56 protein-coding genes, 1 tRNA gene and 3 pseudogenes (1 of these 60 running past the window's edge) are annotated in these 55,681 nt (G+C 62.1%); 32 read left to right on the top strand and 28 right to left on the bottom strand.

The genetic code is table 11. From position 1 onward, the window contains the following. Positions 1–52: 52 nt before the first annotated feature. Together BS629_RS32875 and xseA are read right to left on the bottom strand one after the other, a co-directional pair. Positions 53–646, bottom strand: coding sequence for an NAD(P)H-dependent oxidoreductase (locus BS629_RS32875; RefSeq protein ID WP_018244398.1), 594 nt, complete (start codon positions 644–646; stop codon positions 53–55). 2 nt (positions 647–648) lie between these two features. After that, a complete protein-coding gene (gene xseA, locus BS629_RS32870; RefSeq protein WP_018244397.1) occupies positions 649–2,229 on the bottom strand; it encodes an exodeoxyribonuclease VII large subunit in 1,581 nt (526 codons plus the stop codon). 443 nt (positions 2,230–2,672) lie between these two features. On the opposite strand from xseA, the gene BS629_RS32860 reads away from it, so the two are divergent. Continuing rightward, positions 2,673–2,918, top strand: a complete 246-nt coding sequence (locus tag BS629_RS32860) for a hypothetical protein (RefSeq protein WP_018244396.1) — start codon at positions 2,673–2,675, stop codon at positions 2,916–2,918. 128 nt (positions 2,919–3,046) lie between these two features. Here the strand turns inward: BS629_RS32860 and BS629_RS32855 are convergent, their stop codons facing one another. After that, positions 3,047–4,894 carry a hypothetical protein gene (locus BS629_RS32855; RefSeq protein WP_018244395.1) on the bottom strand — a complete coding sequence of 616 codons (1,848 nt, stop codon included), beginning with the start codon at positions 4,892–4,894 and terminating at the stop codon, positions 3,047–3,049. A 160-nt stretch (positions 4,895–5,054) separates the two neighbouring features. On the opposite strand from BS629_RS32855, the gene BS629_RS32850 reads away from it, so the two are divergent. Next, a complete protein-coding gene (locus tag BS629_RS32850) occupies positions 5,055–6,062 on the top strand; it encodes a glycosyltransferase (protein ID WP_018244394.1) in 1,008 nt (335 codons plus the stop codon). After that, positions 6,059–6,436, top strand: a complete 378-nt coding sequence (locus BS629_RS32845; RefSeq protein WP_018244393.1) for a GtrA family protein — start codon at positions 6,059–6,061, stop codon at positions 6,434–6,436. Before BS629_RS32850 ends, BS629_RS32845 begins: the two co-directional genes overlap by 4 nt. Positions 6,437–6,538: 102 nt before the next feature. Here BS629_RS32845 and BS629_RS32840 read toward each other — a convergent pair whose 3' ends face one another. Continuing rightward, the gene (locus BS629_RS32840; protein ID WP_018244392.1) at positions 6,539–7,525 is read right to left on the bottom strand and encodes a Gfo/Idh/MocA family protein; all 987 of its coding nucleotides are present in this window, start codon (positions 7,523–7,525) and stop codon (positions 6,539–6,541) included. Between the two features lie 242 nt (positions 7,526–7,767). Between BS629_RS32840 and BS629_RS32835 the strand changes: the two are divergent. Next, positions 7,768–8,714: pseudogene (locus tag BS629_RS32835) on the top strand (aldo/keto reductase). A gap of 14 nt (positions 8,715–8,728) precedes the next feature. Then, positions 8,729–9,172 (top strand): GNAT family N-acetyltransferase, encoded by a 444-nt coding sequence (locus BS629_RS32830; RefSeq protein WP_018244391.1) that lies wholly within the window; start codon positions 8,729–8,731, stop codon positions 9,170–9,172. A gap of 8 nt (positions 9,173–9,180) precedes the next feature. Here BS629_RS32830 and BS629_RS32825 read toward each other — a convergent pair whose 3' ends face one another. Then, the gene (locus BS629_RS32825) at positions 9,181–9,831 is read right to left on the bottom strand and encodes a hypothetical protein (protein WP_018244390.1); all 651 of its coding nucleotides are present in this window, start codon (positions 9,829–9,831) and stop codon (positions 9,181–9,183) included. A 113-nt stretch (positions 9,832–9,944) separates the two neighbouring features. Here BS629_RS32825 and BS629_RS32820 point away from each other — a divergent pair, with 113 nt between their 5' ends. Further along, positions 9,945–10,442, top strand: a complete 498-nt coding sequence (locus BS629_RS32820; RefSeq protein ID WP_018244389.1) for a YciE/YciF ferroxidase family protein — start codon at positions 9,945–9,947, stop codon at positions 10,440–10,442. Between the two features lie 45 nt (positions 10,443–10,487). Here the strand turns inward: BS629_RS32820 and BS629_RS32815 are convergent, their stop codons facing one another. Continuing rightward, complete coding sequence (locus tag BS629_RS32815) at positions 10,488–11,396, bottom strand: LysR family transcriptional regulator (RefSeq protein WP_018244388.1); 909 nt, start codon at positions 11,394–11,396, stop codon at positions 10,488–10,490. 124 nt (positions 11,397–11,520) lie between these two features. On the opposite strand from BS629_RS32815, the gene BS629_RS32810 reads away from it, so the two are divergent. Then, on the top strand, positions 11,521–12,516 hold the full coding sequence (locus BS629_RS32810) for an aldo/keto reductase (protein ID WP_026188580.1): 996 nt from the start codon (positions 11,521–11,523) through the stop codon (positions 12,514–12,516). A 91-nt stretch (positions 12,517–12,607) separates the two neighbouring features. Beyond that, positions 12,608–12,967: a nuclear transport factor 2 family protein gene (locus BS629_RS32805; protein WP_018244386.1), complete on the top strand. Its 360-nt coding sequence runs from the start codon at positions 12,608–12,610 to the stop codon at positions 12,965–12,967. A gap of 54 nt (positions 12,968–13,021) precedes the next feature. Here BS629_RS32805 and pheT read toward each other — a convergent pair whose 3' ends face one another. The 5 genes from pheT to infC all read right to left on the bottom strand — a co-directional run bounded on the left by pheT (position 13,022) and on the right by infC (position 18,203). Beyond that, positions 13,022–15,445, bottom strand: a complete 2,424-nt coding sequence (pheT, locus tag BS629_RS32800) for a phenylalanine--tRNA ligase subunit beta (RefSeq protein WP_018244385.1) — start codon at positions 15,443–15,445, stop codon at positions 13,022–13,024. Between the two features lie 16 nt (positions 15,446–15,461). Then, positions 15,462–16,544, bottom strand: coding sequence for a phenylalanine--tRNA ligase subunit alpha (pheS, locus tag BS629_RS32795; RefSeq protein ID WP_018244384.1), 1,083 nt, complete (start codon positions 16,542–16,544; stop codon positions 15,462–15,464). Between the two features lie 150 nt (positions 16,545–16,694). Further along, on the bottom strand, positions 16,695–17,099 hold the full coding sequence (gene rplT, locus BS629_RS32790) for a 50S ribosomal protein L20 (protein ID WP_003544622.1): 405 nt from the start codon (positions 17,097–17,099) through the stop codon (positions 16,695–16,697). Between the two features lie 38 nt (positions 17,100–17,137). Next, on the bottom strand, positions 17,138–17,341 hold the full coding sequence (gene rpmI, locus BS629_RS32785; RefSeq protein ID WP_003570998.1) for a 50S ribosomal protein L35: 204 nt from the start codon (positions 17,339–17,341) through the stop codon (positions 17,138–17,140). Between the two features lie 325 nt (positions 17,342–17,666). Continuing rightward, positions 17,667–18,203, bottom strand: coding sequence for a translation initiation factor IF-3 (gene infC, locus BS629_RS32780; protein ID WP_075225634.1), 537 nt, complete (start codon positions 18,201–18,203; stop codon positions 17,667–17,669). 178 nt (positions 18,204–18,381) lie between these two features. Between infC and BS629_RS32775 the strand changes: the two genes are divergently transcribed. Both BS629_RS32775 and BS629_RS32770 read left to right on the top strand, forming a co-directional pair. After that, on the top strand, positions 18,382–19,221 hold the full coding sequence (locus BS629_RS32775) for an alpha/beta hydrolase (RefSeq protein ID WP_018244383.1): 840 nt from the start codon (positions 18,382–18,384) through the stop codon (positions 19,219–19,221). A gap of 165 nt (positions 19,222–19,386) precedes the next feature. Beyond that, entirely contained in the window at positions 19,387–19,986 is a 600-nt protein-coding gene (locus BS629_RS32770; protein ID WP_018244382.1) for a transglutaminase-like cysteine peptidase, read from the top strand. Between the two features lie 430 nt (positions 19,987–20,416). On the opposite strand, the gene mbfA is transcribed toward BS629_RS32770, so the two are convergent. Beyond that, a complete protein-coding gene (gene mbfA, locus BS629_RS32765; protein WP_018244381.1) occupies positions 20,417–21,400 on the bottom strand; it encodes an iron exporter MbfA in 984 nt (327 codons plus the stop codon). 183 nt (positions 21,401–21,583) lie between these two features. Here mbfA and BS629_RS32760 point away from each other — a divergent pair, with 183 nt between their 5' ends. Further along, complete coding sequence (locus BS629_RS32760; RefSeq protein WP_018244380.1) at positions 21,584–22,051, top strand: group III truncated hemoglobin; 468 nt, start codon at positions 21,584–21,586, stop codon at positions 22,049–22,051. A gap of 33 nt (positions 22,052–22,084) precedes the next feature. Here BS629_RS32760 and BS629_RS32755 read toward each other — a convergent pair whose 3' ends face one another. The 3 genes from BS629_RS32755 to BS629_RS32745 form a co-directional block, all read right to left on the bottom strand. Next, the gene (locus BS629_RS32755) at positions 22,085–22,996 is read right to left on the bottom strand and encodes an EamA family transporter (RefSeq protein WP_018244379.1); all 912 of its coding nucleotides are present in this window, start codon (positions 22,994–22,996) and stop codon (positions 22,085–22,087) included. A gap of 72 nt (positions 22,997–23,068) precedes the next feature. Next, entirely contained in the window at positions 23,069–23,644 is a 576-nt protein-coding gene (gene recX / locus BS629_RS32750; protein WP_018244378.1) for a recombination regulator RecX, read from the bottom strand. Between the two features lie 9 nt (positions 23,645–23,653). Next, entirely contained in the window at positions 23,654–24,679 is a 1,026-nt protein-coding gene (locus tag BS629_RS32745) for a histone deacetylase family protein (protein ID WP_077988768.1), read from the bottom strand. A gap of 133 nt (positions 24,680–24,812) precedes the next feature. Between BS629_RS32745 and BS629_RS32740 the strand changes: the two genes are divergently transcribed. Further along, complete coding sequence (locus tag BS629_RS32740; RefSeq protein ID WP_018244376.1) at positions 24,813–25,424, top strand: HAD-IA family hydrolase; 612 nt, start codon at positions 24,813–24,815, stop codon at positions 25,422–25,424. 15 nt (positions 25,425–25,439) lie between these two features. On the opposite strand, the gene BS629_RS32735 is transcribed toward BS629_RS32740, so the two are convergent. Next, on the bottom strand, positions 25,440–25,958 hold the full coding sequence (locus BS629_RS32735; RefSeq protein ID WP_018244375.1) for a GNAT family N-acetyltransferase: 519 nt from the start codon (positions 25,956–25,958) through the stop codon (positions 25,440–25,442). A 24-nt stretch (positions 25,959–25,982) separates the two neighbouring features. Continuing rightward, the gene (locus BS629_RS32730; RefSeq protein WP_018244374.1) at positions 25,983–26,549 is read right to left on the bottom strand and encodes a helix-turn-helix domain-containing protein; all 567 of its coding nucleotides are present in this window, start codon (positions 26,547–26,549) and stop codon (positions 25,983–25,985) included. Between the two features lie 139 nt (positions 26,550–26,688). On the opposite strand from BS629_RS32730, the gene tenA reads away from it, so the two are divergent. The 4 genes from tenA (at position 26,689) to BS629_RS32710 (ending at position 29,884) form a co-directional block, all read left to right on the top strand. After that, a complete protein-coding gene (gene tenA / locus BS629_RS32725; RefSeq protein ID WP_026188579.1) occupies positions 26,689–27,387 on the top strand; it encodes a thiaminase II in 699 nt (232 codons plus the stop codon). A 76-nt stretch (positions 27,388–27,463) separates the two neighbouring features. Further along, positions 27,464–29,296: a translation elongation factor 4 gene (lepA, locus tag BS629_RS32720; protein WP_003544593.1), complete on the top strand. Its 1,833-nt coding sequence runs from the start codon at positions 27,464–27,466 to the stop codon at positions 29,294–29,296. A gap of 58 nt (positions 29,297–29,354) precedes the next feature. Next, positions 29,355–29,585, top strand: a complete 231-nt coding sequence (locus tag BS629_RS32715) for a type II toxin-antitoxin system CcdA family antitoxin (RefSeq protein ID WP_018244372.1) — start codon at positions 29,355–29,357, stop codon at positions 29,583–29,585. Further along, complete coding sequence (locus tag BS629_RS32710) at positions 29,585–29,884, top strand: CcdB family protein (protein WP_018244371.1); 300 nt, start codon at positions 29,585–29,587, stop codon at positions 29,882–29,884. Before BS629_RS32715 ends, BS629_RS32710 begins: the two co-directional genes overlap by 1 nt. A 3-nt stretch (positions 29,885–29,887) precedes the next feature. Here the strand turns inward: BS629_RS32710 and BS629_RS32705 are convergent, their stop codons facing one another. The 4 genes and pseudogenes from BS629_RS32705 to BS629_RS32695 form a co-directional block, all read right to left on the bottom strand. Further along, on the bottom strand, positions 29,888–30,340 hold the full coding sequence (locus BS629_RS32705) for a GFA family protein (RefSeq protein WP_018244370.1): 453 nt from the start codon (positions 30,338–30,340) through the stop codon (positions 29,888–29,890). Between the two features lie 92 nt (positions 30,341–30,432). Then, a pseudogene (locus BS629_RS40605) lies at positions 30,433–30,576 on the bottom strand (DapH/DapD/GlmU-related protein); the annotation flags it as partial. A 243-nt stretch (positions 30,577–30,819) separates the two neighbouring features. Continuing rightward, positions 30,820–30,951, bottom strand: a pseudogene (locus tag BS629_RS40600) (maltose acetyltransferase domain-containing protein); the annotation flags it as partial. Positions 30,952–30,986: 35 nt separating this feature from the next. Further along, the gene (locus BS629_RS32695; protein WP_018244368.1) at positions 30,987–31,763 is read right to left on the bottom strand and encodes a type 1 glutamine amidotransferase; all 777 of its coding nucleotides are present in this window, start codon (positions 31,761–31,763) and stop codon (positions 30,987–30,989) included. 204 nt (positions 31,764–31,967) lie between these two features. On the opposite strand from BS629_RS32695, the gene BS629_RS32690 reads away from it, so the two are divergent. After that, entirely contained in the window at positions 31,968–32,261 is a 294-nt protein-coding gene (locus tag BS629_RS32690; protein WP_003544579.1) for an Rdx family protein, read from the top strand. Positions 32,262–32,270: 9 nt separating this feature from the next. Here BS629_RS32690 and BS629_RS32685 read toward each other — a convergent pair whose 3' ends face one another. Beyond that, positions 32,271–32,690 carry a BA14K family protein gene (locus tag BS629_RS32685; RefSeq protein ID WP_077988767.1) on the bottom strand — a complete coding sequence of 140 codons (420 nt, stop codon included), beginning with the start codon at positions 32,688–32,690 and terminating at the stop codon, positions 32,271–32,273. A 168-nt stretch (positions 32,691–32,858) separates the two neighbouring features. Here BS629_RS32685 and BS629_RS32680 point away from each other — a divergent pair. Together BS629_RS32680 and BS629_RS32675 are read left to right on the top strand one after the other, a co-directional pair. Further along, a tRNA-Leu gene (locus BS629_RS32680) sits at positions 32,859–32,945 on the top strand. A 239-nt stretch (positions 32,946–33,184) separates the two neighbouring features. Next, a complete protein-coding gene (locus BS629_RS32675) occupies positions 33,185–33,469 on the top strand; it encodes a hypothetical protein (RefSeq protein ID WP_018244366.1) in 285 nt (94 codons plus the stop codon). Between the two features lie 261 nt (positions 33,470–33,730). Here BS629_RS32675 and BS629_RS32665 read toward each other — a convergent pair whose 3' ends face one another. Together BS629_RS32665 and BS629_RS32660 are read right to left on the bottom strand one after the other, a co-directional pair. After that, entirely contained in the window at positions 33,731–34,063 is a 333-nt protein-coding gene (locus BS629_RS32665; protein ID WP_018244365.1) for a hypothetical protein, read from the bottom strand. Positions 34,064–34,122: 59 nt separating this feature from the next. After that, positions 34,123–35,736 carry a GumC family protein gene (locus BS629_RS32660; protein WP_018244364.1) on the bottom strand — a complete coding sequence of 538 codons (1,614 nt, stop codon included), beginning with the start codon at positions 35,734–35,736 and terminating at the stop codon, positions 34,123–34,125. Positions 35,737–35,870: 134 nt separating this feature from the next. Here BS629_RS32660 and BS629_RS32655 point away from each other — a divergent pair, with 134 nt between their 5' ends. The 12 genes from BS629_RS32655 (at position 35,871) to BS629_RS32600 (ending at position 51,417) form a co-directional block, all read left to right on the top strand. After that, entirely contained in the window at positions 35,871–36,920 is a 1,050-nt protein-coding gene (locus BS629_RS32655) for a glycoside hydrolase family 5 protein (protein ID WP_018516399.1), read from the top strand. 2 nt (positions 36,921–36,922) lie between these two features. Further along, positions 36,923–38,203, top strand: coding sequence for a hypothetical protein (locus BS629_RS32650; protein ID WP_018244362.1), 1,281 nt, complete (start codon positions 36,923–36,925; stop codon positions 38,201–38,203). Positions 38,204–38,249: 46 nt separating this feature from the next. Further along, positions 38,250–39,266, top strand: coding sequence for an acyltransferase family protein (locus tag BS629_RS32645; protein WP_018244361.1), 1,017 nt, complete (start codon positions 38,250–38,252; stop codon positions 39,264–39,266). Between the two features lie 210 nt (positions 39,267–39,476). Beyond that, on the top strand, positions 39,477–40,361 hold the full coding sequence (purU, locus tag BS629_RS32640; protein ID WP_018244360.1) for a formyltetrahydrofolate deformylase: 885 nt from the start codon (positions 39,477–39,479) through the stop codon (positions 40,359–40,361). A 119-nt stretch (positions 40,362–40,480) separates the two neighbouring features. Beyond that, entirely contained in the window at positions 40,481–43,408 is a 2,928-nt protein-coding gene (locus BS629_RS32635; protein ID WP_018244359.1) for an aminotransferase, read from the top strand. A gap of 522 nt (positions 43,409–43,930) precedes the next feature. Continuing rightward, the gene (locus tag BS629_RS32630; RefSeq protein WP_003544544.1) at positions 43,931–44,125 is read left to right on the top strand and encodes a hypothetical protein; all 195 of its coding nucleotides are present in this window, start codon (positions 43,931–43,933) and stop codon (positions 44,123–44,125) included. Positions 44,126–44,254: 129 nt separating this feature from the next. Further along, positions 44,255–45,250, top strand: coding sequence for a P1 family peptidase (locus tag BS629_RS32625; RefSeq protein WP_018244358.1), 996 nt, complete (start codon positions 44,255–44,257; stop codon positions 45,248–45,250). Between the two features lie 55 nt (positions 45,251–45,305). Beyond that, entirely contained in the window at positions 45,306–46,226 is a 921-nt protein-coding gene (locus BS629_RS32620) for a LysR family transcriptional regulator (RefSeq protein ID WP_018244357.1), read from the top strand. A gap of 150 nt (positions 46,227–46,376) precedes the next feature. Then, complete coding sequence (locus BS629_RS32615) at positions 46,377–47,906, top strand: ABC transporter substrate-binding protein (RefSeq protein ID WP_018244356.1); 1,530 nt, start codon at positions 46,377–46,379, stop codon at positions 47,904–47,906. 268 nt (positions 47,907–48,174) lie between these two features. Continuing rightward, positions 48,175–49,122 (top strand): ABC transporter permease, encoded by a 948-nt coding sequence (locus tag BS629_RS32610; RefSeq protein WP_018244355.1) that lies wholly within the window; start codon positions 48,175–48,177, stop codon positions 49,120–49,122. A 3-nt stretch (positions 49,123–49,125) separates the two neighbouring features. Beyond that, positions 49,126–49,989 carry an ABC transporter permease gene (locus BS629_RS32605; RefSeq protein WP_018244354.1) on the top strand — a complete coding sequence of 288 codons (864 nt, stop codon included), beginning with the start codon at positions 49,126–49,128 and terminating at the stop codon, positions 49,987–49,989. 36 nt (positions 49,990–50,025) lie between these two features. Then, a complete protein-coding gene (locus BS629_RS32600) occupies positions 50,026–51,417 on the top strand; it encodes an amidase (protein WP_018516400.1) in 1,392 nt (463 codons plus the stop codon). Here BS629_RS32600 and BS629_RS32595 read toward each other — a convergent pair. The 3 genes from BS629_RS32595 to BS629_RS32585 all read right to left on the bottom strand — a co-directional run bounded on the left by BS629_RS32595 (position 51,410) and on the right by BS629_RS32585 (position 54,301). Beyond that, on the bottom strand, positions 51,410–52,267 hold the full coding sequence (locus tag BS629_RS32595; RefSeq protein ID WP_018244352.1) for a C40 family peptidase: 858 nt from the start codon (positions 52,265–52,267) through the stop codon (positions 51,410–51,412). The genes BS629_RS32600 and BS629_RS32595 overlap by 8 nt on opposite strands. Before the next feature lie 11 nt (positions 52,268–52,278). Further along, complete coding sequence (locus tag BS629_RS32590) at positions 52,279–52,629, bottom strand: MarR family transcriptional regulator (RefSeq protein ID WP_003544522.1); 351 nt, start codon at positions 52,627–52,629, stop codon at positions 52,279–52,281. Positions 52,630–52,909: 280 nt separating this feature from the next. Then, positions 52,910–54,301 carry a leucyl aminopeptidase gene (locus BS629_RS32585; RefSeq protein ID WP_018244351.1) on the bottom strand — a complete coding sequence of 464 codons (1,392 nt, stop codon included), beginning with the start codon at positions 54,299–54,301 and terminating at the stop codon, positions 52,910–52,912. Between the two features lie 142 nt (positions 54,302–54,443). Here BS629_RS32585 and BS629_RS32580 point away from each other — a divergent pair, with 142 nt between their 5' ends. Continuing rightward, positions 54,444–55,277 (top strand): tetratricopeptide repeat protein, encoded by an 834-nt coding sequence (locus BS629_RS32580; RefSeq protein WP_018244350.1) that lies wholly within the window; start codon positions 54,444–54,446, stop codon positions 55,275–55,277. A 49-nt stretch (positions 55,278–55,326) separates the two neighbouring features. On the opposite strand, the gene BS629_RS32575 is transcribed toward BS629_RS32580, so the two are convergent. Continuing rightward, positions 55,327–55,681, bottom strand: partial view of a LysE family translocator gene (locus BS629_RS32575; RefSeq protein WP_018244349.1) — the 3' portion only. The gene runs 278 nt beyond the window's last position; the window shows 355 of its 633 coding nt (coding positions 279–633); the start codon falls outside the window, past its right edge; it ends in the stop codon at positions 55,327–55,329.

The raw sequence follows: 55,681 nt of genomic DNA, 5'->3' as shown, positions 1-55,681 counted from the left end.
CAGCAGCATGCGCTAGAACGCAAACCCACTGCACATTTTTGCTGGAATTGCTTTAGCGGATCGCCGATAGCAGCTTGCGCACGCGATCGAGATGCACCGTCCGCTTTGCATCGGTGGCGCGGTCCATGTCGTGCAGGCTGAGCATCTTGAAATTCAGCCGCTTCGAGCAGAAGGCGGCGATGCCGCGCTTCAAGAGCCGGCGCACCGGATCGCCCATATAGAGACGCACCAGCCACCAGGGCGAGCCTGTCGTCGTCAGCGCATAGAGCAGCCTAATATTGGTAAGCTGCGGCACGATACGGCCGCCAGCGGCGTCATGGCTGAAGGCGACCCCGGGGGCGAAGACACGATCGAAGAAACCCTTGAGAATGGCGGGGAAATTGAACCACCATTGCGGAAAGACGAGGATCAGGCCATCGGCCGCCTTCAGGCGGACAACGGTATCGGCAACGGCTGAGGTGTCATAGGGCACGTCGAAATAGCCGCGGCGTTCAGCTTCGGAAAGACGCGGATCGAAATCTTCTCGGTAGAGATCGAGCAGATCGACGACATGGCCGGAGGCTTCCAGTGCTTCGCGGGCCGTTCGCGCCACCGAGGCGGCGAAACTGTCCTCCAGTGGATGGGCAAGTACCAGTAGGATCCGCATTGTCAGAACAGGCTTCCCTGCTTCGGCGGTTCTGCGGGTCTTACGCTGCGCTTCCTGGCACCGGCCGGCGGTGCGCCGCCTTCCGTGGTCATGGCGCCGACACGACCGTCGGCGAATTCGATGGCGATGCCCATGCCGGCGGAGAGTTGAGCAGCCTGCGAGACCGGCCTGTTATCCTCATCGCGAATGACGGCGTAGCCGCGCTTCAGCACATTTTTATAGGAGAGCGACTGCAGCACGCGGTCCTGCGAAGAAAGCTCGGCGCGCGCACGGATCAGCTGGTGGCGGATCGCCGTATCGGCATGGCGCGAAAGATTGCCAAGGCGTTCGCGGCCGCGGTCGGTCTGGGTCTTCATCCGGGCAGGCAGCGAGGCGAGGATTGCTTCGGCGCGGTCAACGCGTGATTTCGAGCGGTCGATCAGCCGCTCGACCATGCGCTCGGCCCGGGCCATGCGCTCGTTCAGCGTCTGGCGGCGCTCGGCGATGCGGCCGGACAGCAGATCGGGGCGCAGATGCGAGCCGACGCGCTCGAAGCCGCGGCGCTTGTTGATGGTGTTGAGCTCCAGCCCGCGGCCGAGGCCGGTCGCCGCCTCGTCGAAACGCCGGCGCGGCAAGGCGAGAAGCTGATCGAGCGACGGCAATGCCCGCATCAGGGCGCGCACCGACTGGCGGCGCTGATCCATCTGGCGGTTCATGCAGCCCTGCAGGCGGGCGGCAAGAGCGGCGGCCTGCGCCTCGAGCTCGGCCTTGACGGGCACCGCCATTTCGGCAGCCCCTGTCGGCGTCGGAGCACGGACATCGGCGGCATAGTCGATCAGCGTCCAGTCGGTCTCATGGCCGACGGCCGAGATCAGCGGTATTTCGCTTTCGGCCGCCGCGCGCACAACGATTTCGTCGTTGAAGCTCCAGAGATCTTCCAGACTGCCGCCACCGCGCGCGACGATCAGCACATCCGGGCGCGGAATGGCGCCGGCCGGCTCCAGCGCGTTGAAGCCGCGGATGGCGTTCGCCACCTCTTCGCCGGATCCCTCGCCCTGAACCTTCACCGGCCAGACAAGGACGTGCACGGGAAAACGATCGGAGATGCGGTGAAGGATATCGCGGATCACGGCGCCGGTCGGCGAGGTAACGACGCCGATTACGCTGGGCATGAAGGGCAGCCGCTTCTTGCGGGCGGCATCGAACAGGCCCTCGGCACCAAGCTTGCGTTTGCGCTCCTCGATCAGCGCCATCAGCGCGCCGGCGCCGGCCGGTTCCAGCGTCTCGATGACGATCTGATATTTCGAGGAGCCCGGAAAGGTGGTGACCTTGCCGGTGGCGATGACCTCCATGCCTTCTTCCGGGCGGAACTTCAGCCGCGAGAAGGTGCCCTTCCAGATGACGGCCTCGATGCGGGCGCGGTCGTCCTTCAGCGCGAAATAGGCATGGCCCGAGGAGTGCGGCCCACGATAGCCGGAGATCTCGCCGCGCACGCGAACCTGGTCAAAGGCGGTTTCGACGGTGCGCTTGATCGAGCCGGAAAGCTCCGAAACCGAATATTCGGCAAGGTTGGTCGGCGAATCGCTGTCGAAGACGTTGCTCATCCCTCCTTTCTAACGCATCGGCCCGAAAATCAGAATCGATTTTCGGAAAGCACGATGCGTAGATTCAAAATGTTACAGCGTCCTTTGCGCGTCTGAAAAGACGCGCGGCGCTGTATGTCGATCAGCGGTAAACGGGAAGGTCGGCATTGGGGGCGGGCTTGGTTTTCCCGGCCGTTGAAATCGTTGGCGGGAGGTTCGTCGCCGTTGCGTCGAGCGCGCTCGTCTCAACGCATCCTGCACATGCACTCGTTGCAACCAGGTGGACAAACAACAAAATCGAGTAAAGCTGTTTTGTTGCGGAACGTATAGTTAGACAATGCGTTTCACATGAAAGGGATTGCTAACCACCGCAATACAAAGGCTTTTCGGCAAAGCCTGCCGGTAAATCTTTGTTAGTTGGCGCTTCCTATGCTTCCCCTCGTTATCTCTGGGAAGGTGCTGAAATGATTATTCTCACAGCAGCAGCATTGGGCATCAGCGCCGGGCAAATGCGCTCGGCTGGCGTGATCGCGTTGGTCGCCGCGTTGATCGGAATGACATTCGCGCTGGCGGCGATAACCTCGCCCGGCCCAGTGTCCATTCTGGCGTTCGTCTATGCCGTGCTCGGCTATAATGGCGGCCTCATGCTCTTCGTGCTCGGGCTCTTTGCCAATCAGCGCCTCCGTCGCGCCACGCGTGTCTCACACTGAAAGCGCGTCGCGATCGTTCAGATTGCTCCTCGCGCTTTAGGTCCTTATCTCAAACGCATGTCGTTGTCGCAAAGCCGCCGCACAGTTTTGCGCGACATGCTTTAGTCCATCCTTGAAACTTGCGGGCGTCAATTCTTCGCCGGCCGATAGCGAAAGAATTGCACGCCCACGTCGGCCGCCTTCGGAAGCGGTTCCAGATAGGGCGGGATATTCCCCGTGCCGAGCTGCGCATAGAGCCCATCCGGCTTCAGCTTGGCGATCTCGCGCGTCTGCAGGTCGCCGGGGCAGAAGGCAAGCGCCGTCACGCCAGTCCCCTTGAGGAAGGCTTCCGCCTCCTGCGGCTCCGCCATGCCGATATGCAGTTCCGTCAGCATGCCGCCCTGATTGCGATGATAGGGCGCGGAGAGAACCCGGTTCTTGGTGAAGCGGAGGATCGGCACGCCCATTTCCGACGGCGCGGAGATCAGTCCGGCCGGTAGCCCGGCGAGCGGCGCCAGCGCCGCTTGCGATGTGCAGGAAATTTCCTTTGCCGGCTTCGCTGCCTTCTTCTGGGCAGCATTCTCCATTTGCAGCGAGATAAACCCACCTCCGACAGCCCAGGCGGCCGGAGCACTGGCGAGCGCGGTCACGATATAGATGAAGGCGGCGGCGACATTCTCGCTGTCGCCGTTGGAGATGCGCTTGATATCGATGATCAGCAGGGCAAGCGGCAGGATCGAGATCAGGTTCGAGAACGTGGAACCGCGCACCTGGACCAGTGCGATTGCCCAGCTCGTCATCAGCGGGAAGAGCAGGATCAGGTGGATCTGCACGCGGTCACGCTGAACGATGCGGAAGATGCAGACGGCGATACCGAACAGGCCGGCCGCATAGAAGCCACCGATCGAGAAGGGATCGGTGCGCCCGAGAACGAAAAACGACTGCGCTTCCGATACATTCCTCAGCCAGAGCTCGACCAGCATCGGATCGAGACTGGCCAGCGGATCGCTCAGGCATTGCGGTGCAATCACGATCGCCGAACCGAAAACACCGGCGCCGACGACGGCGAGCGCGGCAAAGCGCAGGGGCCGGCGCAGGCGGCTGGCAAAAACCGCCGAAAACAACAGCAACCCGCCGCCGATCGCCGCCAGGCTGTAATAGCCGAGCGAGAGATTGTCGCAGGTGACCATCGAATAAAGCCGGGGCGGCACTGTTGCGAAGAAGAGGATGCTGATCGCAATCGCCAGCGCCAGCCCGAAGGCCCTCGCGGCGGCAGCGAAATCTTCGCCCTCCCATGCCCAGAGCAGGGCAATGGTCAGGCAGACCGCGGCGACGAAAGGTGTCGTCTCGGCGCCGATGGCGATGGCAACCGCTGCAGCGATGCCGGCGACCGCATAACTCCAGGCGCGACGCTCGGGATCCAGCAGCATCGCGATCATCGTCGCGACCAAAGCCAGCTGCGCATTGTGATGATCGATGGCGCCCGGCGCGAAACGGTTTCCGGTGTAGATCGCAAGACCGGTCAAGCCGAGACTGATGTGCATGGCGGCAACGCCGCCGATGCGCCGACCGGCAACCGCCATGGCGAGCATAGCGGGCAGGATGAGCGATACCGGCCAGACGCCGAGCGCCAGCGCCTCGGCCGTCTCATGGGGTACAAACAGGCCGAAGAACCAGATCAGCGAGGCGATCGGCAGGTCGATCAGCCGCGACCAGTGCATCAGCGTGCCGCCGTCGAGGCCGAGACGGTATTGCATCAGATCGAACCAGCCCTGCCCAGCCAGAAAATCGCGAACTTCGACGAGACGCATTCCGTCGTCATTGTCGGGGCCGACGTAATCGGTGGCACCGGAAAGCTTGGTGATGAGGATGGCGGCGGCAAGGATGACGCTATAGGCGATGACGGTTGGCCAGAGACGCGTCAGCAGGCCGCGTGCCCCGCCCCTGGGGGCGTCGGTCACGGGGGATGCATGGGCGATCGGCTGCACAGCGTTCATTGTGGTTAGCGGTTCGTTTCCAGATAGCGAAGCTTAGCCGCCGCCGATCAAGAAAGTGTAAAGCCGTTTGTGGCAGCTGCCGATTTTGCCTGCGTCATAGGGTCTTATTAACGGCGCGTGATTTAGGCTGGGCGCGGCTTTAAGTGTAACGAGTAGAGTCATGGCCCGATCGCGTACCGACAATCTGAATATTGCCGTCCTGCTTCCCTGCTATAATGAAGCGGCGACGATCGGCCCTGTCGTCCAGGGCTTTCGGGCGACGCTGCCCGATGCTGCGATCCATGTCTACGACAACAATTCCACTGACGGCACCGCTCTGCAGGCAATGCTTGCCGGCGCGCATGTCGTGCGCGAGCGGCGCCAGGGCAAGGGCCATGTCGTGCGCCGCATGTTCGCCGATATCGATGCCGACATCTACATCATCGCCGACGGTGACGGCACCTATGCGCCGGAGGATGCCGAAGAGCTGGTGCGCACGCTGCTGACGGAGCGCGCCGACATGGTGGTCGGCACTCGCCGCGGCGTGCATGACGATGCCGGCCGTCAGGGCCATGCGATTGGAAACCGGCTTTTCAACCTGCTCTACCGGATGATCTTCGGCCCTGACTTCACCGATATCTTCTCCGGCTACCGCGCGTTTTCGCGCCGCTTCGTCAAGAGTTTCCCGGCTGTATCAGGCGGCTTCGAGATCGAAACCGAGATGTCCGTGCATGCCTCCCGGCTGAAGCTGCCGGTCAGCGAGCTGGAGCTCGACTACGGCCGCCGGCCGGAAGGCTCGCATTCCAAGCTTTCGACGTTCCGCGACGGCGGCAAGATCCTCTGGATGTTCGCGATGCTGATGAAGGAAACCCGGCCCTTCGCCTTTTTCAGCGCAATCAGCGCCACCTTCATGCTGGCGAGCCTCGGCTTCATGGCGCCGGTGCTGGCGGAATATTTCGAGACGGGTCTCGTCAGCCGCATGCCGACCTGGGTGCTGTCGACGGCGCTGATGATGATATCCTTCATGCTGTTTACCGCCGGCGTCATCCTGGATTCCGTTGCGCGTGCCCGCGCCGAACAGCTTCGTATCCATTATATGGGCCTGGAGAGGCCGAGCGCGCTGAAGGCGCCGCTCAGCGACGCAGGGCCGGTATCGCGCGCCCGTCCCGGCAAGGCGGATGCGGCATGAAAAAGCTCATCCGCTTCACTATTGCCGGCGGCATCGGCTTCCTCGTCGATGCCGGCATCCTGTCGGCGCTGCTCCATCTGACGCCGCTCGGGCCGTTTCTAGCACGGCTCGTCGCGATCGCCTTCGCCATGGCGGCGACCTGGGCATTCAACCGGCGCTTCACCTTCGATCGCACCGGCCGTTCGCTTGCCGCCGAAGGCTTCCGCTACGGCTCGGTCGGGGTGACGGCAGCGCTGGTCAATTACGGACTCTATTGCGCCCTTCTGCTGTCGCTGCCGGCACTTCAGCCGCTTGCGGCCATGGTGGTCGCCAACCTCGCCTCGATGGTCTTCAGCTTTTTCGGCTATTCGCGCTTCGTCTTCCGCGCTGAGTGATTAGAGCGCCGCGCGTCCAAAGGACGCGCAAAGGACGCTCTAACACTTTAAATTGGCGCATAATCCTTTCCGAAAATCGATCCCGATTTTCGGGGTTATGCGCTAGACTGCCTCCCAGCCGTCCTTCTCGCTGGCGCGATAGATCGCGTCGATCACCTTCTGGTTCAGCTTCGAATTTTCGAGCGTGACGATCTCTTCCTTGCCGTTCGTCACCGCCCGGGCGAAGGCCTCGACCTGCCGCTTGTACTGGCGGCTGTCCTGGAAGCGGAAGATGCGCGATTCCCTGTGGCTGCGGTCGGCAAGCTCGATCTCTTCCGGGCCCCAGCGATTGGCGTTGAACGGCGACTTGACCTCGATGTAACCTTCGGTGCCGTGAAAGACCATGACCTGACGGTTGGCCATCTGCGTCGAGATATAGAAGCTCAGCTCGAAATCGCCGAAATCGGCCTTGACGCTCGAATAGATATCCGTGCCGAAATCCGCATCGCGCTCGGTGATCGCCTGGATCCAGAGCGGCTCCTTGCCAGTGGAAAAACGCGTGCTCATGACGGGATAGACGCCGATATCGGGAAGGCCACCACCGCCGAGTTCGGGAACGTTGCGCATGTTGGCAGGGTCGCGGTTGAAATAGGTGAAAGCGCCCTGCACATGCCGGAGCGACCCGATCGCGCCCTCATCGATTAACGAGCGCACCTTCTGCCAGACCGGCGAATAGTTGATCATATAGGCTTCGGTGACCACCACCCGGTTGCGGTCTCGAGCGGCGATCACGTCGTCGATATCGCCTGATTTCAGCGCCAGCGGCTTTTCGCAAAGCACGTGCTTGCCGGCATCGGCTGATTTGATCGACCATTCGATATGCTGCGAGGTCGGCAGCGGGATGTAGACGGCGTCGATGACGTCGGAGGCCAGCATCTCCTCGTAGGAGCCGAAGGCATGCGGCACGGAGAAGCGATCGGCCATCTCCCTTGCGCGCGTGAGATCACGGCTGGCAATCGCCGTGACGACGCAATTCTCCGCATCCTGGATCGCCGGAACGACATTGTCGCGGCCGATCTTCGCCGTTGAAATGATACCGAAGCGCAGCATGATCCAAGCCTCCCAACTGATTTCCGCGAACCATATTCAGGCCTTCGCTGCGGCGCAATGGCGCGACCTGAAATCACGGAAGTTTGGTTTCCCTAATGGCGCGATCGCGCTAGGTTCTGCCGGAACAGATAGTTGGAGCATGATGTTCATCCGAAAACCGCTTACACTTTTCGGCATCATGCTCCGGGGCGGCGTTCTGCCGTATCCGCGATTTCAATCACATCACCATATTGGAGAGCGTTATGGAAATGCGCCGGCTTGGAAAAACAGGTCTTTCGGTCGCGCCGATCGTCATCGGCGGCAATGTCTTCGGCTGGACGGCCGACGAGAAAACATCCTTCGCCATTCTCGACGCCTTCTTCGATGCGGGCCTGAACACGATCGATACGGCCGATGTCTATTCCGCCTGGGTTCCGGGCAACAAGGGTGGCGATTCCGAGGAGATCATCGGGCGCTGGCTAAGCCAAGCCAAGGTTTCCCGCGACAAGGCTGTCATCGTCACCAAGGTCGGTTCCGACATGGGACAGGGAAAGACGCTGAAGGAGAGCTATATCCTCAAGGCGGCCGAGGATTCGCTGCGCCGGCTGCAGACCGACTATATCGACCTCTATCTCTCGCACTGGCCAGATGCCGATACGCCGCACGAGGAAACGCTCGGCGCCTTTGCCAAGCTGAAGCAGCAGGGCAAGATCCGCGCCATCGGCTGCTCGAACTATGATGCGAAACTGCTTCAGGCCTCGTTCGACGCTGCCGAGAAGGCCGGCCTGCCGCGTTACGATGTGCTGCAGCCGGAATATAATCTCTATGAGCGCGCCAGCTTCGAGGGGCCGCTTGCCGATCTCTGCGTCAGGGAAGACATCGGGGTCATCACCTATTTCAGCCTCGCCGCCGGCTTCCTCACCGGCAAATACCGCAGCAAGGCCGATACGGAAGGCCGCGCGCGCGAGGGCCGGGTTTCGAAGTATTTCGATGACAAAGGCCTGCGCATCCTGGCCGCGCTCGACAAGATTTCTGCCGAGACCGGCGCCAAGCCCGCGGAAATTTCGCTCGCCTGGCTGCTGCGCAAGAAGGGCGTGACGGCGCCGATCGCCAGCGCGACCAGCCTTTCGCAGCTTGAAAGCCTGGCGAAATCGGCGACACTTGCGCTTCCGATGACGCGATGGCGCTGCTCGACCAAGCCGGCGCCTGAAAGAAAGAGACGCCATGACCGTGACGATACGCGAGGCCCGCCCCGAGGACGAAGCCCGCTGGCGCGAACTTTGGGCGGCCTACCTTGCCTTTTACGAAGTCGCGGTCGATGCCGATATCACCGATCAGACATGGCGTCGGGTCTTCGATCCGGCGTCGGCAATCGCGATGCGTGTCGCCGAGGTCGACGGCAGGATGATGGGGTTTGCGCTCTATCTCACGCATGAGGGCACGTGGATCCGCGGCAGGGACTGCTATCTCGAAGACCTGTTCGTCGATGCCGAAGCGCGCGGCAAAGGCGTCGGGCGGGCACTGATGGACGATCTCGTTTCAAGCTGCAAAGCCAAGGGCTGGTCGCGGCTCTATTGGCATACGAGCGAGCAGAACAGAACGGCGCGGGCGCTCTACGACAGCTATGTCGAAAGCGACGGCCATATCCGCTATCGCATCACCTTCTGAGCACCGCATCAGTTTTTGAGCGGGGGAAAGCCTTCGTAAAAGGCGGCATGATCGCCTTCCCAATTGGCCATGCCGGGTTTGGTCAGGATGCCGCGCGGACTGATATAACTCTGGATCACCCGTTTCGGCCGTTCGTGCCATTGGATATTGAAAGCCCAGAGCTTGGGGAAGAAACAGAGCGAGGCATAAGGCAGGTGGTCGTGAATCCACCAGGCGAGCCGCTGCCAGTCGCTTTCATCGTGGTAATGGTCGATCATCCATGGCACGGCAATGCAGACGGCTGCGCCCATGCAGCCGTCAAAGTCCCTCATATCCCAGATGTGATGCGCTGATGTGGCGGCATTGGTCGAGCAGTTCAGCTTGTTCTCATTGCCGAACCTGTTGACCGCGGGCGAACGATAGCCGGAGCGGATATGCAGGCGCCCGAACGTTGCCTCTAGCGGCTCCAGCAAGTCCTCGCAGAGCCTCTTGCCCGCCTCGATCGCCAGATCGGGATCCTCGGGGATATTGGGGATGCGGTAAAAATCGGCGATTTCGGAATGCAGGAAATCGCGGAGGAAGAAGTTTTGCGACAGCCGCACGCGGCCAAGGTCCTCCAGACCCTTCATCGAATTCGGCTTTCGCATGACTTTACCTCCCACATCGACGGCAGGAATCATCGCCCGGCACCGATTTCCAGTCCACCCGAAATCGATCGGGAACAATTAGCGCGGTCTTCTCTTCTTAATGTGTCGCCGCATTCGCGGTTTTCCCCAGAACAAGGATCGAGAAAATGGCCAAGGAAAAGACGTTGGAAGATCTCTTCTACGACACCCTCAAGGACATCTACTTTGCCGAACGGCAGATATTGCGCGCGCTGCCGAAGATGGCACGCGCCGCCCAATCCCCGGAACTGAAGAAGGGCTTCGAAAAACACCGTGAGGAAACCGAAGGGCAGGTCGAACGCCTGCAGCAGGTTTTCGAGCTGATCGGCAAACGCGCCCAGGGCAAGACCTGCGAGGCAATCCAGGGCATCATCGCCGAGGGCGAGGAAATCATGGAGGAATTCAAGGGCACGTCAGCTCTCGATGCCGGCCTGATCTCTGCGGCTCAAGCCGTCGAGCATTATGAAATCGCCCGCTACGGCACGCTGAAGACCTGGGCCGCGACGCTCGGTCTGAAGGAGGTCGTCGGCCTGCTCGACCAGACGCTGCAGCAGGAAACGGCCACCGACAAGGCCCTCTCCCAGCTCGCCACCACGGCGGCAAACCAGAAGGCAAAGGCTGCCTGATGCACACGGCGCTCTAATAAAAACGGGCGGCCCGGTCCCCATTCCTTACCGGCCGCCCGTATCCTGCGCGCTGTATCTGAAGAAATCGATGAAGGCGCGCAGCGCCGGGCGCATCTGCCGCCGGGTGGGATAATAGAGAAACGGCCCGGAATAGGGCGCGCACCAATCCTCCAGCACCCGCACAAGCTTGCCGCTCGCCAGTTCGGCATTGACCCGCATGTCGAAGAGATAGGCAAGACCCGCACCGTTCAGCGCTGCGAGCAGGGCCAGCCGGTCCTCGCTGACGATCAACGGCCCGTCGACTGAAACGACAAGTTCCTGCCCGTCCTTTTCGAATTCCCAGCGATAGATCGAGCCGTTGGTGAAGCGCCGCTTGATGCAGCGATGATGGACGAGATCGCGCGGATGCTCCGGCTTCGGATGATGCTCGAAATATTCGGGCGAAGCGGCGATCACCGTCGTCAGATTGGGCGAGACCCTGACCGCGATCATATCAGCCTCCAGGCTCTCCTCCAGCCGGATACCGGCATCGAAACCCTCCTTGACGATATCGGTGAAGCCATCCTCATTGGCGATCTCCAGGGTAATATCGGGATAGAGATTGAGAAAATCGCCGAGGCGCGGGGCGAGCAGGAGATCGGAGGCGAAGCGCGGCGCAGTGATGCGCAGGTTTCCGGCCGGCTTACCGCGCGTATCGCGGACGGCCTCCAAGGCAATATCGATCTCCTCGAGTGCGGGACGAAGTCTTTCGAGAAGCAGGCGGCCCTCCTCCGTTGGCGCGACGCTGCGGGTAGTGCGCGCCAGCAGCCGCACCCCCAGACTTTCTTCGAGGCTGGAGATCGCATGGCTGACGGCCGAGGGTGCGACGAGGAGTTCCTTCGCCGCGGCCCGGAAGCTGCGATGCTCCGAGACGGCGGCGAGAACGGCGAGTTGTGAGAGCTGTGTTCTGTTCATTGATCGAAATGATAGAACAACCTGTTAGAAACTGCATGTATTTTCTGATTGATGCCGCAGCGATATGGTCTGCCGGTACCGCAACGATCCGTTAGCGGTTCAAAATCAGCTCAAGGAGCGCATCATGAAAACCCGGAAACTCGGAAACGATCTGACCGTCTCTGCCGTCGGTCTTGGCTGCATGGGCATGAGCTTTGCCTATGGCGCCAGCAACGACGCGGAATCGATCAAGACACTGCATCGCGCCATCGATCTCGGCGTGACCTTCTTCGACACCGCCGAAGTCTATGGTCCCTTTACCAACGAGGTTCTTCTTGGCAGAGCGTTGAAGCCGTTCCGCGACCGCGTAGTGATCGCCACCAAATTCGGCTTCAAGATCGACGCCAGCAAGCCGGGTATTGCCGCCATCGCCGGCGTCGACAGCCGCCCCGAGCACGTGCGGGTGGTGGCCGAGGCCTCGCTGAAACGCCTCGGCATCGAAACCATCGACCTCTTCTACCAGCACCGGGTCGATCCCAACGTGCCGATCGAAGAGACGGTCGGCGTCATGGCAGAGCTGGTGAAAGAAGGGAAAGTCCGCGCGCTCGGGCTTTCGGAAGCCGGCAGCGTCACCATTCGCCGCGCCCATGCGGTCCATCCGATCGCAGCCCTCCAGAGCGAATATTCGCTGTGGACGCGCGATCCCGAGGAGGAGGTGCTTGCGACATGCCGCGAACTCGGCATCGGCTTCGTGCCCTACAGCCCGCTGGGGCGCGGCTTCCTGACCGGGGCGATCCGCAAGGCGGAGGATCTCGACGCGGACGATTTCCGCCGGCAGGTGCCGCGTTTCCAGGCGGAAAATTTCGACGCCAATGCCGCTCTCGTCGCGACGCTCGAGCGGCTTGCCGACGAGAAAGGCGTGACGACAGCACAGCTGGCGCTCGCCTGGGTGTTGAACCAGGGCGACGACATCGTGCCGATCCCCGGCGCCCGCAAGCTTCATCATCTCGAACAGAACGCCGCGGCCGCCGATATCGTGCTGAGCCCGGCGGAACTTGCGAGGCTTGAAGAGGTCATCCCAGCCGGGCAGGTTGCCGGCAAGCGCTATTCGGACGCCTCGCTTGCCATGACGAACATCTGAACCTGAAAAGCCCGGTCGGCCACAACCGGCCGGGCTTGCCTTCGGGGCTGGCGAAACTATCTAACGCCATCTCGAAGAACGGGATGAAAATATGTCGGACAGGCAGGCAGTCGAACAGACGGTTCATCTCTATGTCGAAGGCATGGCCTTCGCCAATGAGGCAGCCTTGAAAAAGGCCTTTCACCCGAAAAGCTCGATCATCGGCCATTATGAGAATGCCGTCGAATGGCTGACGCGGGACGAATTCATCGCCGCGATCCTGGCGGAAGAGCCGGCGCCGCCCGGCACGCAGCCCTACATGGATATCCAGAGCGTCGACGTCGAGGGCGATGCGGCAAGCGTCAAGGTCACCGACGATTTCGCCGGCATGCGCTTTACCGATTATCTCTCGCTGCTGAAGATCGACGGCCGCTGGACGATCGTCGGCAAACTCTTCCATCTGCATCTGTGAAAAGACCGGCCGCTATTGGCGACCGGTCCATTGTTTGACGACGCTGGGTGAAGCTCAGCTTCTGAGGACACCGCCGGTGAATTTCGTGACGCTGGCGACGATCTTCTGCGTCAGCGCCTCGAAATCCTCGTCCGTCAGCGTGCGCTCGACCGGCTGGATCTGCACCTCGATCGCCACCGACTTCTTGCCCTCGCCAACCGATGCGCCCTCGAAAATGTCGAAGACATTGACGCCGGTCACCAGCTTGCGGTCGGCGCCTGTTGCGGCCTTGACGATCGCGCCGGCTTCCACCGTCTTGTCGACGACGAAGGCGAAGTCGCGCCGGACCACCTGGAAAGGCGACAGTTCGAGCGCCGGCTTGGTGCGCGTCGCCTTGCGCTTGGCGTCCGGCATGGCGTCGACATAGACCTCGAAGCCGCAGAGCGCGCCGGAGACATCAAGCGCTTCCAGCGTCAGCGGATGGAATTCGCCGAAATAGCCGAGCACGACCTTCGGCCCGATCTTGATCGTGCCGGAGCGGCCGGGATGATACCATTCCGGCCCACCCTGCTCGATCTGGATATTGCCCATCGGCAGGCCGCAGGCTTCGATGACGGCGAGCGCGTCGGCCTTGGCGTCGAAGACATCGACCGGCTTGCCGCCGCCCTTGGCGACGTTCGACCAGGCGCGACCGGCGCCGGCAAGCGAGGCCGTGCCGCGGCGAATGCCGCCGGCCACGCGGCGCTGACCGTCCGGCCGATCATTCTCATAGGTGCCGGAGACCTCGAAGAGGGCGACGTCGGCATACCCCTTATCGGCATTGCGCTGGGCGGCAGACAGCAGGCCCGGCAGCAGCGAGGGGCGCATATCCGACATTTCGGCGGCGATCGGGTTGGCAAGCTTGAGGGCGGGCGAGCCGCCGCCGAACAGCTTTGCCTGGTCTTCCGGAATGAAGGACCAGGTGACGGCTTCGAGCATGCCGCGCGCGGCCAGCGCCCGCTTGGCAAGGCGGGTGCGGATCTGCAGCGTCGTCAGGATCTTGCCGTTGACGGCCGCGTGACTTTCGAGCGGCGCCGGCTTGATATTGTCGACGCCGTGGATGCGCATGACCTCTTCGACGAGATCGGCCTTGCCGTCGACATCGGGACGCCAGGAGGGAACGGCGACGGAGACCCGCTCGCCGGAACCGGAGACCGTGAAGCCAAGGCGCGTCAGAATCGTGTTGCTTTCCGCATTCGAGACGTCGAGGCCCGTCAGGCGCTTGACCTCCGAATAGGGGAAATCGACGATCTTCTGTTCATGACCCTGGTAGCCAACGATCTCGGCCTTGCCGGGTTTGCCGCCGCAAAGTTCCAGCACCAGTTCCGTCGTGCGTTCGAGACCGGGGACCATATATTCCGGATCGACGCCGCGTTCGAAGCGGTAGCGGGCATCGGTGATGATGCCGAGGCTGCGGCCTGATTTGGCGATGTTCATCGGGTCCCAGAGGGCGGATTCGATCAACACGTCGACGGTGTTCTCGTCGCAGCCGGAATGTTCGCCGCCCATGATGCCACCGATCGATTCGATGCCATCCTCATCGGAGATGACGACGTTGTTCGGCGAGAGTTTGTATTCGCGCTGGTCGAGCGCCAGAACCGTCTCGCCTTCGGCGGCACGGCGGACGGTCAGGTTGCCCTTAATCTTGGCGGCATCGAAGACGTGGATCGGCCGCCCCTGATCGAAGGTCATATAATTGGTGACGTCAACAAGCGCGTTGATGGGGCGCAGGCCGATGGCGATCAGCCGCTGCTGCATCCAGCGCGGGCTCGGGCCGTTCTTGACGCCGCGCACGAGGCGGAGCGCAAAACCCGGGCAAAGCTTCGGGTCGTCGAGATCGAGCGTCAGCTTCACCGGCGTCTCGCCTTCGACAGCGAAGGACGGTGCGGGCCGCGTCTTCAGCGTACCGAGACCGGAAGCGGCGAGATCACGGGCGATGCCGTGGATGCTGGTGCAATCCGGCCGGTTGGGCGTCAGGTTGATCTCGATGAGGGGATCATCGAGATGAGCATAGGCGGCATAACTCTGGCCGACCGGCGCATCTTCGGGCAGATCGATGATACCGTCGTGACTGTCGGAAATCTCAAGCTCCTTTTCGGAGCACATCATGCCATGGCTTTCGACACCGCGGATATTGCCGACAGCGAGCGTCACGTCGATACCGGGAACATAGGTTCCGGGCGCTGCAAAGGCGCCGACGAGACCGGCGCGCGCATTCGGGGCGCCGCAGACGACCTGGACCGGGGCGCCGGAACCCATATCGACCATCAGCACTTTCAGCCGATCGGCCTGGGGATGTTTTTCCGCCGAGACGACTCGCGCGATGACGAAGGGCTTGAATGCCGCCTTGTCGTCGACATCCTCGACCTCCAGTCCGATCTCGGTCAGGCGCGTGCAGATTTCATCGAGGCCGGCATCCGTTTCCAGATGCTCTTTCAGCCAGGAGAGCGTGAATTTCATCGTCCCAATTCTCCGTTCAAGCGCTGAGGCCGCCGAACAGCGTCGGCATGTCGAGCGGGCGGAAGCCGTAATGCGTCATCCAGCGGACGTCGGCGTTGAAGAAGTCGCGCAGATCGGGCATGCCGTATTTCAGCATGGCGATGCGGTCGAGGCCCATGCCCCAGGCAAAACCCTGATATTCGTCCGGATCGAGCCCGCCGTAACGCAGCACGTTCGGGTGGACCATGCCGCAGCCGAGGATTTCCATCCAGTCGGTACCCTCGCCGAACTTGACGATCGGGCCGGAGCGGTCGCACTGGATATCGACCTCGAAAGAGGGCTCGGTGAAGGGGAAGAAGGACGGGCGAAAACGCATCGTCACGCTGTCGACCTCGAAGAAGGTCTTGCAGAATTCTTCCAGCACCCAGCGGAGGTTGGCGACATTGGCCTTCTTGTCGACGACCAGGCCTTCGACCTGATGGAACATCGGCGAATGCGTGGCGTCCGAGTCCTGGCGGTAGGTCTTGCCGGGAATGATGATGCGGATCGGCGGTGTCTGCGCCTCCATTGTGCGCACCTGCACCGGCGAGGTATGGGTGCGCAGGACCTTGCGCTCGCCATTCTCATCCGGGTTGAAGAAGAAGGTGTCGTGCATCTCGCGGGCCGGATGGCCTTCGGGGAAATTCAGCGCGGTGAAATTGTAATAATCGGTCTCGATGTCGGGACCTTCGGCGATCGAGAAGCCCATGTCGGCGAAGATCGCGGTGATCTCGTCGACGATCTGGCTGATCGGATGGATACGGCCGCGCTCGGCCGGCGAAGAGCGCACCGGCAGGCTGACGTCGACCGTCTCGGCCTTCAGCCGCGCATCGATCGCCGCTTGCCGGAGCGTCGCCTTGCGGGCGCCAAGCGCCTCGGTCACTGCGTTCTTCAGAACGTTGATCGCAGCGCCCTTGCTCTGGCGCTCTTCCGGCGTCATGGCGCCGAGCGTCTTCAACAGTTCGGAGACGGAGCCCTTCTTGCCGAGGGCGGAAACGCGCACGGCTTCCAGGGCCGTTTCGTCATCGGCGGCGGCGATTTCGGCGAGCAGCGATGTGTTGAGCTGGTCGATATCTGACATTGTCACTTCTTTCCGTCCAGTATCAGGCGGGCGATCGGGAGGCAGGCGGCGCCGGCCGGCGCCAGGAATATAAAGAAAGAAAAACCCGCGCTAGCCCAAACCAGCGCGGGTTTCCCAAAATCATAAATTCAAAAGCTTGGGAAGCGCTGGTTACTTGACCGCGCCTTCAAACTCGTTCGCCGTGCCGGCTTCCTTGAGGTATTCAAGAGCCTTCTTGGCAGCGCTGACCAGCGCGCCGAATGCTTCCGGCTCGTGAATCGCCATGTCGGAGAGAACCTTGCGGTCGACTTCAATGCCAGCCTTGTTCAGGCCGTCGATGAAGCGGCCGTAGGTCAGGCCGAATTCACGCACAGCGGCGTTGATGCGCTGGATCCAAAGCGCACGGAAGTTGCGCTTGTTGACCTTGCGGTCGCGGTAGGCGTACTGCTTCGAACGATCGACAGCAGCCTTGGCGGTACGGATGGTGTTCTTGCGGCGGCCGTAAAAGCCCTTTGCTGCCTTCAGAACCTTCTTGTGCTTGGCATGAGAGGTGACGCCTCTTTTTACACGTGCCATATCATGATCTCCTTAAATCTAGCGTTCGCGGACGAGTCTCAGAGACCGTTCGGCAGGTAATTCTTGATAACCTTGCGGCCATCCGGTTCTGCGAGAACCATGGTGCCACGTGCATCGCGAATGAACTTGTTGGTACGCTTGATCATGCCATGGCGCTTGCCAGCAGCGGCAGCCTTGACCTTGCCGGTTGCGGTGATTTTGAACCGCTTCTTGGCAGAGGATTTCGTCTTCATCTTGGGCATTTTGCTACTCCTTCTGTCCTCCCTGCGCGCTTTATCAAAAAAGCCCTCCTGCGAAGTCCGGTTCTCCGGCCGTCGCAACAAGGTGCGGGAGCGTTTGTTGTTGATCTGCGGCATCGGCGACGAACCGTTCCGCAAGCATTCGAAACTGCCACGGCATGCCCTGCCGGTCAGTTCGGACGCGCGCTTATAACCGCAGCGTCATGAAAGTGCAACGGGGCGGCGGAGGAATCTTCGCTCACCCGAAAACACAATGGCGCAAAGCAGAATGGCAGAAAGCACAAAAGCCGCCCTTGCGGACGGCCTTGGGCGAAAAACTGCCTGGCGCTTACTTCGGCGCCAGCACCATCATCATCTGGCGGCCTTCGAGCTTGGGTTCGGCTTCGACCTTGGCGAACTCGATCGTATCAGCCTTGACCTGCTGCAGAAGCTTCATGCCGAGTTCCTGGTGGGCCATTTCACGGCCGCGGAACTTCAGCGTCACCTTGACCTTGTCGCCTTCGTCGAAGAAGCGACCCATCGCCTTCATCTTCACCTCATAATCATGGGTGTCGATGTTCGGGCGCATCTTGATTTCTTTGACTTCGACGATCTTCTGCTTCTTGCGCGCCTCGGCAGCCTTCTTCTGGTTGGCATATTTCAGCTTGCCCAGATCGAGGATCTTGCACACCGGCGGTTCGACATTGGGGGAAATTTCGACGAGATCGAGGCCGGCTTCTTCCGCCATTCTCAAGGCCTGGTCGGTAGGCACGACGCCCATATTCTCACCGTCAGCCCCGATCAGCTGAACTTTGGGAATGCGGATTTCACGGTTCGAGCGCGGTCCGTCCTTCACGGGCGCGTCGGTTTTAAAAGGTCTGCGAATGGTCGTATTCTCCTCGCGTTGTTTCGGAACGTTGCAGCATCGCGCTCCCAATCAGGGGTGCACAAACGTGTCGCGTCATCGCTGCAACGGAGTCAATATCATCCTTTAGCGGAAAAATCACCCGCTGTCAGCCTGCCAAGAATCTGTTTTATAGGCCAAAACAACAGGAGTTTCGCCGATGTCCGATCAGTTGTCCAATGCCCAGCCGCAGTTCCTGACGGTCGGCGAGGGTGAGGCGGCGCGTGAGATCGCCATGCTTGTCCGCCCGGCGCGGGCCGGCAATGGTGCACCGGCACTCGTCTGGCTGTCCGGCTACCGCTCCGACATGAGCGGCACCAAGGCAGTGGAACTCGACGGGCTGGCGGCGGAACTTGGCGCCGCCTGCATCCGCCTCGATTATTCCGGCCACGGACTTTCCGGCGGCAGCTTCGGCGACGGCACGATCTCGCGCTGGCTGGAGGAGGCGCTTGCCGTCATCCGCCATGTCGCGCCCGATCGGATAATCCTCGTCGGCTCGTCGATGGGCGGCTGGATCGCGCTCAGGCTGGCGCAGGAGCTTGCGCGGCAGGGCGGCCCAAAGCTCGAAGGCCCAAAACTCGAAGGCATGGTGCTGATCGCCCCGGCACCCGATTTCACCTCCGAGCTGATCGAGCCGAACCTGAAGGCCAAGGAGCGCAAGTCGCTGGCCGAGCGCGGCTATTTCGAAGAGCGCTCGCAATATAGTCCGGAACCGAACATCTATACGCGGGCGCTGATCGAGGATGGCCGCGAGAACCGGGTACTCGACGGCATCATCGAAACAGGCTGCCCGGTGCATATCCTCCAGGGCATGAAAGATGCTGATGTGCCGCATGCACATGCGATGAAACTGGTCGAACATCTTCCCGCCGACGACGTGGTGCTGACCTTCATTCGCGACGGCGACCATCGCCTTTCCCGCCCCGGCGACATCGCGCTGCTCGTGAGCGCCGTCAAAGGCATCATCCGTTCATCAACAATTAGGCAGATGCCCGCTTGAATGGCATCGGCGGATAAATTCGCCTGATACAGGTCCCCACGCCGTTGCATTTTAACCATGTCGGCGAGTCGCAAGGTCCTACCAAGAAGTAACGATTGACTCTTTCCGGCCCTCTCCATTAACACTTTGTTAATAAATAAGGGGCGATGCAAGGAAAGAGCGGGCGTGCGGATCAAGGGTATCTTTGTGGCCATGATGGCCGTGTTTGCGATGGCAACGGCCGCCATACCGGCCCCAAGCAGAAATGCTTCAATGGTAACGGGCAATGCCACCTCACAGCCGATCGGCCACTACGATTTCTGTCAGATCCACCGCAATGAATGTGGCGCAAACCGCAACGCAGGCCCGGTCGCCATGAACCCGGGGAAGTGGTCGCTCGTCCGTTTGGTCAACGCCACGGTCAATCGCACCATCACGCCGATGACCGACAAGGAAATCTACGGCAAGGATGAGGTCTGGGCCTATCCGACCACCGCCGGTGACTGTGAGGATTTCGCTCTGCTGAAGCGCCGCATGCTGATCCAGCGCGGCTTTTCGGCGGCCGACCTGCTGATGACCGTCGTGCGCAAGCCGGATGGCGAAGGCCATGCGGTGCTGACGCTGCGCACTGCAGAGGGCGATTTCGTGCTCGACAACCTCGCCTCCGACGTCAAGCCGTGGTTTGCGACGCCCTATTCCTTCGTCAAGCGCCAGTCGAGCTACAATGCCGGCCGCTGGGTCACCATCGAGAACGGCCGCGACGTCCTGGTCGGCGCTCTGCGGTAAGGCTTGCAATAGAGAATGTGGAAAGGCCGGCGATTTGCCGGCCTTTTTGTTTTGTGGGTGATGGTTCTCCCTTTCCTTATGCGGAGAGGAGCGGGCTGCCGCTAGCCGGCCTTTCGCTTGCGCTTAACGAGTTCGTCGCCAACGCTCCTCAACCCCCTCATCTGCCCTACGGGCATCTTCTCCCCGCTGGGGAGAAGGGGAATAAGACGTACGTGCCACGACTCCGCTTCTCCCCAGCGGGGAGAAGATGCCGGCAGGCAGATGAGGGGGTGAGCGGCGAAGCCGCGAATGCGCTGAGCGCAAGCGAAGGGCACGGACCGCTTTTGATGCCGAGTATGACGCACCGTCTCCCGGCCCTTCGCTTTAGGCTCAGGGCGTTCGTTGCTGCGGATTTACTGGATCGATTGCTCGGGCTATGCCCGACCGCAACTCACCCATTCCCGATCAGGATGCCGGCGCCGAGCACCAGGCTGCCGCCGAGCACCACCTGGAAGGCGGCGCGCAGGAAGGGGGTTTCCATGTAGCGGTTCTGGATGAAGGCGATTGCCCAGAGCTCGAAGAAGACAACGACGGCAGCGGTGATCGTCGCCGTCCAGAAATGCGGGATCAGATAAGGCAGTGCGTGGCCGAGACCGCCGAGCGCCGTCATGATGCCGCAGGCAAGGCCGCGCTTGACCGGCGAGCCTCTGCCGGAGATCTTGCCGTCGTCATGGGCGGCTTCGGTGAAGCCCATCGAAATGCCGGCGCCGACGGAGGCCGAAAGGCCGACGAGGAAGGTCTGCCAGGTATCCTGCGTGGCGAAGGCGGCAGCGAAGATCGGCGCCAGCGTCGAGACCGAGCCATCCATCAGCCCGGCAAGGCCCGGCTGCACATAGGTCAGCACGAATTGCCGGCGCACCGTCTCGTCCTCGTCGTGCTTGACGTCTTCCGGCGTATGTTTGTCGCCCAGCATGCGGGCAATATCTTCATGCCCCTGTTCGGCGAGGGCGAGATCACCGAGAAGCTGGCGCGTCGAGGCGTCCGAGGTCCGCTTTGCCGCCTCGACATAGAAGCGATAGGCCTGCTCCTCCATCGCCTCGGTTTCCCTGCGCATCGCATCCAGCGAAAGGTTTGCCCTGAGCCAGTCCGGCTTGCGCTCGTAGAAGCCCTCCACATGCTCGCGCCGGATCAACGGAATGCGCTCACCGAAACGCTGGCGATGGATCTCGATCAACGACTTGCGATGCGTGTCCTCGACCTCGGCCATGTCCTCGAAGACCTTGGCCGAGGCCGGAAATTCGCGGCGCAGTCTGTCTGCATAGGCAAGATAGATGCGGGCATCGTCTTCCTCGGAGGCGATCCCAAGGGCAAGGATCTCCTGCTCGGACAGCGACTCGAAGGATCGTTTCGAGGATCTGAAAAACCGCGCCAGCATGATCTTCTCCAATTTTTAGAATTATTCTAAATCTAAAGAACACGGCGATGACGGTCAAGTGCGTGAGGCAATTCAAAGTGCTACAGCGCTGACAGATTGCCGCAAGCGGCACGGCCGACTTTGGCTCGCCGCCATAAACACCTATATGGAGGCTGCCGCATCACGCGGCGCCGGGGTTTTGGAATGGACAATGACATTCAGGGCCGCCCTGCTCATGTCGCGGCGATCCGCGAAAGGGCGGAGGCCGAGATGCGGGACATGGGCGTCGACGCGGCCTTCATCGACAGGCTGGTCGAGACCTTTTACGGGCGCGTGTTAACGCATCCCGATCTCGGCCCGGTGTTCGACGCCAAGCTGTCCGGCCGCTGGCCGGAGCATATGGCGAAAATGAAGAGCTTCTGGTCGGCTGTCGCCTTCCGCAGCGGCGCCTATGGCGGCAAGCCGGTGCAGGCGCATACTCATGTGGCAAACCTCACGCCGGATCTCTTTCCGAAGTGGCTGTCGCTCTTTGCCGCAACACTCGACGACATCGCCCCGTCGCCGGAGGCCAAGGCCTGGTTCATGGCGACGGCGGAACGGATCGCCAAGAGCCTGGTGCTGTCGCTGTTCTACAATCCGGCTCTCGACGATCCCAAGCGCAAACCCGCCTGATCCAAATTAACGAAGTAGCGCAGGCATTCAGCTCTAAGTCTTCGCCGCCGAGGCGGTGGCGCCGGCGCTGGCCGCCACCACGAGCGCCGTACCCAGTATCTGCAGCGCAGTCATCGGCTGGGCCAGGATCAGAAAGCCGGCGAGCGCGCCGATCGCCGGTTCGAGGCTCATCAGGATGCCGAACGATGCCGACGGCATGCGCCGCAGCGCCACCATTTCCAGCGCATAGGGCAACAGCGGCACGAGGATGGCAAGGCCGAGAACCTCGACCAGTCCCTTCAGCGTGAAGGCGCCCCCTGTCTCGGCAAGGCCGAAGGGGGTTGCGACGAGGCCGGCAACGATCAGCGACATCGAGAGGCCTTCCAGACCCTTGAAGGCAGCGCCGACCTTCTTCGTCAGCAGGATATAGACCGCCCATCCCACGGCCGAGCCGAGGGCAAAGAGGACGCCCGGGAGATTGCCGACCCAGCCTTCGCCGTCATGGGCGAGAAAGAGAATGCCGGCCGCAGCGATCAACGGCCAGGCGAGCCGCCATGTCAGACCATAGCCGAAGACGGCGACCGAGAGCGGCCCGAGGAAATCGATGGCGATCGCCAGGCCGAGCGGCAGCCGCTGGATCGCCGCGAAGAAGCAGAGCGTCATGGCGGCCGTCGTCGTGCCAAGCAGCAATGTCGCCCGCCACTGGGCGCCGCTATAACGCAGCACCGAAGGCCTGACGACGACGGCAAGGATGATCGCCGCAAAAGCAAGCCGCAGCCAAGTGGCGCCGGCAACGCCATAGGTCGCAATGGCTGGCGAAGACAGTGCTGCGCCGAACTGGATCGAAGACATCGACATCAGGCACATCGCGACACCGGCCGCCAAGCCGCCCGAACTCGGCGATACGCCCGGCTGCGCAATCAAGGCTGCGCCGTCCGTCCCGGTCTCGATATTCTTGATGTCCATGTGGCCCCCGATCCTGGCGCGGTTCTAGGCCGAAGACGGGTGAGAACCAAATTCAAACTTTTCATGCCGGGATCAAGAGCGCTGATGCTGAGGCGCCAAAGATCGGCCAGCAAGGATGACCTCTTCGGCGTCTTCAAAGCTCATGTCGAAGACCTTCCTGCCGATGTCGAAGCTGAAGCCGTTGCGGGCGAAAGCCGAAAGCTCTTTCGCCTTTCGCTTTTCGTCGAGCTCGACCCGGCGGAAGGGGCCGAAGGCGCGTTTGCGGGCAAAAATCGCTGCGGCATAGAGATCGTCAGCCTCCTCAAGTGCCACTTCGACCTTGTCGCTGGAGACGCCCTTGGCAGCAAGCTTCTGGGCGATCGCGCGCTTCGATTTACCGCCGCGCACGGCCGAGCGCGTGCTGATCTCCGCATAGGCGCTATCGTCGAGCACCTTATTGTCATAGGCAAATTTGACGGCGAAATCGGCAACGGCCTTGAGTTGCGCCGCGCTGATATCCTCGAATTTCTCCTTCGCCTTGCGGGCAATGGCGTCAAAGAGCTGCTTTTCCGTCATCATCCGCCGCTCGAGGCGATAGACGGTGGAGTTGCGCGCCCAGCTCAGCATGCGGGATGTCGGGATATCGGATGAAACTGTCTCGTCGGTCATCGGCAGGGATCAGGCTTCCAGGCCCTTGAGGACATTGGCGACGTTGAGGCCGATTTCCGGCACGCCGTAGCCACCCTCCATACAGGCGAGCACCGGCAGGCCGGCGGCTGATATCATCGCGCCCATGCGGATGAAATCATCGGAGGTGAGGCTGAAGAAGGAGATCGGATCGCGCTCGAAGGTATCGACACCGAGTGCCACGACGATCGCCTCGGCGCCGAAGGTCTTGATGCGGGTGAGCGCATCGGCAAGGGCCGAAGACCAGACATCCCAAGGCGTGCCCGGGAGCATCGGATAGTTGCGGTTGCTACCTTCGCACTCTCCCTCGCCTTCCTCGTCGGCATGGCCGAGGAAATAGGGAAAGGCATGCATGGGATCGCCATGCAACGAGGCGGTGAAGACATCGCCTCTGTGATAGAAGAGATCCTGCGTGCCGTTGCCATGGTGGAAATCGACATCCAGCACCGCGACTTTCCTCGCACCATGGTCGAGCAGCCGCTGCGCGGCGACGCCCGAATTGTTGATGAAGCAATAACCGCCGAAGAGATCGATGCCGGCATGGTGGCCGGGCGGGCGGCAGAGCGCGAAGGCGAAACGATTGCCGGCATTCAGCCAATCGGCGCCCGTGATCGCGCAGCGCATGGAGGCGATCGCCGCCTCGTAGGAGCCCTTGGTGATCGAGGTATCGGCGGCATTGGCGTAATGGCCGATCGCGCCGACGATATTGTCGGGTACACGCTGGCTGGTGCGGCGAACGGCGAAGGAATTGGCGATCGCCTCGCCGGTGAAACCGGCCGCCACCCAGCGGTCCCAGACGGTGGCAAGAAAATCCAGATAGGCGGGATCGTGCACCTCTAGCGCCGTTTCCAATCCATGCGCATCGGGCGCCACCACGTCGGTAAAGCCCGCCTCCTTGACCGCCGCCAGGATCCATTCGGCGCGAAACGGCGCCTCGAAGGGCGTCACCAGTTGGCCGGCGTGCAGCTCGGTCCTGGCATCGCGCAGCTTGTGGTCTTCGGAATAGATGACGCGCATTTCAGATCCTGCCCTTGATTGACGATGGAGATTTACACGGCTCGGCCGCGACAAAAAAGTGGCGCGCCGTCTTGAACGTCCAGGCGGATGACGCCACCTTCGCCGGTGTTTTGAGAACGAGGAAATATTCCGCATGAAAGTGCTGATGGTCGATGTCGACGGCGTACTCATTCATGGTCGCCCCGCCGACGGCCTGCCTCACTTCACCTATCTGGAACGCGACCTCGGCCTGCGTGTCGACCTGCTGCAGCAGGAATTCTTCCAGAGCCACTGGCGCGATATCATCATCGGCCGCGAGGCGCTGGAGCCGAGGCTCGCCGGCGTTCTGGCAAAGATTGCGCCCCACCTCAGCGCCGAAACACTGATCGACTACTGGTTCGAAAACGATTCCCGCCTCGACCGCAATCTGCTCGAAGAACTCGCCGCTCTCAGGCAAAGCGGCATCACTCTCTTGCTGGCGACCAACCAGGAGCATAGGCGGGCACGCTATCTGATGGAGCAGATCGGCCTTGACGCACATTTCGACGACATCATCTATTCCGCAGCACTCGGGCACAGCAAGCCTTCTCCCGATTTCTTCCGGCTGGCGACCGAGCGGGCCGGCGTGCTGCCCGGCGACATCGCCTTCATCGACGATATGGCCGAAAACATCGAAGCGGCGCGACAGTTCGGCTGGAATGCGGCGCAATGGACGGCGGGCACGACGCTTGGCGGCGCGCTTCCGGTCTTCGCCAGGCCGGCATGAGCGGGGCCGGCGCAATCAGGTAAGCCGCTTGTAGAACAGGGTGGTGGCGCAGAAGCCGCCTTCCGGCCACAGCGCGTAATCGGGGATGACACCGACACGCTGCCAGCCCAGGCGCGGATAGATCGCCTCGGCATCGCTGCCGGTTGCCGTGTCGAGCACGAGCAGGGTCTTGCCGCGGCTTGCCGCCTCACGCTCAGCGGCATCCATCAGCAGCCGGGCAAACCCCTTACCGCGGGCGGAGCGATGCACCAGCAGCTTCTTCAGGTCGCCGCGATGCGGCTGGTTCGGCATCTGCGCGGCACCCACCTGCACCGTGCCGACGATCCTGCCGTCGAGTTCGGCAACCAGCAGCAGATTGCCGCCGGTGGCAACGGCATCGGCGACATCACGCCAATAGGGCTCGGCATCTTCGGGCCCATAGGGCTGCATGAAGCCGACGGAGGCGCCGCCCGCGACGCAATCGACAAGCACTTGCGAAAGGGCCGGAATGGCGGCGCGGGCCTCCTCGGCGGAAAGGGTGCGAATAGCAGGCATGCTGTTCTCCTGAATTGAATACTGTTATCGGCCGCCGCGATCGAGCACGACGCAATAGCGCGCCGGCGTGTTGCCGGGATTGTGGAAGACGTGGCCCTCGCCGACCGGCATGAAGAGGCAATCGCCCGGCCGCAGCCGGTAGACCATCTCAGCCGCCGTCATCTCCAGTTCGCCGTCGAACAGCCAGATATGCTGCGTCATGCCATGGGCGCTCGCATGCGGGGGGAAGCTGACGCGGGCGCCGGCCGGGAATTCAACCTCGACGATATCGACATCGGAAGCCGTGCCCGGGGGTGAAACAAACCGTCTGATATAACCGGTCTCCGGATCGCGCCAGACCTGTTGCTCCTGCCTCCGGGCGAGCGGCGAAGCCTGCCCCTCTTCCGCAAAGAAGGCCGACAGCGACAGGCCGAGCGCGGCGCAGATCCTTGCCAGCAGCGAGGCGGTCGGGCTCGCCTCCGCCCGCTCGATGCGCGAGATCATCGCCCGGCTGACGCCGGAGGCCGCAGCAAGATCATCGAGCGTCAGAGCCTTTTCCTGCCGTAGCATGCGGATGCGGATGCCGATCGCCTGTTCCAGTTCCGGTTCCATTTTTCAGTCCCGTGATTCCACTATAAGAGAAATACATTATCTGATGATGGAATCAAGTGTCTACGAAAAGCGGCCAAAACGCGGCTTGCTTTCGCCGCTGCGCCGTCCATATATGGCGGCGTAATCCGAGGAGAGAGTGATGGACGGCAGCATGCAGAGCACGGAAACGACGGAAAGCTTCACGGCTGCCGCCTGGGACAGGATCGCGCCGATCATGGCTGAAATCGAGGCTTTGCCACTGCTGCAGCGCCTTTCGGACGGCACGCTGCCGCCGGAGGTCTTCCGGCACTACATCCTGCAGGATGCGCTCTACCTCAAGCATTACGCGCGATGCCTGGCGATCGTCGCGGCCAAGGCGCCCGACAATGCGCAGGTCCTGCGCTTTCTCGGTTCCGCGCAGAAGGCGATCACCGTCGAGCAAGGCCTGCATGCCGGCTTCCTCACCCAGTTCGGCATCACGTCTGCGGACGTCACATCAGCCGAGCCCTCGCCGGCCGGCTTTGCCTATACGAACTTCCTGCTTGCCACCGCCTATCACAGCTCCTACGCGGTGGCGCTGTCCTCCATCCTTCCCTGCTTCTGGATCTACTGGCACGTCGGCGAAGCGATCAAGAACCGGCCTGTTATCGAAGGCAATGCCTTCCAGGCCTGGATCAACACCTATGGCGATCCGCAATTTGCCGCCGGTGCCCGCGAGGTGATCGCGCTCACCGACATTGCCGCCCGCGCCGCATCGCCGGTGGAACGGTCGCAAATGACCGATGTCTTCGTGCGCGCCTCGCAATATGAGTGGATGTTCTGGGATTCGGCCTGGCGGCTGGAGACGTGGCCGGTCTGATAGGCGCCCGATACAGGACGAAATAGCGTAAACAGCGGGATAATTACCGCTTTGCGGCAGGGGGCGGCGCTGCTATATGGCGCGCATGAGCACCAATTCCACCACTCCGCTGTCCCATATCCGCAACTTTTCGATCGTGGCCCATATCGACCACGGCAAATCGACGCTGGCCGACCGCCTGATCCAGACGACGGGCGGCCTTGCCGAGCGCGAAATGTCCGAGCAGGTGCTCGACAATATGGATATCGAGCGCGAGCGCGGCATCACCATCAAGGCGCAGACCGTGCGCCTGCATTACCAGGCGAATAACGGCGAGAAATACATTCTCAACCTGATCGACACGCCCGGCCACGTCGACTTCGCCTATGAAGTCTCGCGGTCGCTGTCGGCCTGTGAAGGTTCGCTGCTTGTCGTCGACGCCAGCCAGGGCGTCGAAGCGCAGACGCTCGCCAACGTCTACCAGGCGATCGACAACAACCACGAGATCGTCACCGTCCTCAACAAGATCGACCTGCCGGCCGCCGAACCCGACCGCATCAAGGAACAGATCGAGGAAGTGATCGGCATCGACGCTTCGGAGGCTGTGCTGATTTCGGCAAAGACCGGCCTTGGCATTCCCGATGTGCTGGAAGCGATCGTCCACAAGCTGCCGGCGCCGAAGAGCCCCGGCGGCGAAAAGGCGCCGCTGAAGGCGCTGCTTGTCGACAGCTGGTACGACGCCTATCTCGGCGTCATGGTTCTGGTCCGCGTCATCGACGGCGTGTTGACCAAGGGCCAGACGGTGCGGATGATGGGCACCGATGCGAAATACCAGGTGGAGCGCGTCGGCGTGCTGACGCCGAAGATGGTCAATATCGACCGCCTCGGCCCCGGCGAGATCGGCTTCATCACCGCCTCGATCAAGGAAGTGGCCGATACCCGCGTCGGCGACACGATTACCGAGGACAAGCGGCCGACGGCCCAGGCGCTGCCGGGCTTCAAGCCGGCCCAGCCGGTGGTGTTCTGCGGCCTCTTCCCGGTCGATGCCGCCGATTTCGAGGATCTGCGCGCCGCCATGGGCAAGCTTCGCCTCAACGACGCCTCCTTCTCCTTCGAAATGGAATCATCAGCGGCACTCGGCTTCGGTTTCCGCTGCGGCTTCCTCGGCCTGCTGCATCTCGAAATCATCCAGGAACGGCTGGAGCGCGAGTTCGACCTCGACCTCATCGCCACCGCACCCTCCGTCGTCTACAAGATGTACATGACCGACGGCACGGAGCGCGAGCTGCACAATCCGGCCGACATGCCAGATGTCGTCAAGATCTCGGAAATCCACGAGCCGTGGATTCGCGCGACGATCCTGACGCCCGATGATTATCTCGGCGGCATCCTGAAGCTCTGCCAGGACCGGCGCGGCATCCAGATCGAACTCACCTATGTCGGCACGCGCGCGATGCTGACCTACGATCTGCCGCTCAACGAAGTCGTCTTCGATTTCTACGACCGGCTGAAGTCGATCTCGAAGGGTTATGCCTCCTTCGACTACACGCTGACCGACCACCGCGAGGGCAACCTCGTGAAGATGTCGATCCTCGTCAACGGCGAGCCGGTCGACGCGCTGTCGATGATGGTGCACCGGACGGCCGCCGAAAAGCGCGGCCGCGACATGTGCGAGAAGCTCAAGGAGCTGATCCCGAAGCACATGTTCAAGATCCCGATCCAGGCCGCGATCGGCGGCAACGTCATTGCCCGCGAGACGATCTCGGCGCTGCGCAAGGACGTGACCGCGAAATGCTACGGCGGCGACGCCACCCGCAAGCGCAAGCTGCTCGACAAGCAGAAGGCCGGCAAGAAGCGCATGCGCCAGTTCGGCAAGGTGGAGATCCCCCAGGAAGCCTTCATCGCCGCGCTGAAGATGGGCGACGAATAACGCTTCTCAACGGTATTTTATGCGCATACAATCTGCGCATAAAATTGAGGAGATCGTTATGGCTCAGCGACCAAGAAAAGCAGCGAACCTGTCTCTTGATGAAGGTCTCGTTTCCCAGGCGCGCGAGCTCAAGATCAACATATCCCGGGCGGCGGAAGATGGTATCGCACAGGCCATAAAGGCGGAGCGCGAGCGGCTTTGGCGTATCGAGAACGCCGAGGCTATTGCCACTTCCAATGCCTATGTCGAAAAGCACGGTCTGCCGTTTCAGAAATATCGACAGTTCTGATGGCTCGGTTTCATGTTTACAATCTTATGCATACCAACGCGCTTGCCCTCGATCTGCAGTCCGACTTGCTTGGTGAGCTGACAACGCGGACCATGGCGCCGATGCTTCCATTGGAAGCTCTTCCCAAAATCATGCGTCAGCTCAATCCACAATTCGTGATCAATGACCTGCCCTATGTGATGGCTACCCAATTCACCGGCGCAATTTCCGTAAAGGAGATTGGAGGCGTGGTGGCGGATCTTACCGCCGACAGTGATCGAATTATCGCCGCCGTCGATTTTCTCTTCCAGGGTTTCTGAGCCTCATCCCCTGCCCATATATTCCTTCACCAGCCCCTCATAGGCGTCCATTTCAGGCAGCGCCGCGTAGCTGTACACCGCCCCGGTCTCGGCGAAGGACAGCTTCTCGCTTGTCCAGGTTTCGATGAAGGGCGTGAACCAGCTCGGATCGTCGAGCATGGTCGCGCGCAGATTGACGAACCAGTCCATGCCTTCCGGCCGGGTGAACATCCAGCTCATGCAATGCGGGCAGAAATAATGCTTCGTGACGCCATGCAGGCCGCCGATCACCGGCTCCCCTTGCGTCACCTCGAAGCCTTCGCTTGGGATGGCCGCACTCAGCGAATAGGCGCTTGATGTCATCTTCTGGCACCCCGTGCAATGGCAGGCCATGGTCAGTAGCGGCGGGGCGCTGATCTTCAATCGCACCCGGCCGCAACGGCAGCCGCCCTCCATCGGCAAATTCAGTTCGCTCATGCTTCCCTCCCCTTTTTCCCTCTGATCTAGCGGAATGATCGCCGCTGTCGAGATGGCGAGGGGCCATCACGGGATAGGAGCCGGCGTTAGCGGATGCGGGCCGGATTGCCGACAACGGTTGCGCCGGCCGGCACATCCCTGGTGACCACCGCACCGCCACCGACAATCGCGCCGTCGCCGATGGTGATGCCGCCGAGGATGATGGCGCTGCCACCGATCCAGACGTCGCTGCCGATGGTGACCGGCCGGGCGATCTCGATGCCCGTGCTGCGAAGTGCCGGCTCCTTGTGATGCTCGGCGCAATAGATCTGCACCCCGGGGCCGAACATGCTGCGATCACCGATCGTCACCCGGCCGGAATCAAGAATGGTGCAGCCGGCATTGAAATAGACGCGTTCGCCGAGAGTGATGTTGATGCCGTAGGAGCAGTGAAACGGTGCTTCGATGAAGACATTGAGTGCTGCCTGCGCAAAGAGTGCCCTCAGGGCCGGAGCCATCGCGCCGCGCTCATCCGGCGGCAGCGTGTTGTGCGCATGGACGGCCATGCGCGCCTGCCGGCGCAAGAGATCGAGCTCGTCATCGAGGCAGCAATACCATTCGCCTGCCGCCATCCTTTCGCGTTCGCTGGCCGCCATCGCATCACCCCTCACGCCGAGGCCTGCGACAGCATTTCGACCTCTTCCGGTTCGATCAGGCTGACCCAGGCGCGCGCAATAGCAAGGCCCGCGGCATCGGCGGCTCCGCCATGCCTTGCCGCCAGTTCGGCATGGTTCTCCAGCCAGCCCGGCGCAATACGCGCGATCGTGTCGGGAAATTCGGCCTTCCATTGCTCGACGACGTCCGAATTGGCCTCGAAATGGAACTGGGTGCCATAGACGGCGCGACCGATGCGGAAGGCCTGGTTCTCGGCAACGGGGCTCGAGGCGAGACGCACCGCGCCCTCAGGCAGGGAAAACGTGTCGGCATGCCATTCGAAGATGGTGAACTCGCCGCCAAGCGCCGACAGCAGCGGATCGGCCCGGCCATCGGCGGTGACGCCGATCCGGTGCCAGCCGAATTCGCGGGCGATCCCTAAGTGATTGTCGGCGCCATAAGCGCGGGCGAGAATCTGGCTGCCGAGGCAGATGCCGAGCACGGCCTTGCCGGCATCGCCGAAGCGGCGCGTGAGCCGGGCGAGCTCCGGCAGATAGGGATGGGTTTCGTCATCCAGCGCGCTCTGCTCGCCGCCGAGAACGACCAGCGCGTCATGGCCGGATATCTCTTTCGGCAGGATGCCGTCCTGCCACACCCGGAACCACTCGATCTCCGCGCCCGCCTCGTCGAGGGCTGCGGCAAGCGCGCCGAGGCCGGTATTCCGCATATTTTCGATGACTGCGACGCGCATAGGCTCTTCCTGGTATGGCCGACCACGGGAAGAGACCATGGCGGAGGACGGCGCGCAAGACGCCAGAACAGGATTCAGGCTTTAGGCCGGTTCGGCTCAAAATCTGAATCCTGTTCTTAATTAAATAGTTGGATCATGGCGTCGCCCGAAAACCGCTCACACTTTTCGGCATCATGCTCTAGCGAGGGCGATTGCGCGCACGCGCCACAGGGCTTAAATCTCAACAAACGAAAGGATATCGCCATGACCGAAAAAGCCCGCGTCACGATCCTCTACTGCACCCAGTGCAACTGGCTGCTGCGCGCCAGCTGGATGGCGCAGGAGCTTCTGCACACCTTTTCCGACAGCCTCGGTGAAGTGGCGCTGATCCCCGCCACCGGCGGCAATTTCGAGATTCGCGTCAATGGCGATCTCATCTGGGAGCGCAAGCGCGACGGCGGCTTTCCCGGGCCGAAGGAGCTGAAGCAGCGGGTCCGCGACATCGTCGAGCCCGGCCGAGATCTCGGCCATGTCGACCGCGCCTCGCTCGAAAGCTGATCACGACGATCAGCGATAGGGCGAGCGGCAGGTCTTGTAGATGCCCTCATAGGTGAGGAACCGATCCGTCCGCGGATTGTAGGAGCGGTACTCGTTGCTGCACCAGGCGGCATGGCTTTTCATGTCGCGCGCCTTCGGCTGTACCCTTTGCACCGGCGGCGGATCATAGGTCAGCTGCGGCGGCCCGGCAGCGCCCGGCCGGTAATAGGTCGGCCCCGCGCCGCGCGGGCGATAGTTCGGCTGGACATAGGCGGGGCGATGCCATTGCTGCGGCCCGAACCCGAAGCAGCCGCGAAAATCGCAAAGCGTCGAGCCGGTATTGAGCGGCCCGACCCCGGGCTTGCCCAGCTTCAGCGAATCGGCCCCGGCGATGGCGGGTGACAAAACGGCCAACAGACCGGCGAGCAGAAGCGTGCGGGGAGCAAGCATGATGCATTCCTTTCGATATTTCCTCTATATAGGGCGTGCCAACCGGAGCGCTATGCCCACCCTTCGGCGCTCCCTCGCATGTGATCGGCCGCTTTTTCGCCAACTGTCAGAAAAACTTCAAAAACCCAGTTGACAGTCAGGGGCCACCCCCTTACATCGCTCTCCGTCGCCCAGATGGCGGAATTGGTAGACGCGCCAGCTTCAGGTGCTGGTACCCGAAAGGGTGTGGAGGTTCGAGTCCTCTTCTGGGCACCATTCCATTCTTGATCGCTACCAAGATCAAGGAGTTAAGCCTTTTCAACTAAAGTTGCGCAGGTGCCTTGCAACAAAGGCCAGTCGCGATGCGCGCAAGGGCTTGTTCGCTCAATAGCTCCCAAGAACTCTCCGAAGTCCTCATTTCTAGACGCTTATTCCTGCCGCTCTTGATAGCTGGCCTGCATTGACTCCCTCACTCCCAAATGCGAACATAAAGCGAACAAAATGGAGTCTTGCTGATGATCCGATACGCCGCACCCGCCGCCAGCCACCCCGAGCCTATAAAGGTCCGCGAGGTGTCAGCTGCCAAGCCGGCCATTGAAATACCGCCCCCCAAGCCGGTCATTGAGGTAGCCGCTGCGGCGCCTGCGGCCGGCCTGCTGCTGCCCAGCTCCGAGGCAGACGAGTTCGGCTCCGACACTCTGCCGAAAACCACCAAGCCAGCACGCCGTGCGGCAACAAAGCGCAAGTCCAAGGTCGTCAAGGCAGACGACACTCCACTCCAGCTTAATCTGGAGACTTAGCCGCAACGATCCGGCCAAGGTATGGCAGCGCCTGGGAACTCCCACCATAATGTATGTAGCACTTCGGAATCCCGAAGCGGGGGAATTTCGAGATTCCGAAGTGGGATTTTTTCTTTCTGCCGACACGCCCGCCTTTGTCAGCAGCCATCGGCCGGCGGAATGGGATCCGGCGCCGTCCTGTCCAGATCAGCCGCTGCCTATGCCGTCAGCCGCTGGAGTTCACCACAACAGCACGACATTGCAGCAGTCGGCCCGAAGCGTTCACCGCACCGGCTGATAGTGGCCGCGCAGGGGGACCTTGTCGTCCATCGAGATGAAGCCGTCGCGTTCGCAGACATACATCAGCGTCGGCATGCCGCCGGAGCGGAAGATCTCGTCGTAACGGCGGCGGATCTGCACGGTTTCGGTGCGGCAATTGTAGGAATCCTCCTCTTTCTTGTCCGGCTGCGCCTTGACGCCGGGAAGACCCTTATAGGGATAGAGGGGTTGAACCCCGGAATCGACGGATTTTGTCCAGTCGACGGCAAAGGCGGACGCCGGGGCGAGGCTCGACACGGCAACGAGCGATATCAGAGGCATCATCAACAGCCGCATGGGAACTCTCCTGCCGGCGATAGGCCGCACTTCCGATGTAGGAAAACCGACGACCGTCATCAAGCGGCCGCAGCGGGGGACTTCCTGAAATAACTTCTGATGACGGGATGGCCGAAGAGACCGGCGAGGATCGCAAAACCGGCGCCGATGACGAAACCCGCGAGAAAACCGCCGATGACGCCGGCAACCAATAGAATCGTCTTTCCGGGACCGTCTCCCTTGACCGGCGGCTCGGCCGGCGAAATGACGCGAATGTTACTCTGGTTGAAGTTCTGCTCCTCGCTCGTCTGGCCGGAGCGTTTCAGCACCGTCTCGTAAATATCGCGCGCCGCCGTCGCCTTGCGCTGCAATTCGTTCAATTCCACCTGCTTGTCGGAGGTACTCGCCTGCAGCGCCTTCTGCACGGCAAGTTCCTTGGCGATGCTGTCCTCGGCGGCCTTGGCCTGCTCGTATTCGCCCCTTGCCGAGGTGGCGAGACGCTGCAATTCGCCCTTGATTTCGCCTGATATGCTCTGCAGCGAGGAGCGGGCCGCCTGCAGGCGCGGATGACGCGTGCCCATCTGGCTTTCGAGGCTGCCGACGGCGGCGGCCTGGGTGGCATATTGCTGACGCAGACTGACGAGCGGCGAGGTGACGCCGCCCTCCGCCTGGTTGCCGGCGACGATGTCCTCGACGCGGAGATTGGCGACGGCATCGGCGCGCGCCTTCGCCTGGATGGTCTTTTCCTGTGCCGTCACCAGCATCGTGTTCAGCGACACGAGCCGCTGATCGGAAATCAGGTTACCTTCTGTCGCGGCCATGTCGTTGTCGGCGCGGAAGGTTTCGACAGCCTGCTCGGCCTCCAGCACCTTCTGGCGCAGGTCGTTGAGGCGTCCGTCGAGCGTCGAGGAGGTGTTTTCGTAAATGCCGTTCGAAGCACTGTTCTCTTCCTCGGTGAAGGAGGTGACGACCTGGTTGGCAAGCCTTGCGGATTTTTCGGGATCATTGGTCGTGGCGGCAAGCGAGACGACATAGGTGCTGGCCTCACGGGTGATGACCAGCGCCTTCTGCAGAGTGCCGATCACGGCGGCGCCATCCGTGCGGCCGCCGGTGAATTCGGGATCCTGGTCGAGCTTCATGGCTTCAGCGACGCGCCGCAGCACATTGCCCGAGGTCAGGATCTGCACCTGGCTATCGATCAGCGCCGAGATCATTTCCGGCGAGGGACCCGAAGATTGCGCGCCGGTATCGGCAAGGCCGATCTGGCGCGGGTCGAAATAGAGGCTGCTGACGGCGGTGAATTTCTGGGCGATGCGCGGCGCCACCGCCCCGCCTGCCACAGCTCCGAGAAGCGCCAGGCCCAGCACGATCAGCCGTCGGCTCCAGATCGCGGCGATACTCGAGCGGAGGTCGAGAAGTGGTGCCGCAGGCGCGGATGCTGCGTTCGACGGCGCGTCGACGACAGGTTGTTTTGGAAGCGGCGGCGGAGGTGCCGGACGCTCATACTGGCGGGTTTCCGTAGTATTTTCCGGCGGCACGAAAGGGGGCGAAGCGGGTTCGGGCGACGGCCGGACGAAATCATCCGGGCGGATGACGGGACTGCGCATGCGCACGCCTTCCGGCGCAGTCTGAGATGGCTCAAAACTGCGCCAGCCAGGGAGCCGGCTTACCCTGTTCCTGTCATACTGGTTCATACGCGCACTCGTGTCCCGCCCAGCGTGAAAGACTGAAGCCGAGGTGCTGATACTTTAGAAATTCTTAGCTAACGGACCGTTAAAATAACTTCAGCGACGCCGACGTTGCGATTGCCGCGATAGCGAGGATGGCCATGAGGACGACACGACATCTGACAGCGCTGCTGCTTGCGGTCGCTCTCACCCCGTCGCCGGTCCTTGCGGCTGAGGCCCCGTGCTACCGCGGCGTCAATTTGTCCGGCGGCGAATATGGCGAGCGCGGCGGCATCTATGGCACCAACTATACCTATCCCGGCGAAGACACGATTAGCTATTTCGCCAAAAAGGGCATGACGATCATCCGACTGCCCTTCCGCTGGGAGCGGCTGCAGTCCGCACTCGGCGGGCGGCTCGACGAGGACGAGCTCAAGCGGCTCAAGGATACCATCGGCCTCATTCGCAAACACGGCATGGCGGTTCTGCTCGACCCGCATAATTTCGGCTATTACGACAAGACCCAGGTCGGCACGGCGCCGGCAACGGATGCCGCCTTCGGGGATTTCTGGGCAAGGCTCGCCGTTGAATTCGCCAATCAGGACGGTGTTCTCTTCGGCCTGATGAACGAACCGCACGACATCAAGGCGACCGACTGGCTGGATGCCGCCAATGCGGCGATCCGCAGCATCCGCGCCGTCGGCGCGCGCAACCTCATCCTGGTGCCGGGCACAGCCTGGAGCGGCGCGTCAAGCTGGGAAAAGGATGTGATCGGCGGCGCCAACGGCACGGTGATGCTCGGCGTGCGCGATCCACTCAATTTCTACGCTTATGAGGTTCACCAGTATCTCGATGCCGATTCCTCCGGCACCCATCCGACCTGCGAAGGCTCGACTGCTGCGGTCGAGGCGATCGCCGGGGTCACCGCCTGGCTGAAGCGGAACCACAAGCGCGGCTTTCTCGGTGAATTCGGCGCCTCCGCCGACAAGGACTGCATGAGCGGATTGACCGAAATCTACGCCACCATGACTGATAATAGCGACGTCTGGCTCGGCTGGTCCTACTGGGCGGCCGGCGAATGGTGGCCGGCGGACGAGCCCTTCAACGTCCAGCCGCGCAAGGGCTCTGAGCGGCCGCAGATGCGGCTTCTTGCCGAGGCGGCAAAAGCCGATGCCGGCACTTGCTCCGCCGTCAAGCCTGCGGGGAAATGAGCATGGCAGTCGTCGATCACAGGACAGCGACATTCACTGTAGCCGGCAACCGGCTCGATGCTGCCCGCGAGGCATCACGCACCGATCATACGGTGTTCTGGCTCGGCCTGCTCTCCGTGCTCTACAACGGCATTCTGGCCTTCATCAACCACAACATCGTGCCGCTGTCGATGACGCATGTCGCCGCCAGTGAAGGCCTGATCATGGCGAGCGCCATCATCTACATCCTGCACAAGGGGATCTACGAGACCGACCTGCCGGCCTTCCTGTTCCTGCTGTTCACGCTCATCGTGACCATCTATGTCAGCGTGCTCAACCGCATGCTGTTCATCGATCACTTCCGCAACGTGCTGATCATCTTCTGCTTTACCGGGCTCGGCGGCTGGAGCAACGAGAAAACGATGAAGCTCGCCTTTCGCTGGGCAAGTCTTGCCGTCCTGATCTTCCTGATCTTCGAGATCATCAGCGTGCCGTTCTATGTCAGCATCGTCCACCCGTCCGATTATTTCGCCAATACGCGAGGGCTGCTGCCGCTGAGCTACAACACGACGGGCCTCTTCCAGAACGCGCTCGGCTTTCCCGAGCGCTTCTCCTTCGGTATCATCGACCATCGTTCCTCCTCGATCTTCCTCGAACAGGTGTCGCTGGCCAATTTCTGCGGCGTGATCGCGGTCTACCTGATCTCGATGTGGGAGAGGCTTGGCCGCTGGGACCGGTTGCTGATGATCAGCACGGCCGTGCTGATCCTGGTGACGAACGACACGCGCACGATGCTGATCTTCTGCTTTGCCTGCATCGTCGGCTACTTCGTCTTTCCGAAGATCCCGAAGAATTTCAATCTGGCGCTGATGCCGCTGATCGTCGCCGCCGGCTTCCTCGTCTACGTGATGAAACCCAATGCGACGGGCGACAATTTCACCGGCCGCATCAACCTGACGATGAAGAAGATCATGGAGCTCGATCCGCTTGCCATCCTTGGACTTTCGGTCGACCGGGTCGCCGAATTCGCCGACAGCGGCTATGTCTACCTGATCTACGCGGCGACGATCTTCGGCGTCATCGCCTTGTGGCTGTTCGTCTGCCTCTTTCCCGCCGGGCGCACGGCGGCACAGCGGCGCTGCGCCCATTCACTTTCTCTTTTCATTTTTCTGAATATGATGATCGGGGGAACCGCGGTCTTCTCGATGAAGATCGCCGGTCTCCTATGGTTCGTCGTCGGATATATGCGCTTCCACGACAGCCCGCGCATCCAGCAGGGTCGTCCGGCAGATGTATTGAGTTGACCGCAGCGGCGCCTGTCCGCGCGAGCCCGAGGGAGCAAGACGCTCGATGCTTGTCCAGCTTCAATATCTGCGTGCCATCGCGGCGCTGATGGTCGTCTATTTCCACGCGATATTGCAGCTTGCCAAGGTCAATCCCGCGGTCGACGCCACCGCCTTCATCTATGGCGAAACCGGCGTCGACATCTTCTTCGTCCTGAGCGGTTTCGTGATGTGGCTGACGACGAGCGGACGCGCGATGAGCCCGGTCGATTTCGCCCGGCGGCGCATCAAAAGGATCGTACCGCTCTACTGGCTGGCGACGCTGTTTTCGGCGACTGTGGCGCTGGTGGCCCCGTCATTGTTGAAATCGACGGTGTTCGACCTGCCGCATCTCATCGCCTCGCTGTTGTTCCTGCCATGGGCCAATGCGGCCGATCCCAGCACGATCACGCCGGTGGTCGTCCCGGGCTGGACGCTGAACTACGAAATGTTCTTCTACTTGGTCTTTGCGCTTCTGCTGCCGCTACAGGAGGTTCGCCGCATCCCGGCGATGTTTGCCGTCTTTGCCCTCATCCTGATCACCTGCCGGCTGCTGCCGGAAACGACTGTGACCCGGTTCTACCGCGAGCCGATCATGCTGGAGTTTCTCGCCGGTGTCGTGCTCGGCTGGCTCTACGGACAGAAGGTCCTGCTGCCGAACCGCTGGGCTTGGGCAGCCCTTGCCATGGGCTTCGCCTTTCTCTTCATCAACGAGGCGCTGATGCCGCCGGAAAGCCGGTTCTACGCCTGGGGTATTCCGGCGATCTTCATCATCTACGGCGCCGTCTCCATCGATTTTTCCAGGCTGCCGGTTGTGGGATGGCTGAATTATCTCGGCGACTGCTCCTACAGCATCTATATCACCCACGCCTTCACGCTGGCTTTTCTCAGGGTCGCCGCCGATCGGCTGCCGATCGGCATCCTGCAGCAGCCGGTGCTCTTCGTCATCCTCTCGCTGGTGCTCTCGTCGATCGGCGGCGCAATTATCCATGAGATCACGACGCCTCGCCGTAAAGCGGCCGTGGCGAGCCGCCCGCCGGCCTAAAGCGCGTCGAAGGCGAGAATACGCATCCAAGCGGCGCTGACGGTACAGTTTTTCGCGCAACTTCTCCTAAGCTTCAGACTTGGCAAATGAGAGAACTTGCAGAAACGTGATGGTTTCTCTTGCAATTTGTCGCATGAATGAAAGTGCGCCGGCCTATTCGCGGCCCGGGCTTTGATCTAAGCACGGCGGCGGCCTTGGAGAGGGAAAGACATGACAAGTTACGTATTGACGGTATCCTGCAAATCGACACGCGGCATCGTCGCGGCGATTTCGAGCTATCTGGCAGACAAGGGCTGCAACATCGTCGATAGTTCCCAGTTCGACGATCTGGATACCGGCAAGTTCTTCACGCGAGTGAGCTTCATCTCCGAGGAAGGCGTGCCCCTTGCCGAACTCAAGGAAGGCTTCGAGCCGATCTCCAAGCGGTTCGCCATGGATGCCGAGATCCATGACGGCAACGCCCGCATGAAGGTGCTGCTGATGGTGTCGCGGTTCGGCCATTGCCTCAACGACCTGCTCTACCGCTGGAAGATCGGCGCACTGCCGATCGACATCGTCGGCGTCGTCTCCAACCATTTCGATTACCAGAAGGTCGTGGTCAACCACGACATCCCCTTCCACCACATCAAGGTGACGAAGGAGAACAAGCTGCAGGCCGAAGGCCAGATCATGGATATAGTCGAACAGACCGGTACGGAGCTGATCGTTCTCGCCCGCTACATGCAGGTGCTTTCGGATGCGATGTGCCAGAAGATGTCTGGCCGGATCATCAACATCCACCATTCCTTCCTGCCGAGCTTCAAGGGCGCCAACCCTTACAAGCAGGCCTACGGCCGCGGCGTGAAGCTGATCGGGGCGACGGCGCATTACGTCACCGCCGATCTCGACGAGGGCCCGATCATCGAACAGGACACGGCGCGCATCACCCATGCACAGTCGCCCGACGACTATGTCTCGATCGGCCGCGACGTCGAAAGCCAGGTGCTGGCCCGTGCCATCCACGCCCATATCCACCACCGCACCTTCCTGAACGGCAACCGCACCGTGGTCTTTCCGGCAAGCCCCGGCGGCTACGCTTCCGAACGCATGGGTTGAGCGCCGCCTAGACCCTGCATCTCTTTTGCTGGCGGATGACAATCTCCCGTTGCCTGCTGGCGGCAAGTACTTGATTATCTCGTTCAATAGGTAATCGAATCATGCTGCGGAGGGGTGTCATGACCGACGAGGCGCTTGTTGATCGCATGGCGCTGCCGCGTCCCGACGTCACCGCTAGCGACGCGGAAGAGATACTCCTTGCTCATTACAGCCTATCCGGCACGCTTACCGAACTCGGCAGCCAGCAGGATCGAAACTATCGCGTCGATAACGATCGTGGCCGCTACGTCCTGAAGATCTGCCATGCAGCCTACGAGACCCGCGAGCTCGAAGCGCAGAATGCGGCGATCCGTCACCTCAAAAGCCGGCAAGATGCGCCGCGCGTTCCGCAGGTGATCCCCACCAATGACGGGCGGGAGATCGTCGTCCTGACCGTGCGCGGGCAGGGCTATCAGGTCCGGCTGCTGGAATATCTGGAAGGCCAGGGGCTGACGGAACTGACCTATCTGGCGCCGGCCTCCGTTGCGGCCCTCGGCGCGCTCTGCGCCAGGCTGGCGCTAGCGCTTGCCGATTTCAACCATCCTGGTCTCGACCGCAGCCTGCAATGGGATCTCAGGCGCGCCGGGCCGGTCGCGGTGCAGCTGCTGTCCGCGATCACCGACAGTGCGGCGCGCGACCGGATCGCCAAGACCATGGTGATGGCCATTCGCCGCATCCAGCCATTGGCGCCATCGCTTCGGCTGCAGGCCGTGCATCATGACGTCACCGGCGACAATGTCGTCGGCCACCGCGACGCCCGTGGCCATACGATCCCCGACGGGGTGATCGATTTCGGCGACATCATCCGCGGCTGGCTGGTCGGCGACCTCGCCGTCACATGCGCTTCGCTGCTGCATCAGGCGGATGGCGACCCTTTTTATATCCTGCCAGCCGTCACCGCCTATCAGGCGATCTATCCGCTGACCGAGGAGGAACTGAAGGCGCTCTGGCCGTTGACCGTCGCGCGCGCGGTCATTCTCGTCGCCAGCAGCGAGCAGCAGATTTCGGTCGATCCCGATAATGACTATGTCCGCGGCAATCTCAAGCACGAGCGGGCGATCTTCGATACGGCGATGTCCGTTCCCTTCGAACTGATGGAAGCCGCGATCCTCAAGGCGGCCGGCGCAAATGTCGCCGCCCCGGAAGCATCGGGATGGCTGCCGTTGCTGCCGGACATCGATCCCGCCGGGATCGCCTATGTCGATCTTGGGGTGCGGAGCCCGCATTTTTCTGCCGGCAACTGGCTGAATACCGACATGGACTGGCGGCTGCTTGCCCGCGTGGCAACGGAAAACGGCATCGCAGCGACGCGCTATGGCGAATATCGGCTTTCCCGCGCGAGCTTGGGAAATGCGACGGGACAGGCGACCTGCGCCCTGCATATCGACATATGTCTCGCGGCAGGCAACGCGATTGCTGCACCCTTTGCCGGCCGCATCGGCTGGAAGGACCAGCATCTGACGCTTGCCAGCGACAACATGACCCTGCATCTCGATGGGCTCGATCTCTCGGTCGAGGATGGAGCCGAGGTGGCCGCCGGCGATCCGCTCGGCACGGTTTTCGGAGAGGCTGCGTCGCTCGGCGGGCTGCGCGTCCAGCTTTGCAGCGTCGCAGGTCTCGAACCGCCGCTTTTTGCCACGCCGCGCACGGCCGCGGCCTGGTCGGTGCTCTGCCCCTCACCCTCGCTCCTTCTCAGCCCGGAAGCCGATGCACCGAAATCTGAGACCGCCGAACTGCTCGCCAGGCGGCAGGCGCATCTCGCAAGGCCGCAGAAGAACTATTACGCGGCGGCGCCGCAGATCGAGCGCGGCTGGCGGGAGCATCTGTTCGATGTCGAGGGCCGCGCCTATCTCGACATGGTCAACAACGTCACCATTCTCGGCCATGGCCATCCCAGGTTCGCGGCAGCGATCCACGCCCAATGGCTGCGGCTCAACACGAATTCGCGCTTCCACTATGCCGCGATCACGGAATTTTCCGAACGCCTCGCCGCCCTGTCGCCGGACGGGCTCGACGCGGTCTTCCTGGTCAACAGCGGCTCGGAGGCGAACGATCTGGCGCTTCGGCTGGCGCAAGCCCATAGCGGCGCGCGCAAAATGCTCTGCCTGCTCGAAGCCTATCATGGCTGGTCGGCGGCGAGCGACGCCGTCTCCACCTCGATCGCCGACAATCCGCAGGCACCGACCACCCGGCCGGACTGGGTGCATACCGTCGTTTCGCCGAACACCTATCGCGGCGACTTCCGAGGTCCCGATACGGCAGCGGATTATCTCGGCATGGCGACGCCGGTGCTGGAAGCAATTGATGCTGCGGGCGAAGGCCTTGCAGGCTTCATCGCCGAATCAGTCTACGGCAATGCCGGCGGCATTCCGCTGCCGGACGGTTATCTCAGGGAAATCTACGCGCAGGTGCGCGCCCGCGGCGGCCTCTGCATCGCCGATGAGGTGCAGGTCGGTTATTCCAGACTCGGACATTATTTCTGGGGCTTCGAGCAGCAAGGGGTCGTGCCCGATATCATCACCGTCGCCAAGGGCATGGGCAACGGCCATCCGCTCGGCGCCGTCATCACCACGCGGGAGATTGCGCAATCGCTGGAGAAGGAGGGCACTTTCTTTTCCTCCACCGGCGGCAGCCCGGTCAGTTGCATCGCCGGCATGGCGGTGCTCGACATCATGGCCGAGGAAAAGCTGCAGGAAAATGCCCGGACGGTCGGCGATCATCTGAAGGCGCGGCTCGCCGCGCTGATCGACCGTCATCCCATTGCGGGCGCCGTGCACGGCATGGGCCTCTATCTCGGCCTCGAATTCGTCCGCGACAGAACGACGCTGGAGCCTGCGACGGAAGAGACGGCTGCAATCTGCGACCGGCTTCTCGAACTCGGCGTCATCATGCAGCCGACGGGCGATCACCAAAATGTGCTGAAGATCAAACCGCCGCTCTGCCTCAGCATCAACAGCGCCGATTTTTTCGCGGACATGCTGGAGAAGGTGCTCGAAGAAGGCTGGTGACACAGGGCTTCCAGCATTAACCAAATCGGTCATTTCGAGGCATGTCGATTTTTAATGAAACGGGCCATTGCCTGATACAGCAAGGCTTCCTATGTCTGCCGCTGTGATCGATCGAACTTCCGATTCTGTCATGCGAATTTAACGAAGGACTGATATGTTTCTTTCTGTAAGTTCGGGCTACGACGGAATGAATTTTTTCGGATCGTCGATATTTTGACACGTTTCGGAATATGTTTCCGACAGGCTATCGGGTAATCTCTACCAAGATAGTAGATTATTGAAGACAGCCATCACCGGCCCCGGGCTGTACCGGGACCTCTCAAGTGCAACGCCAACACAAGGAACGAGCATGATAGACATCGATATTCTCGCCGATCTCCTTGGGCGATCTGTGCTTGGCAATGACCGTCCGGGCGCCCTCTCCCGCCCGAACTGTCGAATGTGACGTTCGTCCTCCTTTCAACGGTACCAGACAAGTCAATTCGCCATGGCTGCGCATGTCGCGCGGCAGGAGTTCTATCTATGAAGAAGCAAGTTATCGAATATGCAGGCGTTCCCGTCGGGATCGTCATTCCCGATGAAGACCGGCTGAAGTTCATCGCCGTGAAATTTCATGTCCACGACCTCGACGAGCAGCGTTTCGGCTCGCCCGATGAGGTGCGGCTGGCCATCCATGACCTGATGACCCGCCGTCATCCGAAGCCGCTTCATGCCTGAGGGCATGAGGCCGCGATTGGCATTCGCGGCTTTTCCCGATGTCCGACCGGTCCCGCCAAATGGGGCCGGTCTTGTTTTTTGAGGGCAATTGCAGTCCTATCGGCGGCCTTTCCGCATAAGGATCCGCCCTTGCCCGATCTTCTGAACCTCATCACCGACATCGAAGGCGTTTCCGTCGGCCATGCAACCGACCTTGCGCTCGGTTCCGGCGTCACGGTCATCGTCTTCGACGAACCGGCCGTCGCATCCGGCACGGTGCTCGGCGGTGCGCCGGGCGGGCGCGACACCGGCCTGCTCGATCCGTCGATGACCGTCAATGCCGTGGATGCCTTCGTGCTCTCCGGCGGCTCGGCCTTCGGGCTGGATGCCGCCGGCGGCGTGCAGGCGGGCCTGCGCGAACTCGGCCGCGGCTTTGCAGTCGGGCCGCTGCGCATTCCGATCGTGCCACAGGCGATTCTGATGGACCTGCTGAATGGCGGCGACAAGGATTGGGGCCTTCACTCGCCCTATCGCGATATGGGCTATGCGGCGTTGAAGGCCGCCGCCAAGGGCGCATTCGCGCTCGGCACGACAGGTGCCGGCACAGGAGCGACGACGGCCACCGTCAAGGGCGGGCTCGGCTCGGCCAGCGCCGTCAGCAGCACCGGGCATCGCGTTGCGGCGATCGTCGCCGTCAATGCGCTGGGCTCCGCAACGATCGGCGACGGACCGCATTTCTGGGCGGCGCCTTTTGAAAAGGATGCGGAATTCGGTGGGCTCGGCATGCCTGATGTGGCCGACCACCGGATGCGGCTCAAGGGCATGAACACGCCGGCAACGACGATCGGCGCTATTGTGACCGATGCGCAGCTGACGAAGGCCGAGGCGCACCGGCTTTCGCTCGCCGGCCATGACGGCCTCGCCCGAGCACTACTGCCGGCGCATCTGCCGCTCGACGGCGACACCGTCTTTGCCGCTTCGACGGCCAAGCATCGAAGAGACGACATGGTGAGCCTGATGGAGCTTTGCCACCTCGCAACCATCGTCATGGCCCGGGCGATCGCCCGCGGCGTCTACGCCGCGACCGCCCTTCCGGTCGAGGGCGCGCAAAAGGCCTGGCGCGACCGCTATCCGAGCAGCGGCTGATTGAATAGGGTCAGACTCTCTACAGATCAATATGCCGAATGGCGGAGAGACGTGAATGCAGATCCGGGCGCTGATGTATTTCGACGAGCTGGTCAGGACCAATTCGATGCGCCAGGCGGCCGAGAACCTCAATGTCGCGCCGACGGCGATCAGCCGGCAGATCGAGAACCTCGAATATCATTTCGGCGCGCCGCTCGTCGAACGCAGCGCCCGCGGCGTCAAGCTGACGGCCGCCGGCGAACTGCTTGCCGCCCGCGCCGGCCGGACGCTGCGCGAACTCGATCACGTGCAGCAACTGATCGAAGACCTGAAGGGCCTGCAGCGCGGCCGTGTCAGCATCTATGCCAATGGGGCTACCGTCGCCAATCTGCTGGCGCCGGCGCTTGCCGAATTCAGCCTGAAATATCCGAAGCTGCGCTTTACCGTGACAATCACCAGTGCGCGGCAGGCGGTCGATGCGGTCAACAGCGCCGAGGCGGATATTGCGGTGACGCTGTTTGCGCCACCGATGTCCGGCACCAAGGTGCGGCTGCGCTCCGAGATTGCCTATGATCTCATCGTCACGCCGCAGCATCCGGCCGCCGCGCATACCGAGATCCCTATCGGGCAACTCGCCGACTACGCATTGGCGCTGCCGGATCAATCCTTCGGCTTCCGCCAGGCTTTCGACGCGCTGTTCGAGAAGGAGGGGTTGAGCCTCGATCCCGTCTTCGTCACCAGCTCGCTCGAAATGCTGAAGGAACTTGTGCTCAGCGGGGCTGCCGCCACGCTGCTGCCGGCGCTGACTGTCCGCCGCGAGATCGAAGCGGGTCAGCTCCTTGCCATTCCGCTCGCCGGCAAGACCGGCATCCGCACCCATGTCGATCTCTGCGTTGCACCGGACCGGCAGCTGTCCTTCGCCGCGACGAAACTGCTCGACTTCATCGAGAGGTTTATGAGCGAGCGCACGAACCGCCGGACCGAGACGAAAGACTGACGCTTCGCGCTTGCATTGCCCGCGGATTTGCGGTGTAGCTTTTTCGGCTACACTGAGCACACAAAATCGTCATTGTGTGTGCACCGGCATAGTGTCACTCTCCTCGCAAAAGGTCTTCGTCATCGACGCGCGGCCAGATAAGGGAACATGATGATCAAGCTTTCGTTTGCGCCTTCAGCGCGTTTCGCCCGGCGGCTTTCGCTCGGTGCTGCGCTTTCGGCCGGCCTGGTGATGACGGCGATGACGCCGGCCGAGGCGGCGAAGACCACGCTTAATCTTGGCATGAGCGTCGAGCCAACCGGTCTCGACCCGACAATCGCAGCACCGGTCGCAATCGGCCAGGTGACCTGGCAGAACGTGTTCGAGGGGCTGGTGACGATCGACCAGGCCGGCAAGATCCAGCCGCAGCTGGCAAAAAGCTGGGAGATCTCTCCCGATGGCCTGACCTATACGTTCAAGCTACAGACTGGCGTCAAATTCCATGACGGCGAGGCCTTCGATGCCACTGCTGCCAAGTTTTCGCTCGACCGCGCCCGCGGCGCCGATTCCGTCAATCCGCAGAAGCGCTTCTTCGCCTCGATTGCCTCGATCGATACGCCCGATGCTGAAACGCTGGTGCTGCATCTCTCTGCACCGACCGGCAGCCTGATCTACTGGCTCGGTTGGCCAGCCTCGGTGATGGTCGCACCGAAGACGGCTGCCGACGACAAGACGACGCCAGTGGGCACCGGTCCGTTCAAATTCGCCAGCTGGGCGAAGGGCGACAAGGTCGAACTCGCCAGGAATGCCGATTATTGGAACAAGGATGCGGCCGCCAAGCTCGACACGGTGACCTTCCGCTTCATCGCCGATCCGCAGGCGCAGGCGGCTGCGCTGAAATCCGGCGATCTCGATGCCTTTCCGGAATTTGCCGCGCCTGAGCTGATGAGTTCCTTCGATGGCGATGCGAGGCTGGTCACCCGGATCGGCAACACCGAGCTCAAGGTCGTTGCCGGCATGAACAATGCCAAGAAGCCGTTCGACGACAAACGCGTCCGTCAGGCGCTGATGATGGCGATCGACCGCAAGACGGTAATCGACGGCGCATGGTCGGGCCTCGGCACACCGATCGGCAGCCACTACACGCCGAACGATCCGGGTTATCAGGACACGACCAATGTGCTGCCCTACGACGTCGAGAAGGCGAAGGCGTTGCTCGCCGAAGCTGGCTATCCCAACGGCTTCACCTTCACGATCAAATCGCCGCAGATGGCTTATGCGCCGCGCAGCGCCCAGGTGATGCAGGCGATGTTTGCCGAGATCGGCGTGACGATGAATATCGAGCCGACCGAATTTCCGGCGAAATGGGTCCAGGACATCATGAAGGACCGCAACTTCGACATGACGATCGTTGCCCATGCCGAACCGCTCGACATCGACATCTATGCCCGCGATCCCTATTATTTCAATTATAAGAACCCCGCTTTCAACGCGCTGATGAAGAAGGTCCAGGAGACGACCGATCCCGCCGCGCAGAACGCGATCTATGGCGACGCGCAGAAGATCCTCGCCGAGGACGTGCCGGCGCTCTACCTCTTCGTCATGCCGAAACTCGGCGTCTGGGACAAGAAGCTGAAGGGACTGTGGGAGAACGAGCCGATCCCTTCCAACGTACTCTCCGGCGTTTCCTGGGACGAGTAGGCGGCGAGTTCGTGCGGATTGAGGGGCATGGGATGAGCGCAGGGAAGCTGCATAGCGAAACGCTCAATGCCGGTCGCAACCCTCTCCGTCCCTCATCGCTGGGCTCGACACAGGAATCCAGCGCGCCCAAGTCCTTGGGCGCGGGAGACTTCCGTGCCTGGACGAGAGTTATTCACGGCGCAGATGCGCCGTGGCTGGATTCCTGTGACGAGCACAGGAATGAGGGAGGGCGGGGAAGCCGCCGTGCCGCATCGAAAGCGTGGCACGCATGATCACCCTCCTCGCCCGCCGCTTCGCCGGTCTTCTCGTCACGCTGGTCGTCGTCTCGCTGCTGATCTTCGCCGTCATGGACCTTCTGCCCGGCGATCCCGCCTCGATCATGCTCGGCACCTCGGCAACACCGGAAACGCTTACCGCACTGCGCCACGATCTCGGGCTCGATCAGCCGCTGCTGCTGCGCTACGGGCAATGGTTGACCGGCGTGCTCTCCGGCAATCTCGGCAATTCCTTAACCTATGGCGTGCCAGTCGCGGGATTGATCGTCGAGCGGCTGGCGGTGACGCTGCCGCTGGCGCTGATGGCGATTATGCTTTCTGTGGCGATTGCCCTGCCGCTCGGGGTGCTGGCCGCCTCGCGCCGCGGCGGTGTCTTCGACATCATCGCAACGCTGTTTTCGCAGATCAGCATCGCCGTGCCCGCCTTCTGGGTGGCACTGCTGTTGATCATTCTGTTTTCGACGATGCTCGGGCTGATGCCGGCCGGCGGCTTCCCGGGCTGGAGCTCCGGTCTGCTGCCGGCATTGCAGGCGCTGGTTATGCCCGCCGTCGCGCTGGCGATGCCGCAAGCGGGCGTGTTGACGCGGGTGGCGCGCTCGGCGGTGCTCGATACGATGCATGAGGATTTTGCCCGCACCGCCGTGGCGAAGGGACTGTCACGCAGTGCAGTGCTTTGGCGGCATATTGTGCCGAACGCGCTGATCCCGATCCTGACAATGATCGGGCTGCAATTCACCTTTCTCGTCGCCGGCGCGGTGCTGGTGGAAAACGTCTTCAACCTGCCCGGCCTCGGGCGGCTCGCGCTGCAGGCGCTCTCCCAGCGCGACATCATCGTGATGCAGGATGTCGTGCTGTTCTTCGCAGGCCTTGTCATCGTGATGAATTTCATCGTCGATCTCTCCTATCTGGCGATTGATCCCAGGATGAGAAAGGCGGCCTGACGCATGGCACCGATCGTATCCACCGCAATCATGAGCCGCCGCCGGGTCTTTAGACTTAGCCGGCGAATGAACCTGATTTCAGGGGCTGTCATCATCGGCCTGCTGGTCACCGTTGCACTGCTGTCGCTTGTCTGGACGCCGCTGCCGCCGGCGAAAATGCAGATCATCCACAAATTACAGCCACCGCTTGCCTTCGGCCTGCTCGGCACGGACCAGTTCGGCCGCGATGTGCTTTCGATGCTGATGGCAGGCTGCTGGAATTCACTGTCGATCGCCATTACCGCGGTGGCGATCGGCGGGACGCTCGGCTCGATCGCCGGCATTTCGGCGGCGGCGATCCGCGGTCCTTTCGAGGCGTTGCTGATGCGCATCTGCGACGTCATCTTCGCCTTGCCGCCGATCCTGTCCGCCATGGTGCTCGGCGCCTTTCTCGGGCCGGGGCGGTTCACCGCGATCACCGCGATTGCCGTCTTCATGATCCCGGTCTTTGCCCGCGTCACACTCGCGACCTCGCTGCAGGCCTGGAGCCGCGACTATGTGACGGCGGCGCGCGCGATCGGCAATACGCGCCTGACCATTTCGCTACGCCATGTGCTGCCGAATATCATGAGCCAGATCATCGTGCATGGCGCGATCCAGCTGGGGCTGGCGATCCTCACCGAAGCGGGGCTCAGCTTCCTTGGGCTCGGCATAGCGCCGCCGGCGCCGACCTGGGGCCGGATGCTTGCCGATGCGCAAACCTATCTGGCGCTCGCCCCCTGGCTGGCGATCCTGCCCGGCCTTGCCATCGCGCTCACCGTCTTCGGCTTCAACATGCTCGGCGACGGTTTGCGCGATCTGCTCGACCCCCGCGAGGCGAGCCGCTGATGTCCTCCCAAGACGAAAAGCCCGAAAGACCATGCCATGACCGAAACCGACCTTACCATTCGCGAACTCAGGCGGCGCTTCGCCGATAAGAGCCTCTCCCCTCTCGAATACTGGCTTTCCCTCGAAGGCCATATAGCGGCCTGGGAGCCTTCGATTTCGGCACTCTACCTCTACGATCCGGAATCGGCGCGCGCGCAGGCGAAAGCGTCGACGGAGCGCTGGGCCAAGGGAGAAACGCTGGGCCCCCTCGACGGCATCCCGGCGACGCTGAAAGAGCTGATCGCCACGAAGGGCCAGCCGGTGCCGCTCGGCACGAGGGCAGTGGAACTGAAGCCGGCGGACGCCGACGCACCGGCCGCCGCCCGGCTGCGCGAAGACGGCGCGGTGATCTTCGCCAAGACGACCTGCCCCGATTACGGCATGCTTTCCTCCGGGCTTTCGAGCTTTCATCCTCTCAGCCGCAATCCCTGGAACACCGCGCAGAATCCCGGCGGATCGAGCGCCGGGGCTTCCGCAGCGGCGGCGGCCGGCTACGGACCGCTGCATATCGGCACCGATATCGGCGGCTCGGTGCGCCTTCCCGCCGGCTGGACCGGCATCTTCGGCTTCAAGCCGAGCCATGGGCGCATTCCGGCCGATCCCTATTATGTCGGGCGCTGCGTCGGGCCGATGGCGCGCACAGTCGAGGACGCGGCCTTTTCGATGGCGACGCTGTCACGGCCGGACTGGCGCGACGGCACCAGTCTGCCGCCGAACGATTTCAACTGGATGGATCTCGACATCGACCTATCGGGCATGAAGATCGGGCTAATGCTCGATGCCGGCTGCGGGCTTACGGTGGAGGACGAGATCAGGGTCGCGGTCGAAGCGGCGGCGCAGCAGTTCGAGAAGGCCGGTGCGACCATTGTATCAGTCCAGCCGGTGCTGACGCGCGCGATGCTGGATGGCCTCGACAAATTCTGGCGGTCCCGGTTCTGGGGCGATATCGCCGAGCTCGACGACATCAGGCGCGACAGCATCCTGCCCTATATCAGGGATTGGGCGATGGGCGGCGCCGACATCAGCGGTGTCGATGCGGTCAGGGGCTTCAACCAGACGATCGAGATGCGCAAGAGCTGCGGACAGCTGTTTACCGAGGTCGACGCCCTGCTTTCGCCGACCAATCCGATCATCTCCTATCCGGCCGAATGGGCATCGCCGACCAACGATCCGGCCCTGCCGTTCGAGCATATCGGTTTCACCGTGCCGTGGAACATGTCGGAGCAGCCGGCCGCCTCGATCAATTGCGGTTTCTCCCGATCAGGGATGCCGATCGGCCTGCAGATCGTCGGGCCGCGTTTCGACGACATGCGGGTGCTGAGGCTGTCGAAAGCCTTCGAGGACTGGACCGGCGGGGTAAGATCCTGGCCGCGACCTCCGATCAGCTGATCGGGCGGCGATAGCCGGTCGGTTGCTCGTAGAGCCAGCCGATGCGCTCGACGGCGGCCGCGAAATTCTCGCGCGCCACCGTCATGCTATGGCCGTTGGCGTGCAGAATGGTTTCCGTATCCTCGAAGACGGCGACATGGCCCTTCCAGAATACGAGGTCGCCACGGTGGATTTCGGAGCGGTCGATCGGCTGGCCGAGGCTTGCTGCCTGCAGGTCGGTATCGCGCGGCGCAGCTCTGCCCGTCATCAGCATCGCCAGCTGGACGAGGCCGGAGCAATCGATGCCGAGGCCGGAACGTCCGCCCCAGAGGTAGGGCGTTTCCAGGAAACGGGCGACGATCTCCACGTAATCGGCGCCATCGAGAGCGCCGATCGGCTGGACGTGCTTGGCAAAGATCGCCGTTCCGTCCTCGAGCACGACGTAGCGATTGCCCCGCGCTTCCGCCTCGCCGGCGACGTAGACGCGGCTTCCCATCGACACGATGGCCTGGTGGGGCTTGCGCAGTTCCGGTTCGGGATAGACGAAGCTGCGCTGCACGGTGACGATATGGGTCGGCGCCGGCCTGCCTTCTAAGAGCGCGTCCGCAGCGACATAACCGACATAACCGTCCGCGGCGGCTTTCACCCAGCACCAGCCGTTGGCGCGATCGAAAACCGTCACATCCTCGCCGAGAAGCAGTTCCGTATCGATGCCGCGGGCAAGGTCCGGTTCAGGGCGCACGGCCAGGACAGGAACGGCGACACGCGCCGGCGCGCCCTTCACAAAGCGCGACGCCTCGACCTTGCCTTCGAGGCCGGCTTCCGCGAGATCAGGCCGGTAGGCATGCAGGCGGCGGTCGAGCATCGTCATTCGCGTTCCTTTCAGATCGGCAGCCGGCGGGCCTGATCTCGTATGAGATCGCCGAGCTTTTCCAGGTAAAGCGCACCGCCGACGGTGCGCTTGATGATCACGTTGCGCCGGTCGGCATCGTCACGCACGCGGTCGACCAGACCCATCTCGCCCATCGTATCCAAGGCGCGGGTGATGACCGGCTTGGTGACATCAAGTGTGGCGGCAAGCCCGCGCACCGTGTGCGGCGGCGGCACCAGATAAATATGCAGCAGGATCGCCATCTGGCGCAACGTCAAATCGCGATCGTCGTGGCGGACCTGATCGAGCGCCGCGCCATGCCAGAGCCCCAGCGCCTGCGAGGCGGTCAGTTCGATCGGCACGGCCCCTCCGGAAGATCGTTACGCTAGCGTTCCATTTTCCGGTAGTTGCCATGCACATGCAAGGGGCGCTGGAAATTGCCGCCTGGCAGGGTGAATAAAATTTTAACGATCGGCAGCGAGGCGCAGCGCGTGAACAGGGATCACGCGATGCGCCTCAGCGCTTATTTCTAAAGCATGTTGCGCAAAAGTGTGCAGCGGTTTTGCGATACGACATGCGTAAAACAAAGACTTAAAGCGCAAGGAGCGGATCTGAAAGATCGCGACGCGCTTTAGCATGGCATCAGCGCAAGCTCTCGCGGATATGGTGAAAGAGCGCGCGGATCGCCTGTGCCTCGCCGCCACCCGGCGAATGTGGTCGTTCGGCTTGAGCCCAGCCGTAAATGTCGAAATGCGCCCAACTCTTCGCCTTGCTGACGAAACGCTTGAGGAAGAGGGCTGCGGTAATCGCCCCCGCCATGCCGCCGGCAGGGGCATTGGTAAGATCGGCGAACTTGGTGCGGATATCCTTTTCGTAGCCGGAATAGAGCGGCAGGCGCCAGATCGGATCGTCGGTTTCCAGGCTCGCTTCGGTCAGGTCATGCGCCAGATTGGCGTCGTCGGTGAAGAAGGGCGGGAGATCCGGGCCAAGGGCCACGCGGGCAGCGCCGGTCAGCGTCGCCATATCAATCAGCAGATCGGGCTCTTCCTCGTCCGCATAGGCAAGCGCATCGGCAAGGATCAAACGGCCTTCGGCGTCGGTATTGTCGATCTGGACGGTCAAGCCCTTGCGGCTCCGATAGATGTCGCCGGGCCGGAAGGCATTGGACGAGATCGCGTTTTCGACGACGGGGACGATGACGCGCAGGTCGACCTTCAGCTTGGCGTCCATGATCATCAGAGCAAGCCCCATCACATTCGCCGCGCCGCCCATGTCCTTCTTCATCAGCAGCATGGAGGCGGCAGGCTTGATGTCGAGACCGCCGGTGTCGAAGCAGACGCCCTTGCCGACGAGCGTCACCTTGCGATGGCCCTTCTTGCCCCAGCGCATTTCGAGAAGGCGCGGCGCATCGGCGCTGGCGCGGCCGACGGTATGGACCAGCGGGAAGTTTTGCTTGAGCAGGTCGTCACCCGTAATAACCGATATCTCCGCCTTGTAATGTCCGGCCAGGCCACGGAAAACGGCCTCGAGCTGTACCGGCCCCATGTCATTCGTCGGCGTATTGATCAGGTCGCGGGCGAGAAAGACGCCGGCGAGCTGGCGCTTGATGTCGGCGGCGTCGGCATCACGGGGGATCATCAGCGTCGCCGCCGGCGATTTTTCGGATTTGTAACGGTCGAAACGGTAGCTGCCGAGCCCAAAACCGAGAGCCAGGCGATTTGCCGTCAGCGGCGCGGTCTCGATGTGCCAGTCGCCGGCCGGCAGCGCACGAGCGAGCCGGCCGGTGATGTAAGGCTGCTCGGATGGATTGGTGCCGAGGCCGTAAAGCGCGCCGCCGAGATGGCCTTCGGCCGTCGGGATCAGCAGCAGCGACCCACTTTCGGCCTTGTAGCCTGCCCGGCGCGCCCAATCGAGCGCGATCGGATCGATCGTGCCGGTCTCGATATGGGCAGGCGTGACGGCAAAGATCGGCAGCGTCAAACCGCCCTTCGTGTTGAAAGGGGTCGGTCTCTCGATGAACTGATAGGGGGCCATGATTGTCCTTCGGCGGTCGTAAGGAATCGTTCCTTAACGGTCTGTTAGGGTTAACAGACTATTGCTGGAGCGAAGATTGCGTCAAACCTTTCCCTGTTCCGCTTCGAGGTCAGGCGCCGATTTCGGAATCCAGGAACGCATCATGCCTGCCTCGCTCACCACATTCACGAATCGTATCCTGCAGGGCGCTGCGGCCTCCCTGATCGTCCTTGCGCTTGCCGGCTGCTCGACGACCAAGGACCGGATGACAACCGGCTCGGTGCCGAAGCTCACCAAGCCGGTTGAAGAGATGGACGCGACGGAGCTGCGCTCGGCGACGGACCGGCTCGGCCAGGCCTACGAAAAGAACCCGCGCGATCCCGTCACCGGCGTCAATTATGCCAATCTGCTGCGCATGAACGGCCGCGACACCCAGGCGCTCGCCGTCATGCAGCAAGTGGCCATCGCCAATCCCGGCGACCGCAACGTGCTGGCCGCCTACGGCAAGGCGCAGGCGGCGGCCGGCCAGTTCCAGCAGGCGCTCGACACGATCGGCCGCGCCCAGACACCCGACCGTCCGGACTGGAAGCTGATTTCGGCCCAAGGCGCGATCCTCGACCAGATGGGCCGGGCAAGCGATGCCAGGCAGCGCTACCGCGACGCGCTCGACATCCAGCCGAACGAGCCCTCCATCCTTTCCAACCTCGGCATGTCCTATGTGCTGACCGGCGATTTGCGCACGGCCGAAACCTACCTGCGCTCCGCCGCCGGCCAACCCACAGCCGACAGCCGTGTCAGGCAGAACCTTGCCCTCGTCGTCGGCCTTCAGGGACGATTCCCGGAAGCCGAGCAGATCGCCCGGCGCGAACTTTCGCCGCAGCAGGCCGACGCCAATGTCGCCTATCTTAGAGGCATGCTCTCGCAGCAGAATTCCTGGCAGAAACTCGCCGCCAAGGACAAGACGCCTGGCGCAGCGGGCGGCAGCAATACCAACTGACGGGATCTCCTCTGAGCCTGAGAGCGTCCGAAGTCACTCGCGCGCCAGCCTATCGATCACTTACGCCCGCGAGAATGAGCCGAAGGCCGAGGCCGGCCATGACGGCACCCGCGGTGCGGTCGATCCAGCTCTTCGCGGCAAGATAGAGCCGCTGCGGGTGGCGGGCCGAAAAGGCGAAGGCCACGATCGAATACCACCCCGCCTCCACGACGAACACGCCGAGCGGCAGCGCGACGATGAGACTGAGCGGCACCATCCTCGGTAAAAGTGCGGCAAAGATGCTTGCATAGACGATGATGGTCTTCGGGTTGCTGAGCTGGGTCAGCAGCGCGGTCATGAAGCTCAGTCTCGGCGCGCGATTGCCATTGGCGGCGTCGGAGACCTCGAGCGGCTGACCCGCGCTC

Source organism: Rhizobium leguminosarum bv. viciae USDA 2370 (assembly GCF_002008365.1).
GTDB lineage: Bacteria > Pseudomonadota > Alphaproteobacteria > Rhizobiales > Rhizobiaceae > Rhizobium > Rhizobium leguminosarum.
The sequence above is the reverse complement of the archived record's forward strand: the minus strand, read 5'-3'. Positions and strand labels throughout refer to the sequence as shown.

Coding starts and splice junctions, on each gene's coding strand:
- BS629_RS32685 (WP_077988767.1), bottom strand. CDS start 32,690: ATGCTTGCTCCCCGCACGCTTCTGCTCGCCGGTCTGTTGGCCGTTTTG.
- BS629_RS32715 (WP_018244372.1), top strand. CDS start 29,355: ATGGCTCAGCGACCAAGAAAAGCAGCGAACCTGTCTCTTGATGAAGGT.
- BS629_RS32775 (WP_018244383.1), top strand. CDS start 18,382: ATGTCCGATCAGTTGTCCAATGCCCAGCCGCAGTTCCTGACGGTCGGC.
- BS629_RS32730 (WP_018244374.1), bottom strand. CDS start 26,549: ATGGAACCGGAACTGGAACAGGCGATCGGCATCCGCATCCGCATGCTA.
- BS629_RS32655 (WP_018516399.1), top strand. CDS start 35,871: ATGAGGACGACACGACATCTGACAGCGCTGCTGCTTGCGGTCGCTCTC.
- BS629_RS32830 (WP_018244391.1), top strand. CDS start 8,729: ATGACCGTGACGATACGCGAGGCCCGCCCCGAGGACGAAGCCCGCTGG.
- BS629_RS32860 (WP_018244396.1), top strand. CDS start 2,673: ATGATTATTCTCACAGCAGCAGCATTGGGCATCAGCGCCGGGCAAATG.
- BS629_RS32600 (WP_018516400.1), top strand. CDS start 50,026: ATGACCGAAACCGACCTTACCATTCGCGAACTCAGGCGGCGCTTCGCC.
- BS629_RS32620 (WP_018244357.1), top strand. CDS start 45,306: ATGCAGATCCGGGCGCTGATGTATTTCGACGAGCTGGTCAGGACCAAT.
- BS629_RS32615 (WP_018244356.1), top strand. CDS start 46,377: ATGATCAAGCTTTCGTTTGCGCCTTCAGCGCGTTTCGCCCGGCGGCTT.
- BS629_RS32845 (WP_018244393.1), top strand. CDS start 6,059: ATGAAAAAGCTCATCCGCTTCACTATTGCCGGCGGCATCGGCTTCCTC.
- BS629_RS32850 (WP_018244394.1), top strand. CDS start 5,055: ATGGCCCGATCGCGTACCGACAATCTGAATATTGCCGTCCTGCTTCCC.
- mbfA (WP_018244381.1), bottom strand. CDS start 21,400: ATGCTGGCGCGGTTTTTCAGATCCTCGAAACGATCCTTCGAGTCGCTG.
- BS629_RS32825 (WP_018244390.1), bottom strand. CDS start 9,831: ATGATTCCTGCCGTCGATGTGGGAGGTAAAGTCATGCGAAAGCCGAAT.
- BS629_RS32875 (WP_018244398.1), bottom strand. CDS start 646: ATGCGGATCCTACTGGTACTTGCCCATCCACTGGAGGACAGTTTCGCC.
- BS629_RS32675 (WP_018244366.1), top strand. CDS start 33,185: ATGATCCGATACGCCGCACCCGCCGCCAGCCACCCCGAGCCTATAAAG.
- BS629_RS32660 (WP_018244364.1), bottom strand. CDS start 35,736: ATGAACCAGTATGACAGGAACAGGGTAAGCCGGCTCCCTGGCTGGCGC.
- xseA (WP_018244397.1), bottom strand. CDS start 2,229: ATGAGCAACGTCTTCGACAGCGATTCGCCGACCAACCTTGCCGAATAT.
- BS629_RS32815 (WP_018244388.1), bottom strand. CDS start 11,396: ATGAACAGAACACAGCTCTCACAACTCGCCGTTCTCGCCGCCGTCTCG.
- BS629_RS32650 (WP_018244362.1), top strand. CDS start 36,923: ATGGCAGTCGTCGATCACAGGACAGCGACATTCACTGTAGCCGGCAAC.
- BS629_RS32840 (WP_018244392.1), bottom strand. CDS start 7,525: ATGCTGCGCTTCGGTATCATTTCAACGGCGAAGATCGGCCGCGACAAT.
- BS629_RS32740 (WP_018244376.1), top strand. CDS start 24,813: ATGAAAGTGCTGATGGTCGATGTCGACGGCGTACTCATTCATGGTCGC.
- BS629_RS32665 (WP_018244365.1), bottom strand. CDS start 34,063: ATGCGGCTGTTGATGATGCCTCTGATATCGCTCGTTGCCGTGTCGAGC.
- BS629_RS32690 (WP_003544579.1), top strand. CDS start 31,968: ATGACCGAAAAAGCCCGCGTCACGATCCTCTACTGCACCCAGTGCAAC.
- BS629_RS32820 (WP_018244389.1), top strand. CDS start 9,945: ATGGCCAAGGAAAAGACGTTGGAAGATCTCTTCTACGACACCCTCAAG.
- BS629_RS32760 (WP_018244380.1), top strand. CDS start 21,584: ATGGACAATGACATTCAGGGCCGCCCTGCTCATGTCGCGGCGATCCGC.
- recX (WP_018244378.1), bottom strand. CDS start 23,644: ATGACCGACGAGACAGTTTCATCCGATATCCCGACATCCCGCATGCTG.
- BS629_RS32745 (WP_077988768.1), bottom strand. CDS start 24,679: ATGCGCGTCATCTATTCCGAAGACCACAAGCTGCGCGATGCCAGGACC.
- BS629_RS32610 (WP_018244355.1), top strand. CDS start 48,175: ATGATCACCCTCCTCGCCCGCCGCTTCGCCGGTCTTCTCGTCACGCTG.
- BS629_RS32810 (WP_026188580.1), top strand. CDS start 11,521: ATGAAAACCCGGAAACTCGGAAACGATCTGACCGTCTCTGCCGTCGGT.
- BS629_RS32645 (WP_018244361.1), top strand. CDS start 38,250: ATGCTTGTCCAGCTTCAATATCTGCGTGCCATCGCGGCGCTGATGGTC.
- BS629_RS32635 (WP_018244359.1), top strand. CDS start 40,481: ATGACCGACGAGGCGCTTGTTGATCGCATGGCGCTGCCGCGTCCCGAC.
- BS629_RS32695 (WP_018244368.1), bottom strand. CDS start 31,763: ATGGTCTCTTCCCGTGGTCGGCCATACCAGGAAGAGCCTATGCGCGTC.
- BS629_RS32630 (WP_003544544.1), top strand. CDS start 43,931: ATGAAGAAGCAAGTTATCGAATATGCAGGCGTTCCCGTCGGGATCGTC.
- pheS (WP_018244384.1), bottom strand. CDS start 16,544: ATGTCAGATATCGACCAGCTCAACACATCGCTGCTCGCCGAAATCGCC.
- rplT (WP_003544622.1), bottom strand. CDS start 17,099: ATGGCACGTGTAAAAAGAGGCGTCACCTCTCATGCCAAGCACAAGAAG.
- rpmI (WP_003570998.1), bottom strand. CDS start 17,341: ATGCCCAAGATGAAGACGAAATCCTCTGCCAAGAAGCGGTTCAAAATC.
- BS629_RS32755 (WP_018244379.1), bottom strand. CDS start 22,996: ATGGACATCAAGAATATCGAGACCGGGACGGACGGCGCAGCCTTGATT.
- BS629_RS32605 (WP_018244354.1), top strand. CDS start 49,126: ATGGCACCGATCGTATCCACCGCAATCATGAGCCGCCGCCGGGTCTTT.
- BS629_RS32855 (WP_018244395.1), bottom strand. CDS start 4,894: ATGAACGCTGTGCAGCCGATCGCCCATGCATCCCCCGTGACCGACGCC.
- BS629_RS32710 (WP_018244371.1), top strand. CDS start 29,585: ATGGCTCGGTTTCATGTTTACAATCTTATGCATACCAACGCGCTTGCC.
- BS629_RS32580 (WP_018244350.1), top strand. CDS start 54,444: ATGCCTGCCTCGCTCACCACATTCACGAATCGTATCCTGCAGGGCGCT.
- BS629_RS32705 (WP_018244370.1), bottom strand. CDS start 30,340: ATGAGCGAACTGAATTTGCCGATGGAGGGCGGCTGCCGTTGCGGCCGG.
- BS629_RS32805 (WP_018244386.1), top strand. CDS start 12,608: ATGTCGGACAGGCAGGCAGTCGAACAGACGGTTCATCTCTATGTCGAA.
- pheT (WP_018244385.1), bottom strand. CDS start 15,445: ATGAAATTCACGCTCTCCTGGCTGAAAGAGCATCTGGAAACGGATGCC.
- purU (WP_018244360.1), top strand. CDS start 39,477: ATGACAAGTTACGTATTGACGGTATCCTGCAAATCGACACGCGGCATC.
- lepA (WP_003544593.1), top strand. CDS start 27,464: ATGGCGCGCATGAGCACCAATTCCACCACTCCGCTGTCCCATATCCGC.
- BS629_RS32735 (WP_018244375.1), bottom strand. CDS start 25,958: ATGCCTGCTATTCGCACCCTTTCCGCCGAGGAGGCCCGCGCCGCCATT.
- BS629_RS32595 (WP_018244352.1), bottom strand. CDS start 52,267: ATGACGATGCTCGACCGCCGCCTGCATGCCTACCGGCCTGATCTCGCG.
- BS629_RS32585 (WP_018244351.1), bottom strand. CDS start 54,301: ATGGCCCCCTATCAGTTCATCGAGAGACCGACCCCTTTCAACACGAAG.
- tenA (WP_026188579.1), top strand. CDS start 26,689: ATGGACGGCAGCATGCAGAGCACGGAAACGACGGAAAGCTTCACGGCT.